Raw genomic sequence first — 48,290 nt, forward strand, 5'->3', positions numbered from 1 at the left:
CGGCCAACTTCTACACCAACGGCCACTCGGAGGCCATCCTCGGTGACTACTTCGCCAATCGCCCCGGGCGCAGGCAACGGGTGGTGCTCGCGTCGAAGTTCTTCACCAACCTGTTTCCCGGCGACCCCAACGGTGGTGGTGCGGGACGGTCGTCGATCATCGCCCAGGTGGAGGAGTCGCTCCGGCGGATGCGCACCGACTATCTCGACCTCTGCTGGCTGCACAACTGGGATCGGCACACCCCGGTCGAAGAAACCATGCGCGCTCTCGACGATCTGGTCCGGGCCGGCAAGATCCGCTACATCGGCTTTTCCAACAACCCCGCCTGGGTGACGGCGCAGGCGCACATCATGGCTCTGCTGAACGGGTGGACACCGTTGATCGCCCTCCAGGTCGAGTACTCGCTGCTGGCCCGCACCATCGAGGGAGAGGTGGCGCCGTTGGCCCGTGATCAGGGAATGGCGCTGGTGCCCTGGAGCCCGCTGAAGAACGGGTTCCTGTCCGGGAAGTACCGGCGGGGCGGCGATGCCGTCGACTCGGCCCGCACCGCCTATGTGGGCAGTCCCACCGAGGAGCAGTTCCGCGTCATCGACACCGTTGTGGACATCGCGTCCCAGCTCGACGCCTCACCGGCGGCAGTGGCGCTGTCGTGGTTGCGTTCCCGGCCGGGCGCGGTGGTCCCGATCCTCGGCGCGCGTCGCCTGCAGCATCTCGAGGACAACGTCGCCGGCCTGGACCTCGCCCTCGACGCTGAGCATCTTCGGATGCTCGACGCGGTGTCCGCACCCGAGCTCAACGACCCGGCCCCGATGCACGGTGACATGCGGGCCATGCTGCAATTCGCGGGCACCACCGTCGACGGCGAGTCATCGGCGGTGTACCCGCCGCTGCTGCAGAGCGCTACCAGGTACTGACTTCAGGGTGCTGTAGCAGCGGCCGGTGCCCGGTTTCCCTGTGGATCCTCGAGTTCCATGACGGGAACGGTCGGATCCGAGTTCGGCAGTGATGATTCGACACCGAGCGCCGATTCTGGGCGCCGGCCGTCAGGGCTCTCCAACTGGACGCTGGTCTGGGGGCCGGCTGTGATGCCGATGCCGGGATTCGGTGGCTCGGGGTGCGAGTTGCCGACGGAGATACCGTACTGCGCACTGGAATTGGTGAGGCTGCCCTCAGCCTGACCGGTGTTGCCGAGTTGACTGCCCGGCAATCCGCTGAGTTGCTGTCCGGCACCGGCATTGGTGTGGATTTTGACGCCGCGGGCGTCCGTGGTGGCCGGCGGCGCCACCACGATGATGTTGTAGGGGTAGTCGAAACTGCCCGGCTGTGGCGAGACATCGCCGGGGATGTACGGGGGCTGTGGCGGCAGATCCGGTGCCGCGGCCGCGACGGGCACGAGGGTCAGCGATGCCAGCCCGGCGAGCGCGGCCGCCCCGATCATCTGTTGCTTCGACATGTCCACCTCAGATCTTGATGGGTTCGCCGTAGAGGGCGAACTGCGTGTGCGCCGCCGATGTCGAGACACGCAGATAACCATACGACCTGATGGTCACATCGCCGCCGCATGCGTCGGCTTTGACGTGGATGTTGTCGATGTCGATCATGGCCTGGCCGCCGTCGCTGAGCGCCATGTTGGACAGCGGGAGATCCACGATGACACCCGGCTGGACGACGGTCTGGACAAAGCCGGCGGCCCCGCCGGCCACACCGGCGTTGGCGCCTTCGCTGAAGGGCAGACCGATCGAGCCCTGAGGTGCCACGCCGGCGGTGCCGCCGTATTGCAGACCGGTCGACACGTCACGTTGGCACCCGAGTTGGTATCCCACGATGAACAGGCTGTCGGTGATCTCACCGGCTCCGCCGGTGGCAGTGGCGGTACCCGACACGGTCACGAATCCCTCCCGGGAATCGGTGGCGTTTGCCAGGTTGGGCACCGAGTTCACCACTTCACGGTCCAGTTGGATGGTCAGCGTCCAACCATCTCGGGATACTTTCGAATAGACTTTCGGCGCCATGTCCACCGGGTCTGCAGCGGCGGGCGCTATCCCGAAGATCCCGCCGAGCATCACCGTAACCGCAGTAGCTGCCCTCAGAACGGCAACTGATGTCAAGCTGGCCCCCAACGTCTCGTTCACTCTGCGACGGTCATGTCCGACCTCATCCTTGACGCCGGACATCGTCGTCGAGCGCGTGTAAAGGAGGTAACACCTCCTAGCCACCGCTGTATGAACACACGGTGTCCAGTTCTGACCGGTACGAATGTATAACGAATGCGTCCCGCAGCAACTCGTTTGCTCAGGTCTGGGCGCTCCACGCCCGCCAGAGCCGCGCGTAGCGGCCGTCGAGGGCGATCAGCTCACTGTGAGTGCCGTTCTCGACGATCCGGCCGTCGTCCATCACGGCGATCTGATCGGCGGTCGCCGCCTGGGTGAGCCGGTGCGCGACGATCAGGGTGGTTCGACCCGCGGTGGCAGCGGCCGCTGCCGACTCGAGCTCGTTGGCGTGTGAACTGCCGGCCTCGGCGGTCGCCTCGTCCAGTACCACCACCTCCGGGTCGGCCAGGACCAGACGGGCCATCGCGATGTGCTGTGCTTGGGCGGCTGTCAGGGTGGCTCCGTGTTCACCCACCACGGTGTCGAGGCCCTCGTCAAGGGCTTCGACCCACCTGTCGGCTCCCACTCGCTGCAGGGCCGACCAGATCGTGTCGCGATCGGCCTCGGGTGCGATCAGGCGCAGGTCGTCGATCAGCGGCCCTGAGAACACGTGGACCTCCTGGGTGATGCTGGCGACGGTGCGCCGCAGCACAACCGGGTCGATGTCACCGATCGGCGTCCCGCCGATACCCGCCTGGCCACGTGTCGGAGCGAGTAGGCCGGCGATGACGGCGGCCAGAGTGGACTTGCCCGCACCAGTGGCCCCCACCAGCGCACACCGTGTCCCTGCCGCTATCGAGAGCGAAACCCGATGCAGCACATCAGGTCCGGTGCCATAGGAGAAGGACACGTCCTCGACCGAGATGTTCGCGCCTCTCGGAACTCCGGAGCGGTGACCACGTTCAACCGCGGGAATCCGCATGTCGACGACCCCGACCAGGCGCGCCAGGCCGGCCGCCGCCTCTTGAGCTTCGTCGAAGGTGTACATCAGCATGCCGATCGGATTGAACAGCCGGTGGAACATCAGTGCTGCGGCGGTGGTCTGGCCGACGGTCACCGATCCGGACTTCACCAGCAGGAACCCGACGACCAAGGTGGCTGACAGGCCGATGAACTCGGCACGATTGACCCGACCCACCAACCTGGTGAACAGCGTGAAGACGGTGATCGAGATGTCCCGGGCACGCGCCGAGGCAGCCTCGATGTCGCCGTAGTGGCGGTTGTGGGTCTCGTAGGCCTCGATGGTCCGGGCGCCTTGAATGGACTCGACGGTCACCTGGGCTCTGGCGGCGATGGCGATACGCTCGTCGGCGTACATCGGCCCCGAGCGGGGCAGGTACCACCACAGCCCGGCGATATAGGCCGGAATGCACAGTGCCCCCGCCAGCCCCAGACGCCAGTCGAGACTGGCCATTCCGAGGAGGGTCACGACGCCGAGGAAGAATGCGTTGAGAATTGTCGGCAGCACCTCGGAGGCCGCGTTGGCCACGGACGCCACGTCGGCTCCGACGCGGGACAGCAGATCACCGCGGCCGCTCTCCTCGATTGTGGTGGCGGGAAGGTGCAATGCCCGGTCCAACACCTCTTCGCGCAGATCGGCGACGGTGTGTTCTCCGAGTTTGGTGATCAGGTAGCTGGACAGTCCGGTGCCCAGTCCGCCGAGCACCGCGGCCATACCGATGACGGCGGCCAGCCCGATCAGTGTGCCGGGGCTGTTCTCCTCGCGCACCGTGTCGATGAGCGTGCCGAGCAGATAGATCGGCACGGTTGTTGCGGCCGCCGCTACCAACCCCACCGCCACTGCGGCGGCCAGGCCGATTCGCCGGGTCCGCAGATCTGCCAGCAGCCAAGCACCGGTGCGCCGGGCGGTGGCTACGGGAAGTACCGGGGGAGTGACGGATTCACCCGGGCTCATCGCGCCACCCGCTCGCGGTAGTCGGCGTGGGTGACGATCAGATCGTGGTGGGGCCCTACAGCCTCTATCCGGCCGTCGGCGAGTAGGACCACCCGATCAGCGATGGCCAGCAGTGCCGGACTGCTGGTGAAGATCACCGTTGTCCGGCCGTTGTTCTTACGCAGGCGGCGGATCCCGTCGGCGATCGCCTGTTCGGTGACGGCGTCGACCGCGGTGGTCGGATCGTGAAGCACCAGCACCTCAGGATCGGCGACCAGTGCCCGGGCCAGGGTCCAGCGCTGGCGTTGACCGCCGGAGAGGCCGGCGCCGCGTTCGGCAACGGGATGGGCCAGTCCGTCCGGATGCAGGTTCACCACATCGACTGCGCAGGAGGCCTCCAGCGCCGCTTGCACCGTCGCCTCGTCGGTTGCCGGTCCAGTATCGAGATTGGACTCCAAGGTGCCGCTGAACAAGTCGCTGTTGTGGTGTTCGACCAACAGATGTGCCCGGCGCTCGCCCGGCGCCAGCTCGCCGATGCCACGGCCTCCGACCGTGACAGCGCCGAGTTCGCGTTCCCGGCCCGACAGCAGGTCGACCAGGGCGTGGGCGTCGCGGGGATCGCGGGCCAGGATCGCGACCAGCTCGCCCTGTCGTACCGAGAGGGAGAAGTCGTCAAGAGTGGCGTGGGTGGCATCGCGGACTTCGAGGGTCCCGGGTGCGTTGTCGGTCGAAGCCGCGACAGGGAAGTGGACGCGGTGTCGGGTGTCCGAGGACAGCACGTTTGCCACCCGGTTCGCCGACGCCCGGGCCCCGGCCACCCAGCTGGGCACGACGGCGAGCGTTGCAAACGGCTCGATCAGGAACTGGGCCACCCCGATCACCGTGACGAGCTGACCGACCGACAAGCTGCCCGTGATCGCGAAGTAGGCCGCAGCCACGGCGACGGCCATCGCGGCCAGAGCTCCGGCAGCTGCGGCGGCGCCGGTGTGCACACTCTGGATCCGGGCGGCCCGCAGCGCCGCGGTCAGGGAACGCCGGCTGGCCACCCGGTAACGAGCGGCGGCATTGCCTTGGGCTCCGATCCCTGCCAGTGGTCGATGTCCACTGATGAGGTCGGTGGCCAGGGCTGTCGCGCGCCCGACCTCGGCCTGTTGGGCCTCCACCCGCCGGGTGATCAGCGGGGTCGTCAGCTGCAGGCCGGCCGCCACGATCGGCACCCCGATCAGCACCATCAGGCCGAGCTGCAAATCGATTGTCAGCAGCACCACGCCACAGGCCACGGTTGCGACGACGGCACCGGTGACGCGGGGAACGTAGTCGAGCAGGTATGAGGTTTCGTCGGCGTCCGTAGACGAAATCGACAGCAGTTCACCGACTTTGTAGTCGGTACGAATACCCAGCGGGTCGAGTATCTTGCGGCTCAACTCGATCCGCAACAGGTGCGATTCCCGTGCGATCGCGTACATGAGCAGCCGTGCCCCGAACCGGTAGACCACGGTCAATACGACAAACAGCGCGGCCAGCACACCGATCCAGGTGACGATCGCGCTGACGCTGCCCGTCGAGACCGCGCGATCGACGATGATGCCGATCAGCACCGGCACGGCCACTTCGCAGAGCTGATGCACACCGATGAGCCCGGATCCGGGCACCAGCCAACGTAGGTTGCGGGACACGGTGCGGCGCAGCACCCGGGTGCCGGTCCAATCGACCGGGGACGCACTGCCCCGATCGCTGCTAGACAATGCTGACGACTGCCCGGTGGCCGACCGGCGCATCGAGGGTCACCGTCAGTGTGGCGAAGACGGCGATCGCGACGCATGCGCGGTTTGTCGCCTCAGGCAGCGTCCCGGTGCTCAGCTTGATGGCCACGATGTCGGCAGTCTCCTGCACTTCGGCGTGTGCACCGAAACATTGTGGGGTGCCGGTGGTGAACTGCACCGCGATCGTGTCGGGGTCGGGTAGGCGACTCCAGGACTCGATGTTCTGCGCATGACGGTCGACGATGGCCGGGTCGTCGGTGAACTGCGTCTGGCCGGGTGACGGCGGGACCTCCGGCACCATCGTTATGACCGGGGTGCTGGAGTCCTCAGGAGCCGGCTCGGCTGAGGCGACGGCAGCGGGCAGGACGACCGCGCCGACGGCGAGTAGCGCCGAGGTGGTGCGAAGGGCACATCGTTGGGCACGCATCTGCCACAGCGTAGGGCACCACGGGAGATTATTTGGCTGTCGTTTTGCGGGGGACATCCTCGCCCGCCAGCTCGCGGAGGATCTCTGCGGTCGGTGCTTCCCGCGCTGATCGGTATCCGGTGCCCGCCCACAGGTGGACCAGGTCGGCTTCGCCGACGGCCGCAGCTGCCTTGCGCAGCGGGCTGGTCAGATGGTGGATCGCGGGATAGCCCAACGGAGCCAACGGTTCGAACTGGTCGATGAAGCTGTTGCGGAGCCCACGGGCCGGTCGCCCGGTGAACGCTCGGGTGACGACGGTCTCGGTGCGGTGTGGATCCGCCAGGGCCGCCCGGTGGGTGGCCGAAGCGCCGCTCTCGTCGGCACGCAACAGAACGGTGCCGACCGCTACCGCCTGGGCACCGGCGGCCAGCACCGCCGCCACATCACCGGGTGTCGCCACACCCCCCGCTGCGATGAGGGGCCGGGTGGTGCGGTGGGTGACCTCGGCGACCAGGTCGGCCAGCGGTACCGGGGCCGGGAGCCGGTCAGGTGTGAGGGTGCCCGAGTGGCCGCCGGCCACGCTGGCCTGCACGGCAAACATGTCGACACCGGCGTCGGCGGCGAGTTCGGCTTCCTCGGCGCTGGTGACCGTCTGGACAACTATGGTGCCGGCGTTCCGCAGTGCTCGGATGACGTCGGTCTCGGGCACTCCGAAGGTGAAGCTCACGACAGGGACCGGATGCGCTCGCAGCAGGTCAACCTTGGCTCCGAAAGCGTCGTCGTCGTCAACCGGATCCACGGGAAGGGTGAGGCCGAACCGGTCGGCTACCCGTTGTACGTTCGCCGCGTACTCGTGGTAGGCGGCTGGTGTGATCGAGACCTTGTTCGGAGCAAAGAGATTCACGCCGAACGGAATCGACGCGGCCCGTACGGTCTGGATCTCACGGTCCAGCAGCTCCGGGCTCTTGTAGCCGCCGGCCAGAAAACCCATACCGCCGGCGTGCGCCGCGGCCAGAACCATTGCCGTGGTGGTGCCGCCGCCGGCCATCGGCGCGGCGATCATCGGAATGGTCACACCCAGATCTGTCAGTGGTGATGGCATAGCTGCTCCTTCGGCCAACGTCGGTGGTCAGTGCAAGTGATCAGGACGGTGGGAACGTTTGTGCCGGTACATCCGTTCGTCGGCGATACGCATCGGATCCTGTTCTCCGGTGGCGATTCCGGCGCTGAAACCCACCGGCGCACCCGCACGGTCCCATCGTCGGCGCACCTCGTACAGGACGGCCGCCGCGTCGGCGTCGTTCGCTCCCACCAGCAGGAGCAGGAATTCATCACCACCGAGGCGAAAAGCCATGTCTTGAGCTCGTACCGACGAACGTAGGACGTCGGCAAACGCAACCAACAGCCTGTCGCCGGAGTCATGGCCGTTTTGGTCGTTGTAGTCCTTGAAATTGTCGAGGTCGAGCAGCACCAGGGCGGACTCACTGCCGTGGAGGGCAAGTTGTGTTCCGAGCGTGCTGCGGTCGAGCAGCTGTGTGAGGGCATCGGTTTGGGCGATTCGACGCAGTTGCACACTCTGCTCTTCCAAGCGGGCAATCAACCACGCCGGGACCTCTGCGACGATCACCCACATGATGGCCGTCACCACCACCGTGGGGAGCTCAGCGGGGAGGTGTTTTGCGCCGCCGATGACAAATGCCACGACACCCAACGGCACGAGTGCAGGCGACCGCCATCGCGGGCATGTGAGACCCACGAACGCGAAGGTGATCGTGATCGTGCCCGGCAGAATGCGGGTGGCGTCCGGTTCGATCACGCCGACGGCGATGGTGGCGGCCAGCGAGGCCACCGGCCACACCATCAGGAGTGGGCGGCTGTCCTTCCATCCGCGGAACCACCCGAGCAACGCCACGGAGCTGGCAAACATCGCCGCGCCGCCCAACACCCAGTACAGCCCTTGGTCTGTCTTGTTCTCCGCCGCGTATCGACCCGCCGCGGCGTAGAGCCCCAACATGAGAATGAAGGCGGTAAAACCCAGGCCGTGCCAACGCGGCACCAACGGCGACGGGTCGACTGGCCAGGGCACGCGCTAAGAATAAAGTGTTGTTCCACAGTCGTGCGTGGAGACGGACAAGCCTGCTGGGGCCCCGGCAGGCAGTCACAATCGCGAAGCCCCAGCGTCGGCACGATCAGGTTTGCGGCCCCGCTGCGGACAGCCGTCGCAGGCCCATGGATTCGAAGGCCACCACATAGAGCAACGTCACCAGCACCAACCAGTCGACGAACCCGAGTGCGTTCCCCGCGACACCGGGGGCCACCTCTGGTTCATGGAGGAGATGTTGCGCAGCGAACAGGTAGTAGAACAGGAACGTCGCCGCGGCCAGCGCCAGTGTCACGGCTGATCTCACGACATAGTTGGCCGCTGCGCCGAGCTGCGTCGGCCGGTTGCCGAAAGCATTGGCCCAGAAGATCATCCAGAAGACCCAGCAGACGCCGAACTGCGCTGGGTACTGGGTGATTGCGCTGCCGATCGCGGCGGTGGTGGCTGATCCCAACAACACCTTGACCAGCGCGAGAGTCAGGAAATAGATCACGGTTCCGACAATCACGTTGCCGACGGTCGAAGCGAGGGCCACCCGCCCCGGCCGGCCCGCCAGCCGCCAGGGCCAGTTGTCCAAGAGTTGTCCGGTCAGGATGACCGAGACGATCACGCTGTAGAACCAGCCCATCAGGGTGTCGAGGCTCATGACCGGGTCGGATGGGCCCGCAGTTATCGCCGGCAGACCCAGCGCGAAGTACAGCAGCAGAGTGGGCCCCAAGACGGCCGCGATCTCGGCGAGGCCGACGGCGGGTTGGGTCAGACCGAGTTGCGGCCACGGCCAATGCTGCCAATTCAGCACGACGATGACGAAGGTGCCGAACGCGAACAGGACAAAGAGGGCACCGGCGAAGTATCCGAGACCGCCGTCTCGCTCCGGCGCAAAATCGGGGTTCACGCTGCCGAGTCCCGCCGCGAGTATCCAGGTGACGGCAACCCCGAACACCGCGGTCGCGGCGGTGATCGCAAGGCCACGCCAGGGTTGCTTCAGGCGATTGAATCCGGTGAATTCCGCGTTGAATCCCACAAAGACGACAAACAGAATCGCCCAGAACAACGCCGCATTGAACGGAAGCGGGTAGAAGTTCCACGGGCTCAGCTCGGGGTCGGCCAACAGGTACCAGCCGGCCACCGACACACCCAGCACGACAGCAAGATTCGCGAGGCCGAAGACAACCCAGCGGTAGGGAGGCGATTCTCGGGTGGCCGTACCGGTTGATCGAGAAAGCGACTCGACCGGTTCCTCGTCAGGTGGGGTATGCGTTGTCGACATCTGTTCTCTCCTCGCTGTGTGGAGTCGGGCACGCGTCAGGTGTTCGACTCCGACTGGGGAAGGCTCGGTGCTGGAGCACGATCGGGTGAACGCCCGATGGCGACGACTTCCTCCGGGCGCATGTGAGCCAGCACACAGGGGACACGTGACGTACGCAACAGTTACAACGCGTTACACAGCGGACGGCCCGGGCGGGACTCGGCGATTGAATACGTCGGATTCGCCTGGGAATTCCCCTGCCCAACTCGGGTGTCGGGCGGGATACTCCGGTCAGCGAGCGGGCCGATTCGTCCGAGCCGCGACAACCGTGCCACGGCTCGAACCTCTCATGACCTTGGAGTCATCATGGATATGAAACTTGAAGTCATCGTTCTACCGGTCTCCGACGTCGATGTGGCCAAACGCTTCTATCAGGCACTGGACTGGCGGCTGGATGCGGACTCCGCGGTAGACGACGGATATCGGGTGGTGCAGTTGACGCCCCCGGGCTCGATGGCGTCCGTCATCTTCGGCACCGGTGTCACCACAGCCGCGCCGGGCTCCAGTCAAGGGCTGTACCTCGTTGTGAACGACATCGCGGCCGCACGCGGTGAACTGGTGGCTCGCGGCATCGATGTCAGTGACGTATTCCATGACTCGACAGGGGTTTTCAACCATGCCGGCACCGACGCCCGCGTGCCCGGCCCTGATCCCCAGGGGCGCAGCTATGGGTCCTTCGCATCGTTCGCCGACCCGGACGGCAATGCGTGGGTGCTGCAGGAGATCACTGACTGGTTACCGGGCCGCTGACCGATTACCGGATAGCCGAAAAATCCGCAGATTCGGGATGCACCATGGATCCCGTGGATGTCCCGTTTGCATGCCCATCGAGGCGCTGTCCCAGGAGGTAGATCAACCATGAACACAGAACACGTCGTCGCTCTGGTCACCGGGGCCAACCGCGGCCTCGGCCGGCGGTTTGCCATCGAGCTCCTCGCACGCGGTGCAAAGGTCTACGCGGCCGCCCGCCGGCCGGAATCGGTCGATATCCCCGGCGCCACGCCCCTCCAACTCGATATCACCGACCCCGCATCGATCCGCCGCGCCGCCGAGGCCGCGCCCGATGTCAAGGTCCTGATCAACAACGCCGGAATCTCCACTCGCGCCACCCTGCTCGACGGCTCACTGGACGACGTCCGCGCCGAGATGGAGACGCATTACTTCGGGACGCTCCAGGTCATCAGGGCATTTTCTCCGGTGATCGAGAGCAACGGCGGCGGCGCGATCCTGAATGTATTGTCGGTCCTGTCCTGGCTGCATCCCTCGACCAGTGGTGCATACTCGTCGGCCAAGGCCGCAGCCTGGGCCATGACGGACGCTGTTCGAGAGGAACTGGCGCCCAAGGGAATCCATGTCACCGCACTGCATGTCGGATACATGGACACCGATATGGTCAGCTACCTTCCCGCCGACCAGAAGTCGGATCCCGGGGTGGTGGCGGAGATGGCGCTCGACGGCCTGTTCGGCGGCAAGACCGAGGTATTGGCCGACGACTGGTCGCGCGATGCCAAGGCGCAGTTGTCCTCCGTGTCAGGGTGAGTGAACCAAGATGCCTCGTTCATTTGCGAGCCAGCCTCACTGCTGTTGCATCGCGGCGCTGATCGCAGAAGAGCCGCCCAGACAGAGACCACCATCAACGTTGAGCACCACACCGGTGATGTAGCCGGCGGCATCAGAGCACAACCATTGGACGGCGGCGGTGATGTCGGCGGTGGTGGCGAACCGCCCCAGCGGCACAGCCTGTGTCCAACCTGCGACGGCGCTTGCTGACGGTGCGAGTCGCCGCATGCCTTCGGTGCCTTCGACCGGACCCGGCGCCACGGCATTGACTCGAACCCCGTGCTCGCCCCACTCGAGTGCCAGTGTCCTTGTCACCTGGTCGACGCCGGCCTTGGCGGCGCCGACATGGATCTGCCCTTTGGTGGGCATCCAGGCTGTGGCCGCCGTGATGTTGATGACTGCCGCGCCCGGCTTGCGCAGGTGCGGCCACGCGCATCGCATCACGTTGAAGGTGCCGAGCAGATCGATGTCGACCACAGATTTGAAACCATTGGTGCTCAACGTGTGTGCCGGCGAGACAAAGTTCCCGGCAGCACCCGATATGAGTATGTCGATCTCGCCCCAGGTGCCATGGGTGCTGCCCATTGCGGAGGCGACAGCTTCGGCGTCTCGTACATCGGCGGTGAAGCCGAGAGTGGAGCCGCCGTGCGCTGCCAGCGCTGCGAGTGTCGACTCGACCTTCTCCGCGGACCGGCTCAGTACGGCCACTTTGTGGCCGTCACGAGCGTAGGCTTCGGCGATTGCACGGTTGATACCGCTGGTGCCGCCGGCGACGAAGACCACCTTGGAGTCGCTCATGCTGCCGCCGCCAATGCGTTCCCGATTGCGGCAACCACGGTTTCGAGTCCTTTGAGCGGCCGAATCATCACGGTGAACTCGGTGAGGCGGTCCTCCTGGTCCCAGCGGACGATATCCACGCCGCTGACCTCGTGACCGTCAACCTCTGCGGTGAAGAGCAAGACCGCGGAATCCGTGTCCAGCCACTCGTGTTCGTAGGTCATGGTGGGGGCCAGTACGGTCAGCGCCGCCCACAGGAACGGTTCCACCAGGGTTCTTCCCTCCTTCGGTTTGTACATGGCGGGCGACCTCAACACCACGTTTTCAGCCAGCAGATCGTGCAGCGATTCCGGCTGCGGATTTCTGACCAGGTCGTGCCAGCGGGCAATTGCGGGGATGTTCGAGTCGGTCATGGCACTGTCCAGTTCTTCGTCGAGGTGCACACCCTCGGGTGAGGGGGCACTTGTGGGTATCGGAGCCGCCGTGGCCGGCGGTCAGTTGACTTGTCTTGTCCGACTGCTCCAGTGGGGCTCACGCAGAGCTTTTTTGTCGATCTTTCCCACCGGCGTCAGCGGCAAGCTGGCTGCGAACTCAATTGATTTGGGGGCGCTCACCGAACCTTTGAGCCGCTTCACATGGCCGATGAGCTCTTCGGCAGCTGGGACGTGGCCGTCGCGCAGCACAACAACGGCGTGAACCGACTCACCCCACTTGTCGTCGGGGACACCGATGACTGCGCTCGAGGACACAGCGGGATGGCTCGACAAGGCATCCTCCACCTCGCGGGGATACACGTTGTAGCCGCCCGAGATGATCATGTCCTTCTTGCGATCCACGATGTAGAAGAATCCGCGGTCGTCTCGGAATGCCAGGTCACCGGTGTGCAACCACCCCGCGTGTAACGCCTCTGCGGTCTCTTCCGGGCGGTTGTGGTACCCGAGCATGACAGCGGGGGAGCGCACGCAGAGTTCACCGACCTCACCATCGCCGACGGGGTTTCCGCGCTCGTCCAGGACCGCGACCGAGGTTCCGACGACGGCACGGCCACATGAGGCCAGTTGCTCGGGTAGGTGCTCGTCGCCACGAAGCGCCGTGGCAATCGCAGTGTTCTCGGATTGTCCGTAGATCTGCACGAAGATCTCGCCGAATCGTTTCTTGGCCTCCTCGAGCCGGGATGGGGACATCGGCGAGGCCCCGTAGACGATCGTTCTCAGCGATGAGGTATCGAACTCGCCGGCCCGCGCGTGGTCGAGCAGTGCGTACAGCATCGTGGGGACGGTGAAGGCGTAGTTGACCCGGTGCCGCTCGACCGCGTCGTACCATGCCTGCGGGTTGAAGGAACGCAGCAGAACGACGGTGCCGCCACGCAACAAAGTGGGAACGATCGGCAGCAGGGCGACGTGGGTGATCGGACTTGCCGCCAGGTATCGGGGGGACTCGGGCAATGCCCACCCGGCGGTCAGTGACGCGACCTGATGGGCCATCGCCCGGTGCGACAGCAGCACCCCCTTCGGGCGTCCGGTTGTGCCGCCGGTGTACTGCAACAACGCGACGGTGTCGGGGTCGAGAGGCCCGATACGCAGATCCAATGCCGGCTCTGCGCTCGGAGATGGGGTGTCCTCGAAGAGAACGATCACCTTCTTGATACTCGGCACCCGATCGGCGATCGCGCGGCCGTGCACGGCCAGTTCCTCTGCCACGACCAGCACAGAGGCTCCTGAGTCCGAGCACAGGAAGATGTGATCCTCGAGAGAGCCAAGTAGATGCAGGCCGGTGAAGCGGCCGCCGAGCATGATCGCCGCCGCCTGGGCCATCCAGACTTCGGGAATGTTGGGACTCAGTGCGGCGATGCCCGAGCCCGGACCTATACCAAGGTGGTGGAACTGCTCGGCGAACCCCGCCACTTTGGCCGCAGTCTCCGAATAGCTGATCTGGCGTTCACCTGAAATGAAGGCGACGCGCGATCGATGGCGTTGTAGGGCCTCGGCGATGATGTGCCCATAGAGCTGGGGTGCGTGTGGCGTGGACATGGCTGAAGTCGATCTCTCTGGTTGGTTGAGTGCGGCGAGCATTCGAGTCCGCCGCTCGGGAATCGGCCGATGGGTGCCCAAATATGGTCAGCGGTACAGGGTTCGGACGAGTGTGGTCAACGCTCGCATCGCCCACCTGGGCCTTTCGAAAGAGGTGACGTTGACCGGTGCCGGAGCGATCTTTCGTGCGACCGACTGCGCCCAGCTGAACTCCCGTAGGCCATCAGCACCGTGGATCCGGCCGAAGCCCGATTGTCCGACACCACCGAAGGGCAGTGCCGGCATCGCGCCATAGGCGAGCACGGAGTTGACGCTCACCATCCCGACCCGCAGCTGTCGTGCGATTTCCGAACCACGTGCACGGGAGAAAACGGTGGCGCCGAGCCCGAACTCGCTGTCGTTGACCAAAACTACGGCTTCGTCCATGGATTGAACACGGTTGACGATCAGGACCGGACCGAAGGTTTCTTCCTGGAGTGCCGCACAGTCTTCCGGCACGTCGGCCAGCACCACCGGGGACACATAGGGACGGGAAACCGAATCTGTCCCGCCCACCAACAGTCGTCCGCCGGCGGCGATTCCAGCCTTGATGTGACGTTCGATGACATCAACCTGAGCCGGCATCGTTATCGCCCCGAGGTCGAGGAGGGGGTCGGCACCGACGCTGAGTCGCTCGGCTTTGCCGGTCACTGCTGTCATGAAGCGTTCCGCGACCGACTCTGCGACATAGACCCTTTCGATGCCGATGCACGTCTGACCGGCATTGGTCATCGAACCCCACACCGCCGCTTCGGCGGCGGCCTCGATATCGGCATCCGCGTCCACGATCAGCGCATCCTTGCCACCGCATTCCAGGAGCACCGGAGTCAGCGATTCGGCACAGGCAGCCATGACCTTCTTGCCGGTGGGGGTCGACCCGGTGAAGGCTACTTTGTCCACGCCGGCTCTACACAGCGCGTCTCCGGTGATGCCGTTTCCGGTGACCATATGCAGGGGTATCACCGCATCGCTGTCGTTGCCGACCGCGTTGCGCAGCGAGTCGACCAGCCACTGTCCCACGAGGGTGGTGTATTCGCTGGGCTTGTGGATCACGGCATTGCCCGCCGCCAGCGCGTAGGCGATGGCCCCGAGCGGAGAGAACACCGGATAGTTCCACGGCCCGATAACTGCCACCACCCCGTAGGGGTGGTACTCGACCGTCGCGGCGTGGTTGAACATGAGTATCCCGGGTTCGACCCGCCGCCGTTGCAGAACTCGTGTGGCATTCTTGGTGGCCCAATGTAATTGGTTGATGCCGAGCGCGATCTCGAGCTGCGCGTCAGCGCGCGACTTGCCGTTTTCTCGCACGACCAGGTCGGTCAGCTCGTCGTAGTGATCGAGAAGATACCGCCGCCACCGCCGTAGGTGGCGCTCGCGTCGGGCCGGACTCAGAGCGGCCCACCGAACCGCGCTCGTCTTGGCGCTCCGGACCACGTTGCGAACTTGGTCGGCGTTCATGATCGGGTAGTTCGCGATGAGGCTGTTGTCACGAGGATTCAGCGTCGCGAAGTATTGATCCGCGATGTTCTCGGTAATCTCTCCTGCTTCCGGAGAGTCCAGTGTTGCTGATTTGTCCGATATTTGGGTCATGGGGTTTCCTAGGCAGGAGGGACGGAACAGAGCCGCCGCGCGGTCGAGCTATCGAGCGGAAGCCACGGCGAGCCGCCGCAGTCCGGTGAATTCGCCGTCGCAGTAGACGAGGGGCTCACCGACATCACCCAAGATGATGTCGGTGATCTGACCGATCAGGATCAGATGCGTTCCGGAGGAGATGAGTTCGTTCAACTCGCAACTGATGCTGACCAGGCTGTCGGCGAGTACGGGGACTCCTCCGGGTAGTTCCTGCCAGGTGCCGACAGAGAACTTGTCGTTGCCGCGCACGCCATCCATCCCCGCGAACGTGCGCGCCAGGTCGCTGTGATTGTTGCGAAGGATGCTGATTCCAAAGGTTTTTGTGCGTTGAATAGAACTGCCCAGGCGAAGGGTTTTGTTGACACAGGCAATGACGCTGGGCGGTTCGGCGCTCAATGAGGTGACTGCAGTGGCCGTGATACCTTCGGGTCCTTGTTCCCCCTGAGTGGAGATGATGCTGACACCCGCGGCGAGGCGCCGCATTCCGGCGCGAAAATTCTCGGTGGAGACCATCGTGGCTTCCTTTCTAGGCGGCCGAGTACCACAGCCGCCGGCTGGCAGTGTGGGGATACAACATGGCGGGACGGGGGATTCGCCGGAGCAAGACCGTGGACAGCGGGGTGATGACATTGGTCTCGCCGTACCAGAGGAGGTTGTTGAAGTGGATGCTGCGCACTGACCTACGCACAACGACCTCGGCGTCGGCCCCGTTGAGTACCGCTTCGGCGCCCAGATAGCCGCCCACCGATGCCGTCGTCATCCCGTCTGCGTAGAACGCAGGGACGCCTCCGGAGTAGGCGCGGCTGAGGTTCACGATGCCGGGTGCCGACCGCGGCACCCGCCCCCAGGGATAGGCCGGAACCACAGAGCGCGTGAGTGTTTCGTCGACATCATCGACATCGAGGCCCATTGTCTCGGCGAGGCCGAGAAGTTCTTCGACCATCGCTGACTGATGGTGATCGGTGTCGAAGGGCACAGTCGCGTCGACAACTCGGGCCACGATGCCGTACCAGCGCGATTCCGGCGACAGTGGGTCGCTGAACGGTGTGTAGTAGCCGACGTCGATGATCCCGTCGCGGACAAATCCGGTTGCGAGCGCGGTGTGCGGAGCCATCCCGTTGAGGCCACGAGTGCTGGTCTTGAACGGCGCCTGGACAGCGATCACCAGCCGTTGTGGCGGGAGTGTGTTTCCTCCCAACAGTTCCGGTCGATTTGTCGCGTTGACCAGCAGGGGTCTTGAACCTTCGGCGTAGCTCCGCAGATGTTCTGCGGATTCCACCTTCTCCGGGACCAGATGTACCGACAGTTTCTCGGCCATTTCCGCGAGCCCGACCGTGACCCTGCTGTTTCGGAAACCGTAGGCGCTCGGGGGTGCCGACGAGGGATCGCCGCCCAGCCAGACCGCGGGTCCGCTGGCGAGGTCCCAACGGCCTCCGCGCTTCTCTGCCAGACCAACGGTCTGCCGATGGCACGCCGGATTAAAGACAGGCGAGGCGAACTGTTCCACAAGGCCTGCATGGGTGGTGTCCATTGCGGCGGCCATGAAATCTGCTCCGAAACCACGGAGGTTGACTCCCTGAATCAGCTTGCGCGACTCGGGAATCGTCGGGGCCACGACGGTCACCTTGTTCTCGAAGCGTGGATCCTGTGCCAGCCGACCGGCGAAGGTCAGCGCTCCGATCCCATTACCTGCGACCACCACCGAATCGTGAACCGGCACACCCGGCGCCTGAGCTCTCTTGATCTGGCGGGCGGCAAACCGCTGTACCGCTGCTGCGCGAACCCGCTCGGCATCGCTCTCGGTGGGGTTCGCAAACCCGGTGTTCTCGGGCGTACTCATTTCTGCCTCTTTCAGTGCCTGTAGCTTCGGCGGCCAGTTAGGTGATGCGGCTCACTCGTGGTGGCATTGCCATGCTGCGAAGTCGAGAACGGCCGGCACAAGCAACGGGACCGGAAAGACCCCTCTGGAGGTACAAACTGACCTCTCTCGAGGGAGTCGCAGGTCAGTGGCGCGGCGGGTTTGCCGGGTTCATCGCCCTGGACACCCCCAAAGGGGTGGAGAGCTCACCCTTTCGAGGGGCGCCGGGTACTCCGACCTTGACATCTTCCCGACACAGCGGGAACCCTGTTGTGAGGCCATGTAACACGGATCACGGCGAACGGCTTTGACGCAGTGCGTTGTCGCGGATCGTCGCAAAGGGAGTCGTAGATGCCTGTACACCTGGCACCCGTCGCGACGGTACCGAGGCCACAACATCGCTCTGCCGAACCACTCGGATGGCTGAAGTCGGCTCACGCCGCGGAGATGATCGAACTCCTGCACGAGATGAACGGGCATCTCGACGAAGCTCACGACATTGGATCGGTTCTGAACCAGAATCCGTCTCGGAGTGCTCTTGCTGGACTTCTGGCAGTGGTTTCCGAGGACTTGTGCGCGGTCGTCGAAGGACCAGCCGGCACCTCGATGACGGCTGAGCAGATCAGGCGAACCTACCAACTCATACTGAAGTCCGAACGGCTGCGCAGCCGGCGTCAGACAGCTGAGCTGGAGACCCACATCCAGCGACTCACCGCCGTGCAGAGCCAGGCCGATTCGATTCCCACAGATGTGGAGGCTCACGACCTCCTCAGACGAACCAGCGCGGATGTCGCCAGAATCTGCGGTCTGGAACGCACGATGATCCTCTACCGCACCGCTGACTGCCTACGTCTCGAGAGCACCTACGTGCAGGGGGACGACGAGCTCGCCAACGAGTATCAACAGAAGGCGGGCTCCTTGGCGCTGGATTTGGCACCGCATCGGATCGAGACTCATATCGTCCGTAGTCGACGGTCCGCTCTTGTCACCGACCCGATCGATGACCCGAACGCATTTCAGCCCATCGTGAGCATGTTGAGAACCACTGGCTATGTCGTCGCGCCGGTGGTGGCTCTCGGTGAAGTGGTAGCCACCATTCACGGCGACCACGGCTTCAGCGGCTACCCCCTCATCGAGGCGGATCGGGACCTGCTCTCTCGCTTCGCCGAGATTTTTGGGCTGACGCTGGAGCGATCCATCCTCCGGGGGCAGCTCAACAACATCCGCCGGAGCTTACGGTTTGCGCTCGACGAATCGGACGAGATGCTCGATTCCCTGGGTGGCCGTGCTGATTTCCGGGCGTCCAGCGAGGCGAGGACCGCAAGACGGAGTACACCGGGATTCACGGCGGAGAGCCACGAGCCCGTCGCACCTCCTCAGCGTAAGGCCGATGGGTTTGCGCGTCTCACGCCCCGTGAGAGGAGTGTGCTGAATCTGTTGGCGACCGGAGCGTCCAACGCGGACATCGCCCGACGCCTGGTGATCACTGAAGGCACCGTCAAGACTCACGTGAAGAAGGTGCTCCGTAAAACGGGTGCCACCAACCGCAGTCATGCAGCCGCGATGTACCTCCAACAGATGCGGCAATGACCGAACACCGGGTGTGACTGTCAGCCTTGGGTCGCAGCCTTTTTGGCGTTGGCCGCCGCCAGTTCGTCCAGCAGCTTCAGCGACAGGAAGGTCATCGGACCCTTGTCTGCGAACTTGTCGGCCACATTGCCGGCAATCCCGCCCTGCACCGCGAGTTCACTCTGTAGGTCGAGCTTCAACTGGGGGGTGTTCTCGGAGAAGTCGAGGTCAGCCAGGTCGACCCAGACGATGTTGGGGCGAGTGGTGGACTCGTAGACCAGTCGCTTGTTGGTCAGGTCCAGGACCACCTGCCAGATCGTCTGTGACGCATCAGGTTTGCCGGGGTCGGGGATCCGGAAGGGCTGGGCGGCATTGCGGATGACCGAGAACATGGCGGCGATGGCCGCCACCTGACCGGCTGGCTTCGGCAGCCGGTCGGCGTAGTAGGAGGCGCGCGCGAACCGGTCGGCAGCGTTCGTGGAACCAGGCAGAGGCGCGCTGCCACCGAGGCCGTCGAAGTTCTTGACCAGCTCCAGCTGCTGATCGAAGGTCGGGGAGTTTGTCATCACCCGGTAGTCCGTGGAGTGGTACACCTTCGGCTTGCCGTCGACGTACTCGATGATCGCGGAGTCGCCGGTCGCGTCGTCGAGGGCGAGGTGAATGGCCGGTGGCACGCCACCAGTGGGATCGGTCATCTGCACCACTTGCACGTCGGTCTCGGCGATCCATTTCACCGCGTCCGCCACCGTGGCGAAGTTGTCCAGGAAGTACTGCAGCCAGACCGCCTGGCTGAGCTGGGTGCGTGAGTCGTCCGGTGTGCCGTAGGTGGATTCCGCCAACCACAGGATGTGACCAGCCAGACCGGCCTCGTTCAATCCGTCCACGGAGATGATGTCGAAGGAAGTCGCGATCACGCTGCCGTACTTCGAAGTCCAGCTGAGCTTGCCGGAAACTCCGTCATCGCGGGTCACGCCGCGGGGCTGCTTCCACAGGTTGGTCATCAGGTCTTTCTGGAAATCCATGTTTCGACCGACCAGGACCGCATCGCCCGCGTCGGGCCAGAGGACTCGCGTGCACATGACAATGACCCTACCGCGCCATTCGCCGGTCGCTCCGGCAACCGGCGAATGGAGGCAGTTGTGAATCGTGAAGTGGCTGAAGAGCAGCCATACATCTGCCGCCTGTGCGGCAAGACGGCGTCGAGGTCAGATCAGTCCGGCGTTGTGCATGAGCGGACCGATCTCGGTCTCGTCGAGCTTGCCCACGATCCAGCTCTTCAGCATCTTGGGTCCGTGCAGCTCCACCTTCTCGCCGTCACGCAGGTGAGTGGTTGCTTGGAGGAGCTGCCGGATGTCGTACGTCGAGTTGTACACCTCGGGGACGCCGCGCTCGATGTCGAGCAGGGTGTAGACGGCCTCCATCGGGGTGCGTACCGAGTACTCCGTGGTGAAGATGCAGTCCCGCTGTGCGGACTCCGCGAACTGGCCGATGAAGGCGAAGTTCACCGAACCCTCGGGGACCACATCCGGACGGTCACCGTGCTTGCGGGGCATGAAGAACGCCGTGACGTACGGCATCATGCAGGGCACAGCCTTGGCTGCATTGGCTGCCAGGTCGTCGATCTCCCCGACAGGGACACCCAGGTGATAGAGCCACTCTTTGGTGATCTCCTCTCCGGTGCACTCCTGGATGGGCTTCTTGATGTAGTCGCCCGGGACGTTGGAGAACAGCGCGTAGACCCAGACCACGATCTGGTCAGAGGGCTGCTGCTTGAAATGAGGCTGGCGGTTCACCGTCCAGGACATCAGCCAGGACGAATCGTGGGCGGTGACGATACCGCCGGTAACCACCTTGCCGCTGAACGGGTCACGCTTGCAGATCCGTTGGATGTACTCGGGGATCCGCTTGTCCAGTGTGGTCACCGTGCACGATTCCCACTTGGTGGCCTCGATGTCGCCGGCGAAGACGTCAGGGGAGCCGAAAGCCGGATCCTTCGTCGCGATTCGCCGCCACAGATCCCACGCCGGTGCCGGTCCGCTGTTCAGCTTCGCCGGCGTGTGGTGGTCACCCTCATCGGAGTTCTCGGTGAGTGATCCGATGGTGATGAACAGCAGGTCGTCCGCGGTGAGGGGCGTGCCGCCCTCGGCTCCCTCGGAGATCCACTGGACGTAGGTGGCCTGCTTGTGGCCGTCCCTGAGGTCGAAATCCACGTCGGTGACCACGGTGTCGAACTTGAACACCACGCCCTGCTCGGTCAGCCATTTGTACAGCGGCAGCACCAGCGATTCGTATTGGTTGTACTTGGTGAACTTCAGGGTCGACAGGTCCGGCAGACCCTTGATGTGGTGAATGAAACGGTGCAGGTAGAGCTTGAACTCGAGGGCCGAATGCCAGTTCTCGAACGCGAACATGGTGCGCCAGTAGGTCCAGAACTGGGACTCCAGGAAATCCTTGCTGACGACCTCCTCGATCTTCTTGTCCTCCATCTCCTCTCGGGTGGCGGCGAAGATCTTCTTGATGTCGTTCTGGGCCTTGTCCGAGAGCCTGAAGATGTTGTCGAAATGGGCGTCCTGGCCCTGCTTCTCGGTGACCCGCTGCAAGCTGTAGTTCGGATCGTCGAGGTTGAGCCAGTAGAACTCGTCCAGGACGCTGGCATCCTCGATCTCGAGGGAGGGGATCGAGCGGAACAGATCCCAGAGGCACTCGAAGTGGTTTTCCATCTCACGTCCACCGCGGATGACAAAACCCTTCTTCGGCTCTTTGATGCCGTCAAGGGCGCCGCCGGGTAGCTTGAGCTCCTCGAAGATGGTGATGTCCGAGCCGGCCATCCGGCCGTCTCGGATCAGGAAGGCTGCGCCGGCCATCGAGGCCAGTCCGGCCCCGACGAACCAAGCTCGCTTCCCGTCTACCTTGGCTGGTTTCCGGGGCCGAGCGAAGGCCTCGTAGTTTCCTGCCGTGTAGCGCATTTCGTCCCTTTCCTACTTCTGGTTGTAGTCGTAGAACCCGGCGCCTGCGGCAGTGCCGGTGCGGCCTTTGTCGATGTAGTTCTCTTTGAGCCACGCGGCAAGCTGTTGATCGTGTTCGTCGCCGTGGGACAACATGTTGTACGGGGTGTTCAGGCCGATGATGTCGTAGATCTGGAACGGTCCCATCGGGGCCCCGGTATCGATGCGCCACACCTCATCGACCGCCTTCGGTTCGGCGTAACCTCCTGCCGCCAGCGACAACGCTGCGTTCAGGAACGGGATGAGCAGGGAGTTGAGCAGGTAGCCCGGCACCTCCTTCTTGATCGGGATGGGAACCATCCCGATCTCGCCGGCAAACGCCTCCACCCGTTCGAACACCTCCGGCGAGGTTTGTGGGGTGCCCATGATCTCCGCGGTGTTGAACTGCCACACCATGTTTGCGAAGTGCATGGCCAGGAATCGGTCCGGCCTCCCGGTGGCATCGGCGATGGCACTGGGCAACAGCGACGAAGAGTTGGTGGCAAAGATGGTATGCAGCGGGGCCGCCTCGTTGAGCTTGGCAAACGTCTCGCGTTTGAGCTGCAGGATCTCTGGGATCGCCTCGATCACGAGGTCGGCATCAGTGACCGCCTCCGCCAGATCGCAGGAGTAACCGATACGCGACAGGGCTTCGTCCGCGACGCCGTCACCGGCGTCGGGAAACGCGGCTTTGTAGGTGTCCACGAGTCCGGCGAACTTGGCTTTTGCCGCACTCAGAGCGCCTTCGTTGATGTCGTAGGCGGTGACCGAGAAACCCTTGTAAGCCGTCTGGAACGCGATCTGCGCGCCGAGAACGCCGGTACCGAGAACAAGAACCTTGCTGATGTTGCCCACGCTGATGGGGCCCCTTTCTTTGTTGCCCGACCGGCTCTGGCCTCAAGGGAGAATCTTGCGTCACCTCGTTCGTCTTGTCCTTGGAAAGCTGCAATCAGCTGACCACTGAGCCGCGCCGGAGTATCAAGACGGATTGTAGCCCTCGCAAACACGATGACGGTCGCTAGGCCAAGGTTCTGGAAATGCTTGCGGGGCAACGCCACCGGAGTTGCTCGTAACATTGAACGTCATCGTGAACAATCACCGGTGAGTCTCGATTTGGTGTATCCCATTACATGAGAACGCATCTCATCAAATGAGAAGCGATGCCGAGTTTGCAGGACCTACCACGGGCAGCGTCACGTGACGGAATCGACTTCGGATGCCAACCGGCCAAGGCGACGGACGATCTCGGATCACCCGGGCCGTGAGGACGCCCGTGTCGCCGGTCTGCTCTGGTACGGCGACGTGGCGCTGTTGTCGTGAAGTGGTCGGCAACAGAATCAACAACAGTCAATGTGCTTATGGACCGCCAGGCTGTTCAGGACACACGATCGAAAGTGCACGCCGACAACCAGGAACTCAGTGCACACAGCGATCGATGAGGAACACCGACAACATGACACAATCATCATCTTCTCAGGCTGCGACCCAGTATCTGGACGGACCGAGTGTGCGGTTCGCCTACCGGCGCTTTGGTTCGGGTACCGGAGTACCGTTGCTGCTCGCGCTGCGTTTTCGCGGCACCATGGACCACTGGGATCCGGCATTCCTGGATGCATTGGCATCCGAACGTGACGTGATCATCTTCGACAACATCGGCCACGGCAAGACCAGCGGCGTCGCGCCGACCACCATGGAGGCGTTGGCCGGCGGCCTCGCGCAGTTCGTCGACACCCTGGGCCTGAACGAGGTCGACCTGCTGGGGTGGTCGTTGGGCGGAATCGTGGTTCAGGCGGCCACGCTGCAACGCCCGGATCTGGTGCGACGGCTGATCGTCGCCGGCAGCTCACCCGGCGGCGGGGTACCCGGGATGCCGCAGCCGGACCCCAAGATCTGGCAGGTGGCGACCAAACCGGTCAACGATGACGATGACTTCCTCTACCTTTTCTTCCCGGACGATGGCCCGGGCCATGAATTGGGGGTGGAGTCGTTGGGCCGGCTGGAGGCTCGCGTGCTGTCGCCGGAGCATGTTGCGGTGTCACTGGAGACGATGAAGGCGCAGTTGGCTGTCATTGCATCCACCGGGTCCAGCGTCTGGGATCGCTTGAGCGATGTCACTATTCCGGTTCTGGTGGCCAACGGGGCCCACGACCGGATGATCGACTCCTACGGCACCTTTGCCATGGCGGGCAGACTGCCCAACGCGAAGGCGATTCTCTACAGCGATGCCGGCCACGGATTCCTCTTTCAACACGTCGAGGATTTCACCCATGAAGTCCTCGCGTTCCTGGCATGACGGCCCCGGTCATCGATGCCGACCTGCTGGTCATCGGCTTCGGCAAGGGCGGCAAGACCTTGGCCGCCGCCATGGGACGACGAGGGCAGCAAGTTGTCCTCGTGGAGGAGTCGACACAGATGTACGGCGGCACCTGCATCAACACCGGGTGCGTGCCCACGAAGTCGATGGTGTACCGCGGTGAGCATGCGCCGAAGAGGGAGGAGGGCGCGCTGGCGTACGCCGAGGCGGTAGCCGCCACCGAGCGCCTCACCGCGGGTCTGCGCGCCGCGAATCTCGCCTCGCTGGCGCCGATCCCGACAGTGCGGGTACTGACCGGCCCCGCGAGATTCATCGACACGACATCCGTCGTCGTCGAAACCGATGACGGCATGGTCACCGTGACCGCCCGTAGCATCGTCATCGGTACGGGCTCGGCTCCGGTGCTTCCAGACGTGCCCGGTTTGAGTGATACGCCGGTCGTGGTGACCAGCGCCGAACTGTTACGGCAGGCGTCCCGGCCCGACCGCTTGGTGATACTCGGCGGTGGCTACATCGGTTTGGAGTTCGCGTCGATGTACTCCGCCTACGGAACAGCGGTCACCGTCCTGGAGCAACGCCCGACTGTGCTGGCACATGAGGATGCCGATGTCGCCGACACGGCGCGCTCGGTCTTGTGTACCAAGGGCGTCACCATCGCCACCTCGGTGGAAATCACTGGAGTGCAGACTATTCTGCGTTCCGGCCATCCGCCGGTGGGACGGGTGCACTACCTCGACGCTGGAAGCTCCGCCACTGTCGATGCCGACATGGTGCTCGTCGCGCTGGGGCGCACGCCGAACACCGCCCAGCTGCGGCTGGACCGGGCCGGGGTGGAGGTCACCGACACCGGCGCGGTTGTCGTCGACGACTACCGCCGAACCAGCCAACCGCACATCTTTGCCGTCGGCGATGTCAACGGGGGACCGCAATTCACCTACATCTCCCTCGACGACTACCGCATTGTGCTCGATCAGCTCACCGACGCTGCCGTGCCCCGCGCAGCGTCACAGCGGAAGGCAGTGCCCAACTGTCTGTTCCTGACTCCACCTTTGGCACGTGTGGGTCTGACAGAGGCTCAGGCGCGCACCGCCGGATATGACGTTCGGGTGGCTGCCAGTCCGGTGGTCGACCTGGCGACGGTGGCCCGGGCCCGCATCGTCGATGACACGGCCGGAATGATGAAAGTGGTGGTGGATGCCGTCACCGACAAGATTCTGGGTGCGGCCTTGCTGTGTCACGACGCCCAAGAAGTGATCAACATCGTTTCCCTGGCGATGCGCCACGGCATCACCGCCACGATGTTGCGCGACGAGATCTACACCCATCCATCCATGTCGGAGTGCTTCAATCAGCTGTTAGGACTTTTGAAGTGAAATTCGGCCCCAGCAATACCGCAGTTGTGGTCATCGATCCGCAGATCGACGTGTTGAGTCCCGCCGGCCGGAACTGGGCGGCCGTCGGGGCCAGCGTGACCGAGAACGACACGGTGTCCCATCTTGCTCAACTCATGGAGACCGCGGTGGCACACAGCTATCCGCTGGTGATTTCACCTCACTACTTCTACCCGTCCGATTCCCGATGGTTGTTCAACGGGCCTCTGGAAGCCGACGAGTTCGCCACCGGGACGTTCGCCCGAGCCGGCGCGCTTGATGTGAGCGGTTTTGCGGGTTCGGGAGCGGACTGGCTACCGGAGTTAGAGCCCTATATCAACCATGTCGACACCATCGTGGCCAGCCCGCACAAGGTGTTCGGCCCCCAGACCAACGACGTCGTCCTGCAGCTACACAAACGTCGATGCGACCGGATCATCCTTGCCGGGATGCTCGCCAACATGTGCGTCGAGTCCCATCTGCGCCACCTCCTCGAGGAGGGATTCGAAGTAGCGGTCGCCGTGGATGCCGTCGCCGGACCACGCCACGCTGTGTGGGGTGACGGATACCAGGCGGCACTCGTGAACTACCGCTTCCTGGCGCATGCGGTCCTGCCCACCGCCGACATCATCGTCGAGATGAAACGTTGTGCCGCCGGCTAGTCGGAACCGCCGGCTTCCATCGCGTCTCGGAGCTGATGGCGGCTGGTGATGCCGAGTTTGGGAAAGATCTTGTACAGGTGTGCCGCCACCGTTCGGTGAGAGAGGTAGATACGGTCGGCGATCTGACGGTTGGTCAGTCCGGAGGCGGCCAACCGGGCGATCTGCAACTCTTGCGGTGACAGCTCGCCGGCCAGCGGAACAGTCGACGTCACTCGTCCTGGCAGTTGGACGCCGGCTGCACGCAATTCGGCGCGGGCGCGCTGGGCCCAGGGCTGGGCGCCTCGATCATCGAAAACTGCGAGCGCGGCCGACAATTGACAGCGAGCGTCGAGGATTCGGCGCTGCCGGCGAAGCCATTCGCCATAGGTCAGTTGGGTGCGCGCATATTCCAACGGCGCATCGCGTGGCACCTCGTCGTTGTCCAGGGCCGCGCGGAAGTGGTGCTCTGCGTCTTGGTGGGTGCCGGCGATCAAGGCCCGGCTGCGGTGCACGAGCATGACGACGTGTGGCGACCCCAATGTGCCGGCCTCGGCGCCGATCTCGTCGACGATCTGGCTGATCATCTGGGTGTGGCCGCTGGACACCGCGGCCTCGGTGAGATCGGCGATCGCCCAGCGGCGTGATCCGCGGTCGCGGGCCATTTGAGAGAGCTCGGTGAAGGCACGCTCGTGGTCGTGCGTGGTCAGTGCCAACAGCCCGCTGGCCCAGGACAACTCATCGCCCCACATCAGGGGAGTGTCATTCGGCAGGTTCTGTCGTGCGTTCGCCAGTGCTTGCTCGGCGGATCTGATCTCGCCCCGCCACACATGGATTCGTGCGAGCAGAGCCGCCGCGGCCCCGCGGCTGATACCCAGATCGGCATCGGTGGCGATCCGAAGCGCCCCCTGAGCGCTGATCGCCGCCTCGGGGAGCTGGCCGGCGATGATCTGTGAGCGGGCGGACCCGCGCAGGGCCTCGCACTCGATCGCAGGCGCGCCCGCTTTGCGTGCCACCCCGATGGAGCTGTCCCAGCACGTCTGTGCGATCGTCAGGTCGGAGGCCGATTCGGCAGCAAGTCCCATGGACATCAGTGCCGTCAGGTCGTCACTGACCGCAGCGTGCAGAGAAGCCGCGCGGCAACGGAACTGGCGCGCATACTTGGTGTCTTCGATGATTGTCAGGGCGATTTCGACGGATGGGTCGTCGAGATTCTCGAGCGCGTGCAGGCGCTCGGCGACCAGATGGCGACCGGACTCAGCCAGACCGTGCATCCGGCATTGGGCCGCCGCGGCGGCCAGCAGGCGGATTTGCGCACGGCGGTGGGGCGGTGCGTCGCCGGCACCCAGACGATCGGACAGCGTGACCAGTTCCGGGATGGTCGGCGAGGTCACTCCCGTGGTGATTCCCATGGTGAAGCGCGCGAATGCCAGGTCGAACAGATCCGCGAGGTCGGTGGCCAGCGGCTCGGCTTCGTCGAGGATGTCGATTGCCTCGGCCGTCAGTCCCGCCTGGTACGCGGGTCCTATGGCACTGACCAGCCGCCGGATACGACAGCCCGTCGACGGCGACAGCGCTGCGGCGCGCCGCCAGGCGGCTGCTGCCTCGGCATTTGCTCCGCGGCGCTGGGCACGCCGGGCGAGAGCCTCCAGATCGCCGGCGATGGCTTCGTCGGGTCCGTAGGTCGCCGCCGAGCGGTGCCACGCCGTTCGCATCGGATCGGTGGTGGCTGCGGCCAGGGCATGATGAAACGCCGAACGCTGCGTCAGGCTTGCCGCTCGGTAGGCGACCGACCGGATCAGCGGATGGCGCACGTGCAGCGCCCCGCCCGTGAGCGTGATCAGCCCGACCCGCTCCAGCGGATCCAGATCGGCGTCCGACAGCCCGACCCGGTGCGCAGCATCGGTCAACTCGACCAGCGCGGTGTCGCCGCCGGCCGCTATCAGTGCCAGCATCTGGCGGCTCGGCTCCGGAACGGCGTCCAGTTGTTCCAAGAATGCGCATTCGATGCGTCGTGTGGTCGGCAACGGTGTCAGCGCCGAGACCGTGCTGAGCTCGCCGCTGGACATCAGTGCTTTGGCCAGTTCCTCGATGGCCAACGGATTGCCTGCGGCTTCGGCCAGCACACGGCGCTGCGCCAACTTGCTGAGCTGCTGCTCACCGGCTTCGGAAACCACCTCCTTGATGACAGCACGTGACATCGCGCCGTCGAGGGGGTCCAGCGTCAACCGCGGTAGGGATATGAGCCGCGCCGGCTCGCCATCCGCCTGCGGTCGCGACGCGCACAGCACCAGCACCGGTGAGGGCGCCACCCTGCGTCCGACGAAAGTCAGAACATGCAGCGAAGATTCGTCGAGCCACTGCGCGTCATCGACGATGAGTACCAACGGCCGATGCGCGGCGACCTCTTCGATCAGACCCAGCATCGCCACCCCGATGAGCAGCGGGTTGGGCAGCTCGTCCTCGGCCAACCCGAACGCAGCGAGCAGTGCTCGCCGCTGATGCACCGGTAGCGCGTCAACGTGATCGAGGATCGGGTGCACCAGTTCGTGCATACCTGCGTAGCCGACGTTGGCCTGCGATTGCACTCCGGCGCACGACAGGACAAGGAAACCGTTGTCGTCCGCCCACCTCGCAACTGCCGTGAGCAGCGTGGTCTTCCCGATTCCGGGTTCGCCTTCGACCACCAACGCGCTTCCTCGCCGCGTCACTGCCGCAGCGGTCGCGGTGATCAACTCGAACTCGATACTGCGCCCGATCATGGTCGTATGCTGCCGCCGGCGGCCAACGGCAAACGATCAGCCAGGAGTGCGTACACACCCGCCCGTACCCGGATCACAGCGCCACCGTACCAGGGCTGGATTGGTCATGCCAACCTAGATGTTCAGCCGGAAGCAATGCCAGGTGGGCCTTGCGATGTCCCTACTGTCGCGGGAACACTGACGCGCGGGCCTGTCGCGTGAACTCGTCGGCAATGACTTCCGCTGCACCCGACTCGATTCCGTCGACAACCTGCCGCGCGACATCGGCGGGATCATTCTTGGGCACGTTCAGGTCGGAGACCATTGACGTGTCGGTGTAACCGAGGTAGACGCCAACGACGTGAATGTGTCGGGGCGCGAGCTCGAGACGCAGCGAATTGGTAGCTGACCACAGCGCCGCTTTGGAGCATCCGTAAGCGCCTGAGGTCGGTAGCCAGGACAACACGGAAGCGATGTTGACAATTGTGGCTGCGCCACCGTTGGCCTCGAGTACGGGAAGGAACTGTCTTGTCACGCGCAAGGTTCCATAGAAGTTCGTATCGAGGACGGATTCGATCTCGGCGAGAGGGCTGCTGGTCAGCGACTGGCCGCCGAACAGGCCCGCGTTGTTGACCAGAAGCGTGGCATCGGCGGCAATGTGCGCCAGGGCGGCTACCGACTGGTCGTCGGTGACATCGAGGCCGACGCTGACGATGCGAGGGTCGGCGGCCGCGGTGGGTTGACGACTGGTGGCGTACACCTTGGCGGCACCGCGCGCGAGGAGTTCGGTGACGATCGCCTTGCCGAGGCCGCGCTGTCCGCCGGTCACCACAGCGGACAGCCCAGTGACTGATGTTGAAGTGGACACGTAAACCTCCTGGGATTGGAGCTGAAGCCGGGGTTCGGCCCACTGGGCGGAAGCCGGCGGGCCTGAGTTGGTGATCCCAACACAGACTAGGATAGGGGCATGCGTACTGATCCGTGGTCTGACGATCCCTGCCCCATAGCGCGCGGAATGGCGATCCTCGGCCAGCGGTGGGCGGTGCTGATCATTCGCGAAGCTCTGCTCGGCCGATCTCGATTCTCGGAGTTTCGCGAGCAACTCGGCGTGGCCTCGGATGTGCTCAGTGCTCGATTGGCCGAGTTGGTCGCAGCGGGAGTGCTGGAAACAGTCGAATACCGCGAACCGGGGGACCGCACTCGCAGCCGCTACGAGCTGACTCCGGCCGGTCGCGACCTGGTGGTGGTCCTGGGGGCAATCGGGCAATGGGGCTACAAGCATGCAGACCAAAGCAAAGGTACGCCTTACCGATTCGTGGACATGGGTACCAGTGAACCGGTGATCGCGGGTTTCCGCCGTCGTGACGGCTCCGAAGTGGCCAATGCTGACGTCCGGTTGGTCCAGAGGTCGCCTCGACCCTGATTTCGCTGCTACGTCATCACTTGCCGGTTCGCGTCCACCGCGGGGTAGAGCGTTTCAGTTTCGGATTGTAGGACCGAATCGCCGGGGGGAGTGCGCGTTCCACTGACAGCCCGTTGAGCACGGTGAGCAGGAACTGTACGTTCTTGTGGCAATCCCTCTGTGATCCGCACCAGCATGTACGCCGCCTTCGTCAACAAGGAAGAGCTGTTCTACAAAGCGCTGCTGCGCTACAACGAGGGCCCGGCCAGTTTCGTCGACAGGGCGCTGGCCACCGGGGCGCCGCCCGACCAGCCCGCGACGCCCTGATCTCGGTCCGTGGACACGCGTGGTCACGTCTGCGGAACCGCTTCCGGCGGGCCATCGATGACGGCGACCTGCCGGTGGACTGCGATGCCGCACTGCTGGCCCGCTTCGTGGTGACCATGAGCAACGGCATCGCCGTTCAAGCGGCGGGCGGGGTCAGCCGCGGCGAACTCATGAGGTTGGCTGTCGGCGCACTGCGTAACTGGCCACCTGTCTGGGTCGGCGATGTACAGCTGGCGGGTCGCATCGACTTCCAACGTGAGTTCGAGCCGAGAATCAATGCCGCGGCGCACCCGTGCGCGCATGTCACTTGATCCGCGGGGAGAGCAACTGGGTGTCGCTAGCAGTGTCGCTCGTCATCCAGCGACCGGTCCCATCGAGAGGTGTGGCGCAAGAGAGTTGGCCGCGTCGCGGTCGGCAGAGGCGGCCCGACTGACATCGCTTGGCGAGAGGCCTTGCCAAGCATCGGGGTGGGTCAGGCCGGTTTCCGCGCAAGGCGATTGGCGATGATTCCGCATATCAGGATCTGCATCTGGTGAAACAGTATGAGCGGCAATACAATCAGGCCAAGCATGGGACCACTGAACAGGACGGCGGCGATTGGTACGCCGGTCGTCAGACTCTTTTTCGAGCCGCAGAACAGTACGGTGCGTCTGTCAGCCTCGCTGAACCCGAACAGTGCTGGCCCGTAGTAGCTGAGACACATCATCAATCCCAAGATCCCGGCGTTGACCACCAAGACTGCCGCGATCGCGGTGGCGGCAATCCCTTGCCAGACACCATCCCGGACACTTGCCCCGAATGCGGCGTACACAACCAGCAGTATCGATCCTCGATCGACGAATTTGGTGGCGGTATCGAAGCGGTCGACCAGTTTGCGAAGCCAGCGACGTAACAACTGGCCAAGAATGAATGGAAGAATCACCTGGGCGCCGAGCGTCAGGAAAGAACCGAGGGACACCCCGTTTCCCTGTGTGCCGAGAAGCCAAGCCGCCAGCAATGGTGATATCAGGATTCCGACCATGCTCGACAACGACGCTGAGCAGATGGCCGCGCCGACGTTGCCGCCCGCGATGGAGGTGAAAGCGATCGAAGACTGCACAGTCGAGGGAAGCAGGGTCAAGAACAAGATGCCAGAGTAAAGGACCGGTGCCAGTAGCCACCCTTCGAAAAGTTTCGCAGCGACACCGACGATCGGGAACGCGACGAACGTGATGCTCAAGACCACGATATGCAAGCGCCAGTGTTTCAGGCCGGCGACCGCCTCGCGGGTGGGTATGCGTAATCCGTTGAGGAAGAACAGTAGTGCGATTGCAACGACTGTCGCGTACCCGAGCGCGACGGCTCCGTCTCCACGTGCAGGAAAGACCCACGCGAATCCGACAATTGCGAACATTGCGATCAAGAAAGGGTCAAGCGATTCCTTGAGTCTGGCTGATGCCGACAACCGCGATCGTGACGGTCTACTCACCGACGAACCACTGCAGCAACGGGATTGGCTCCTGGCGGTCCCATGTGTGAATTGCGCTCACCGCCCGATATGAAGACCGGAGGCTTACCCGTGACCGATACGACAAGGGCGCCGCCCACGCACTTCGCTACATGGTGGGATTCGTGGTCGTCCAACATCGTTATGTGATGGCCCCGCAACTCAGGGGTCGGTGGGAGAACGAATTTGGCAAACACTTGCACGATGTCGTCTTTCTGGCGTTCGGTTGGAAGCACTTCGAAGTCCAAACCGGCCGTCTGCAGTGCTCGAACGATGCCACCGGTATCGGCGAAGTCGGCTGTTAGACCGTGTCCGATGCGAATCGACGAAGCCGAATCGGGCCGGTTGCCGAGAACGAGTACTTCTCCGCGTTCCTTCTCGCCTCCGGAGCTCGCCAGGGCGACTGAGCTGTACAAATCCCAGTTCGAGCGCACCACCGAATTATCGACGTCCGTGGCGTCAACCTCACCGAGCGCCACCGCGATACCCAGCGCTGCAGCATCATTGGACCAGCACATGGAGCCCATGGGGCCAATGCCTGTATCTTCGGTGACCACCGTAGCGCCGCGGCGTCGCGCTTCCCCGATTGTGCGTTGGGTGAGGGCTGGACCCTTGGCGATGACAAGATGCACATCGCTGGCGTTTTCGATGCCGGCGGCGCGGCGCGCTTCGTCGACGGCTGCGGCTACCTTGTCGATCTGACCGATCCGCCCGATCTCCTCGGGCAGAATGGGGCTGGTATGGGCACGGCCGACAGCCAGGCCTGGACCCGAAAGGCCCTCGGCTTCTGCAGGATCCACCCATTCTTGGGTGACGAGAGTGGCATGGGGGCTGATGACGCCCGGGGTGCCCCCAGAGACGATGAAACTGACGTCATCAGCGATGTCGTCAAGCGAGCATCTCCTGGCCTGCGCCAGCGCAGCACGCAACGATTGCTCGGCGAATGCCCTTGCATAGTCGTTGTGTAGGCCCGAACCCTCGCTCTTGGCGATGATGGCGATCACCGCTGCGGGATTCACCGGGCCATCGAGTGCCCGCGCGACGTCGGAGACGTCGCCGGGAGTTTTCATGGCACACACGGTCATCGACACTTTGGGAACAAGCTTCCCATTCATCAGCAATACTCCTTCGAATTCAACGTAAATGCTCCACTGCGGCCGCCATCGGTCGCAGTGCTCGAACCCAGGCTCCTAGTGGCGGACGCCGACGACCCGCTTGCCGTCTAGTTGAGCTGCCGCTCGCAGCGCCACGTCATCGCGACCTGGCGCGGCGACGACCTGAACGGCGATGGGCAAGCCATCGGAACCCTCTCCGACAGGGACTGACACAGCGGGGCAACCGGTCAAGGTGACGGCTCGGCAATGGGCCATCAATTGCCACCCGCCGACAGTCGTGCCGTCCACATCGACGTACCCCTGCATATCGCAGGCGGGGCCCCCGGCAACCGGCAATATGAGAATGTCCGCGTGATCGAACAGGTCGATGGCGCGTGCCCGGATATCGAGCGCCTGAGCCCATGCAGCGGAAAGCTTCTCGACGGGAGGTGTTCGTTGTGCGCGCAGGAGAGCGCGTGTTGGTTGCGCCAATTGGCCTTCCCGGCCGGCAACGGCCGCGAGGTGGTCGTCCAACGGATCAAGTGCGCGCAGTTCGTTGTAGGCATCGAGGGTATCTGCCAGTGCGCCGGGAACGTGTCGCGCCCCGGGATCCAGAAACTGCGCTGCGGCCGCCACCGCGTTCGCGAATTCCGCACGGACAGGACCGATGTGGGTGCCTTCGGTCCAGGCGACCCGAAGACCATCCGGTGCTCGCAGCCCGGGCGGGGCCGACCTCAACACTGACCACGACAACGTCAGGTCCTCGACTGATCGTGCTATGAGGCCGACAGTTTGCATTGCTCCCTGCAGCTTCAGCGGCGAGGGCCATGCGTCGCCGTCGACCCGCCCGGCGATCCCGGGTACTTGTCCTCGCCCGTCGACACCGTGTGCGGTCGGCCGCAACGCGACCATGCCGACGCAGGCCGCCGGCCACCGAAGGCTGCCGCCGTAGTCGGTTCCGAGTCCCAGGATGCTCAATCCGGACGCCACAGCTGCCGCATCACCGCCGCTGGATCCGCCGACCGACCGCAGCGGGTGAACGGGGTTGAGCGTGGTGCCGCCGAGCGGGCTCTCGCAGGTGGTTCCGAAGGCGAATTCAGGGCAGTTGGTCTTGCCGACCACAATTGCGCCGGCCGCTTCGAGACGCTCCACCGCGGCCGCGGATCGACGGGCGATGTTGTTCGCGAACGCGATAGAGCCCATGGTGAGCGGCATGCCGGCGACCGCGATGACGTCCTTGACGCTGATGGGAACCCCCGCGAGCGGGCCGGTGGGCTTTCCCACGGAGATGTCACGGTCAAGACGACGCGCGCGGCTGATGGCCCGTTCGCCGTCCTCATGGAGAAAGGCGTTGCAGTCGTCGCCTCGGATGCGCTCGACATGTGCGCGCATGATGAGCTCGGCGCTCAGGTCGGCAGCGCGGACGCGCGCACCAATTGAGCTGGCCGAGTTCAGCCCGTCGTCCATGGGTCCTCGATCTCCATGAACTTCCGCTCTCCATGGCGAATGAACGCCTGGTTGATGCGGTCGCGGTCCCCACTCTTGAGTGCGTCCAACAGGCTGTCGTGCCGGCGGCACCCATCGATGAGGCTTCCGCTGGATGCGGCCTCAGACGAGAGATTGAACGACATGTAGAGATGCATCTGCTCCATCAGCGTGCGGTACATCTGAGAGAGGCGCCGGTGCTGCGCCAAATCGACCAGGGCGATGTGGAATTCACGGTTCGCGCGAAAGACCCCTACATGGTCGTCAGCGTGCGCGGCGGACCACATCTCGACCATGGTCTTGTCGATGTCGCCGAAGTCGGCCTGCGCCAACGAGGCCTCCATCTCGTCGAGGGCAAACCTCTCCAGCGCGTTGCGCAGCGAGTAGATCTCGTCGGCGTCCTCGCGGCTGAGTGGAGCCACGCGGTAGCCCCGTCGCGGGGTGAGGGTCAGGATGTGCCGAGCGGCCAGCGTCGAGAGCGCTTCGCGTAGGGGCGGACGGCTGATGCCCAAACGCTCGGCGAGTTGCACCTCGAGCAGGCGGTCTCCGGCCTTGAGCTCTCCGGTGGCGATCATTCGCTTGATTTCGTCGCAAGCCGCTTCGACGAGGGTGTCCGGAAGTCGCATGTTGGAAAGTCTACTGTCTACAAAACTCATTTGTGAAGTCAGGATTGGGTTCAGCGTCTCAACGCGCCCGGCATCAAAGACTGTTTGAATCGTAGCTGCCCAAGCCTCATCTAAACGTTCTGACAACTTGATGCCGCAGCAACGGCTGCGTAACACGCAGGAAATATTTCTAGATAAAAGTGCCGTTTGTAGACATTCAGTCCGGCTGCAGGCCCGACCCTTGGGTCGGCATCATGTTGCTCTCATGCGACAGACCCCGAGCGAATCCAACACCGTGGTGACCACGTCGGCTGGTCGGGCCGCGTGGCCACAACTGACACCAAGCCGCAGAACCAAGGGAGAGAACCCGTTGGCCAGGAAGATCATTCTCGATGTCGATACTGGAAGCGATGACGCCGTCGCGATCATGATGGCTGCGCTCGCCCCCGCGATTGACCTGGTCGCCTGCACAACCGTCTGGGGCAATCTCGGGCTCGACAGCACGACCGACAACACCCTCCGGGTGCTTGAATACGTCGGCTGCGGCGAGGTTCCCGTCCACCGCGGACTCTCCCGACCGTTCGCGCCGACCGCATTTCCCCCGAACCCGGGGGAGGACCGAAACCGCACCAAACTGCACGCGGAGCGAGTGCCGCTGCCCGCAGCCCGGCGATCCGCGCTCGCCACACCCGCCGTCGAGTGGCTCGTCGAGTATCTGAGAACGGCGGCGCAACCGGTGACCCTCGTTTCGGTTGCGCCGCTGACAAATATCGCCGCGGCGATCACCGTTGACCCGCGCATCGTGGGCGCGGTCGAGGAGGTGGTGCTCATGGGCGGCGGTCACGCGATCGGCAACTCAACCGCCAGCGCCGAAGCCAACATCTGGCATGATCCCGTGTCCGCCGATGTGGTCTTCCAGGCCGGCTTCGAGAGGTTGACAGTCGTCCCCCTCGACGCGACGCATGAGGCGTACCTCACGCTCGACGACGTTGCCACACTCCGTGCTGCGGGACCGCCGGCCTCGGCGGCCGCCGGCTTCATCGAACACATGATCAGCGGCTACGCCGAGATGCAGCCCATGGAGCCGCGCGACTCCAGTCCGTTACACGACGCACTCTGCATCGCCTACCTGCTCGATGCGGCGGTGCTCGAACTTCAGAGCTGTTATGCGGCGATCGAGACCACCGGCAGGCACACCTACGGCCGGACGGTCTTCGACCTACGTCACCGCAGTCTGCGTGAGCACAACGTCCATGTCGCCATGCACGCCGATCGGGAGCGATTCGTCCGCATCCTTCACGACGCCCTGATCGACGGGGCAGGCAGCAACTCCCTCCAATGTCTGTAGGCGTGCGCAGCCGCTGTCGGTGGGCTGGGGCGATTGATTCGCGCCTGATCAAGCGCTATCTAAACGTTCTGACAATTTGATGACGCGGCAATGGGCGTGTAACCCAACCGAGACGACATCCGGCCACAGTGCCGTTCATAGACAACCCACCGACTAGGGGTGACCCGTGACCATGACCACAGATCGCACAGCTACCGAGACGCGGCTACTCGACTTCCGCAACGTGTCGATGGCCTTCGGCAACGGCACCGTTGCCCTTTCCGAGGTCGAACTGAAGGTCGACAGGGGCGAATTCGTGAGTATCGTCGGGCCTTCGGGCTGCGGCAAGAGCACGTTGTTGCGCCTGGCCTCCGGACTGGAACTCGCTTCGGGGGGACGGGCCGAGATCTCCGCCTCGCGCATCGGTTATGTCTTTCAAGATGCGACCTTGCTGCCATGGCGAAGCGTCGCGGCCAACGTGGAGCTGCTCGCTGAACTGCACGGCGAGAGGAAGCCGGAAAGAGCCGCCAAAGCGCGCGAGGCAATCGAGCTGGTGGGTCTGGCAGGATTCGAATCCAACCTCCCCAAACACCTTTCGGGTGGTATGCGAATGCGGGCCTCGTTGGCGCGATCACTGACGTTGGACCCCGAGCTGTTCTTGTTCGACGAGCCATTCGGAGCGCTGGACGAGATCACCCGTCAGCGCCTCAATGACGAGCTACTCAAGCTGTTCAACATACGTGGTTTCGCGGGACTCTTCGTGACGCATTCAGTGGCAGAGGCCATCTACCTCTCGACGAAAGTGGTTGTCATGAGCGGACGACCGGGCCGCATCGTCGAACAGTTCCTTGTCCCATTCGGACCCGATCGCACTCCCGATGTCCGATACACCCCCGAGTTCGCCGAACTCAGCGGAGCTGTCTCGCACGCCCTCGCCGCTGGACACGCAGCATGAGCGCCATCGAGACAAACGCAGAGACAAAAGGGGCAAGCGCAGAAACCTCGAACTTGCCGCCGGCAGCCGGTGCCACCGCTGCTCGGCAAGGGCCAGTTCGACGTCTGTTCGGGCGGGTGTGGCCGCCGCTGGGGATCTTCTGTTTGGCGATGGCCGCGTGGTACTACATCGCGCTCGTGGTGCTCAGCGAACGCACGCGATTTCTCCTACCGCCGCCTCACACAGTTGTCTTCACTGCTTTCCAGCCGGCGGTGTTCTCCGAACTCAGAAGCGCTCTACTGCAGTCGATCATCGTCTCACTGACCGGATTGGCCATCTCGGTGGTTCTCGGCGTGGCCTGGGCTACGGCCATGGCCCAGGCCCGCTGGGTGGAGCAGTCTCTGTTCCCATATGCGGTCGTCTTGCAATGCATTCCGGTGCTTGCGCTGGTACCGCTGATCGGCTTCTGGTTCGGCTTCGGCCTTCCGGCGCGGGTCATCGTCTGCACGATGATCTCGCTGTTCCCCATCGTGTCGAACACGCTCTTCGGTCTGCAGAGTGTCGACAAGGCGCAGCGCGAGCTGTTTCAGCTTCAGCGCGCCACCAGATGGACTGTTCTGCGGAAGCTCGAATTCCCCACGGCACTTCCAGCCATCTTCGCGGGCATACGAATCTCGGCCGGACTGAGTGTGGTGGGAGCCATCGTCGGCGACTTCTTCTTTCGCAGAGGCACGCCGGGGCTGGGCTCACTCATTTCGACGTACCAATCACGGGTGCAGGGGCCCGAGCTCTTCGCCTCGATCGCCGTCGCAGCTCTTCTCGGCGTTACGGTCTTCGTCGCTTTCGGATGGCTTGGCCGGTGCGTTGTCGGTCGGTGGTACGACTTTGGCAGTCGCTGACACCTGTTCACACCTCATTTTCCTAACGTCTTCTACGGCAAGGAGTTTCATGCGTCGTCCATCATGCTCATTCGCTGCCGCAGCACTCGGATCTGTTCTTGTGCTCGCGAGTTGCGGCAGCACCGACACTACGGCCGAGATGGCCGATGGTCTCACAGTCGGTGCCGTTGATCTATCTGGATCGTGCCCGTCCTCGGTGGTCATCCAAACCCACTGGCACCCGCAGATAGAACGCGGCCCCTTGTATGAGCTGCTCGGTGACCGCTACGAAGTCGATGCAGACCAGAAGGCGATCCGTGGCCCGCTGATGGCTGGAGGGGACTACACCGGCGTGGATGTCGAGATACGAGCGGGCGGACCTGCGATCGGATTCCAAGATGTTGTGGCGACGATGTATCAGGACGACACCATCACCATGGGCTACACCACCACCGATCAGGCCATCCAACAGTCCGCCGCGATGCCTACGATCAGTGTGATGGCGCAGTTCGAGAAGAATCCTCAGATGATCATGTGGGATCCGCAGACCTACCCCGAGGTCGAGAGCATCGGGGCGCTCAGCTCAGCGCTCGCGGGCACCGGCGGCGTCATTCGCTACGCCGGCGGCACGGCCTACATGGAGTATCTCCGTTCGATGGGTTTGGTCAGCGATGGCGTACTCGACGACAGCTACGACGGCACGCCCGCCAACTTCGTCGCTGCAGCGGGCAGAGACGCACAACAGGGCTATTCGACCTCCGAAGCCTATGTGTACGAGCACGAAGTCCCTTCGTGGGACAAGCCCGTTTCATACCAGTTGATCCACGATGCCGGGTGGGACGCCTACGCCCAACAACTCTCGGTTCGCGAAGCAGATTTGGACGAGCTCGCTCCCTGCCTGGAAGAGCTCATCCCGGTGATGCAACGGGCCGAGGTCGACTTCTTCGACAACCCAACGCACGCCATTGATCTCACCATGGAACAAGTAGCCGAATTCCGAGGCGGTCAGGCCTACTCACGAGAAACGGCTGACTGGGCAGTGACCGCCATGCGGGAACAGGGCATCGTAAGCAATGGGCCGAATGCCACGGTCGGCGATTTCGACGCCAACCGGGTAGCCGACTTCTTCGACAAGGCACTCCCGGTCTTCTCCGCCCTAGGACAGGACATTGCACCCGGGCTGCGTCCAGATGATCTCTACACCAACCAGTTCATCGACCCCGAAATCGGATTCCGCTCGTGAACCGGCGGGAGTCCACTTCGACAATTTATGGTTGTCTCGATGAAACGAGGTAGACCGACTCTGCACGATGTCGCCGAACGGGCCGGCACCTCCACCGCCGTGGTGAGCTACGTGATCAACAACGGGCCGAGGCCAGTTGCGTCCGAGACTCGTTCCCGGGTCGAAGCGGCAATCAGTGAGCTCGGCTACCGGCGCAGCGGTGCCGCTCGCAGCCTTCGACGCGGGCACACCACCATGATCGGGATGCTGGTACCCGACGCGACGAACTCCTATTTCGCGTCTCTTGCCGCGGCGGTGGAACGCGCCGCCTTCGAGCAGGGGTACGCCACCCTGGTGGCGCACATGGCTTACTCACAAGACCTTCAGCGGCGCTACCTCGAAGAGTTCTTGAGTTTGAATGTCGCGGCGGTGGTGTTTGTCGGTTTCGGGGAGGAAGCTTCGTTGCACGACCTGGTCCGGGAAGTCGACGGCCCGGTCCTCCTGGTGCACCGACGCTCCAACGACCTGAGACTCCCGTCGTTCGTCTTCGACGATCGCGAAGCGGGAAGACTTGCCGCCGAGCACCTGATCTCACACGGCAGACAACGGCTGCTGTGCGTCGGGGTGGACGAGCCGCCGGGCCCGATCATGGATCGATGCGAAAGCTTCGCCGCGACCGCAGAGTTACTCGGCACGGCGTGCGACACAGTGAATTGGGACTATGACCGCGCACAGGTATGCGCGAGCTTCTCGGAAATGGTGGCCGCGGGCCTACGGTTCGACGGGGTGTTCGCATCGACCGACGAACAAGCCACCGGGATATTGGCCGCCGCGAGCCAGGCCGGTTTGATCGTAGGCCGCGATATCTCGGTCATCGGCACGAACGGCACCAGGGAAAGCGCCACCACCGTGCCGGCGCTGACCACCGTGCACTGTGACGTCGACACCCTCGCGGCGCAAGCAGTCGCCCATGCCCTGGCGGGTGGCCCGCCCCAACAGGAGCCTCTGCCGGTGACACTTCTGCGCCGCGCCAGCTGCGGATGCAGTCTGTCCGAGAGCGACCACGAAGGCGCGTGACCTGCAGAAATCCATATGACAGCTACCAGACATTGTTATCTATACGTGTAGAGCCCTCCGGCTCACAGGAGAGCGCTCATCGCGCGAAAGGTGCACATTCACATGAGCAAAGCAACCGTGATCGTGGTGGGCGGCGGTATCGGTGGGCTGGCCGCAGCTCTTGCGCTCCGTCAGGTCGGTTACGCGGCGACGGTTCTTGAACAGGCTTCCGTTCTCACCGAGGTCGGAGCGGGCGTCCAACTCGCACCCAACGCCAGCCGGATCCTGATCGACCTGGGGCTTCGCAGTTCGCTGAGCCGCTACGCGGTAGAGCCCCTTGAACAAATTCGTCGCCGCTGGCAGGACGGGCGTGTGATCGGTTCGATGCCGCTCTCGGCGTCGATGGTGCGGCAGAGCGACGCGCCGTACTGGCAGCTTCACCGCGCCGATCTGCACCGGGCGTTGCTCGAGGCGTGCGAATCGGAGGGCGGTATCGGTCAGCCGGTATCGGTGATCAGCGATTGCGAGGTGGCGGACGTCGAGAACACCGCGGCCGGCCCTGTTGCAGTTACCAAGGACGGTCGCAGATTCGGCGCAGATGCACTCATCGGCGCCGACGGCATTCGTTCAGCGGTGCGCAGGAGTTGCGGCTTCGCGGACACCCTTCAACGATCCGACCAGTTGACCTATCGAGCCCTTGTGCCGTCGAAGGATCTTGCCGATGATCCGATCACGAGATGGCTGCTCGATCGCCCGCAAAACACGATTTGGCTGGGGCCGGGGGCGCATGTGGTGCATTTTCTGGTGCGCCGGTCGAGCGCCCTGAGCATTGTTGTTCAGAAGCGGGGCAGCGATCGGCGAATCGCCGAGGGGCAGACCACCGTCGTCGAACTGGACGAACTTGTCGACAGCGTGCCGGGCTGGGACGAGCGTCTGCGCCACGTGCTGTGTAAGGCCGAGGGCACGATCTTGCTTCAACCACTCTTTCATCGCCGACCGGATCCCGAGTGGGTGCAGGGCCGCATCGCTCTTCTCGGTGACGCGGCCCATGCGATGTTGCCGTATCAAGGCCAGGGTGCGTCACAAGCCATCGAGGATGCCGCGGTCCTCGCCGAGGAACTGAGCTTAGCGGGACCAAAGATGCTGGAGGAGGCGCTTGTTCGGTATCAGGGGCGCCGGTCTCGTCGCGTCAGCCAGGTCCAGATCGCCTCTGCCGAGAACGAGCGGCTCTATCACCTGGCCGACGGCGAGGCTCAAGAGCGTCGAGACGCAGTATTCGGTGATTTTGCCGGCGAGGCACACAGGTCGTTCTCATGGTTGTGGCGGGGGCCAAAGCTGCACCTGGCCGAACCCGAATCCTATGACTATCCGTTCGGGACCAAGCTGGACACCGCCGACGACGAGTACGCACACGACCCGTCCATCGATACTCTTCCGGTCTGACTGACAGAAAGGCACTTTCATGCAGGAACATGATATTGAGATGCTGGAACTCTCGATTGAACTGGCGAGGAACGCCAAGGCCGCCGGAAATCATCCCTTCGGCGCTGTCCTGACCGATCTCTCTGGCACCGTACTGCACCGCGCGGAGAACACGGTCATGACCGCCAAAGACGCTACGGGCCATGCGGAGACGAATCTCATCCGGATGGCCAGCGCAGAACTCAGCGCCACCGAACTTCGCGAGACCGTGTTGTTCTCCAGCACCGAACCGTGTGCGATGTGCAGCGGGGCGATCTACATCGCTGGAATTCGTCGCTTGGTTTTCGCCGTCGGCAAGTCGGAGCTCCTCGAATTTGTCGAAGCCCGGCGCTCGACCACCGACTTTCTGCGAATCGCGAGCCGGGAAATCCTACAAACGGGACCCGAAATCGTCGATGTCGCCGGACCATTGGATCCGAACACGCCCCTGTACGCGGCCGCTCTGGCCGTGCACGAGTGAGCCCGGAGTCTTCGAGCTGTCGTGGGTGGACTCAGTGCCATGCAAGGTCGGTTTTACGGATCAGCGCGTGACTACCTTTCACCTGGTCGACGACTTGTGAGATGCGCATGTCGACGGCGGCACTGAGGTAGGCATATCCCAGTTCCCGGGGGATCCCGTACCTGCCCTGCAGGAGTTCCAGGGCGGCGCGGACGTTGTCACGCACGGCTTCATCAAGGTCAGCGTCGAGGCCGATGGTGATCAGGTGCTCGGAGGTCTCTGCGTACGGCCTGCCGCCGACGATGCGGCCCGCGTCGCGCACGACGTCGAGGCGCACCGTGGCACGCAGCGGCGCCTCGAATGCCGTCAGCGCCACCTCGCCATCACCTTGCGAGTAGTGCGGGTCGCCGGCGTAGAACAATGCACCGGGAACCTGGACCGGCAGGTAGACGGTTGCGCCGACGCCCAATGCGCGGATGTCCAGGTTACCGCCGTGGCGCCCCGGAGGGACTGAATGAGCCCGCCTGTCCCCAGCGACGGCGACGCCCATGATGCCCAGGAACGGGTCGAGCGGGAACCGGATGGCAGGCTGGTCACGGCGTGGAAATGCGCCCTCGTCCTGGCGCAGCGGGATGGCCCCCAACCCGTCGAACGCGGTGCAGAACACGCTCGTCGACCTACCTGGATCCGCCGGGAAATCCTCGGGCAGCGCACCTTTGCCGTGTCGAGCGGAGACGATGCCGTAGTCGGCACGTCGGGTCAGATCGACCACGGTGACGGCGAGCATGTCACCGGGCCGCGCGCCTGCGACGGCAATCGGTCCGGTGACCACGTGGGGACCATGCGCGGGGCCGTGCGCGATGCTCGACCCGGCGATGTCGATCGCGTCGGGAAGCACGTCGCGCGCATCGACGCCGAACCCTCCGAAAAACGTCAGGGGGTCGCGGCCCTGCTCTGCCAGGATGCCTTCATGGCTGACGGTGTCGATCACCACGGTGCTGCCCGCGGCGACGTGCATCACCGGCGCATCGGCCTCACAGGGGAGCTCACCCCACAGAACGGTGTCCGGTGTGGAAGCCAGATACTGGCTCCCAGGCGCTGTCTCAGCCATGCTGGGCATCCATCTCGTCGAGGCGCGTTTGTGCTTCGGCAGAGAACTCGAGCAGCCTCAGGTCACTGTGTCGCCACCCGAGCATGGACAGTCCCACCGGTAGGCCGGCGGACCGGAGCCATGGCGCACTGACCGCAGGTCTGCCGGACAGGCTGGCCAAGCATGTCATCCGCAGCGTCGCCGCGCGTACGTCGTCGAGTTCTTCGGGCAACGGCGCCGGTCCGGGGGTGGTGGGTAGGAGCAGTACCGCGTTCTTGTTCAGGCGGTCATCGAGATCGGCGGTGGCACAGTCCAATATGTCCTGTGCCGCCTCGGCCTCCGATGCGGTGATACGTGACGCCCCGGCGAACCTCTCTGCCACCTCGCGTGCCACTGCATCGGGATTCCCGTTCAGGAAACCACCGTGAGTGCGCCAGGCTTCGAAGCCCTGAACGGTGCGGAAAGCCGTGAACCAGTCGTCGATGCGACCCTCAGCTACGTCGATGTAGTGGACTGGCTTCCACTGTTCAAGCCGACGGACCAGGGTCCAGAATGATTGCGCGGTAGCCGAGTCCGAGTAGGCCACCAGCGCGGGGTCGACGAACACCTGGCTGTGGAACTCGTCCTGGCGCTGGTCGGGGAAGGAGACGGAGGCCACTGCCCGGAGTGTGGCGAGATCGCGCGTGAGCCATCCCACTGTGTCGAACGACGGCGCCAGGGGCAGCATCCCGTCGGTGGACACGGCGCCGTGTGTGGTGCGCAAACCCCACAGGCCTTGATAGGAGGCGGGCACCCGAACCGAGCCGGCGGTGTCGGTGCCGATCCCGATATCGGATTCGCCGCGGCTGACCGCGCAGGCGGGACCGCTGCTGGATCCACCCGGAATGCGCCCCGGCGCTGCGGGATTGGCTGGAGTGCCGTAATGCGGGTTGACACCCGCAATGCTGTAGGCGAGTTCGTCGGTATGGGCCAGACCGACGACGTCGGCACCGGTGTCGAGCAGTGACTGCACCGCCGGTGCTGTGGTGTCACACATCGGCGCGGCCTCCAGGTACGCCGGCGTGCCACCGCCGATCTGTTGGCCGGCCAGTGCAAAGAGATCTTTGACCGCCACTGTCAGCCCCGTCAGCGGACCGGCGCCGGTGGCGGCCAACAGTGGCGCCCCGACCGTGCGCCACAGGTGCGGATCGCCGGGTGGTGCAGCACTGACGTGGGCGGCGCTCACCCGCCAGCCTTCCGGGGTGTGTTGCCAGATTTGAGTTTGTAATCCACGCCCCCCGTTGGCCCGCAACGTCTCTGCCAGTATCAGGCGTGTCGCCTCGCCGAGTGTGCGCACATGCAGCGCGGTGATGGTGCGGGCGGGGGCTCCTCCGGGCCGGGCGGCGCGAAACGCGGCTATCTGGTCATGTCCTACCAGGACACCGGTGGCGTCGGCCCGCAACGTCGAGGGATCGGCGAGGAAGAGTTGATCCAGCATCGACACATCGTTGGCCAGCAGCGCCCGTTCGTAGGTCCAGAAAGCATCGAGCAATCCGGTGTCGACGTCATCGGGGGAGTCGATGTGGTGGGTGGCCAGTGTTGTCATTCTGCTCTTTCGTTCGTGCGTCCGACAAGGCTCGCCAGACGGTTTCGGGTGTCATGGGAATCTGGGCCATCCGTACCCCGGTGGCGTCCGCGACGGCGTTGACGATGGCTGCCGGCAGTGGAACGACCGACGCTTCACCGAGTCCCTTGGCGCCGAGCTCGCCTGCCACCCCGCCCGATTCGACGAAGACGACCTCCACTGGCGGCATCCCGGTGGAGCGGACCAGCGAGTGGTGCAGCAGCGGGCCGCCGGGGTACCGATCGCTCAGTGCGATGCCCAGACCTTGGGCCACTCCACCGAGCACCTGTCCTTCGGCCATCCGTGCATCCATCACCGCGCCGATGTCATGGACCGACACCACGCGGTCCACCACCACCCGGCCGGTCCAGGTGTCGACGGAGACCTCCACCAGCTGTGCGCAACCTGCCAACGTGGAATCGGCTGTGCTGCTGGCTCCGTGCACTTCCAGTACGCCGGGGGCACCGCTGTCGATCAGCGTCCGCAATGCGCTGGCAGCGCGTGACACCGAATCCGCGGTCATTCGCACGCCGCGGCTGGCATAGGTTCCGCCGTCGGCCACCGGCCGACAGGTCGGCGCCACCCGAACAGTCACCTCAGCGGCCTCGACGCCGAGCCGTTCGGCTGCCACCGTCGCGAGTACCGCGTGGGTTCCCTGCCCCATTTCGGAGTGGCCGGTTTCCACTACCAGCGTGCCGTCCTCCTCACGGCGGCAGCGCGCTTGCGCAGTGTCACGGTGGGCGGGTCCGCCGCTAGAGCTCACGATCACGGCAGTGGCGATCCCGGTTCCCCGCCGCCAGCGATCCCCGCCAGCGGGCAGCAGCCGCAGTCGCTCGAGCACTTCATCTAGGCACTTGTCGAGGTGCAGGTGCTGCACGGCCGACATGACGCCGACCTCAGCGGTAGCGGGCCGCATCATGTTCCGGCGCCGCAGGACGTCGGTGTTGATTCCCAGCTGCCCAGCGGCGGTCTCGATGTGCACGTCGAGTGGCACCAGCGCTTCGGCGGCGCCGTAGCCGCGAAACGCGGTGGTGGGCGCGGTGGGGGAGTACTCGGCGATGCCGTCGAACCGACGTATCGGCGCCGGATACATCTGCAGGGCAAGTGAACCCATTGCACTGAGCACCGCAGCGCTGTGGCCGAGGTAAGCCCCGGCATCCAGGCACGCGGACACCTGCAACACGGAGATGTCGCCGGCCTCGCTCCAGCCGCTGGTGATCTGCACACGCGCGGCGTGTCTGCGGCGAAGTCCGGTGGTCTCGGCGCGGCTGGTCTCCACCAGGACCGGGCGGCCGCATCGCCGTGCCGCGACGGCCGCTGCCGGCTCGAGTAGAACCTCCTCGCGCAGACCGAAACTGCCCCCGAGGGCGGTGGGTTCGACCAGGACCTCGTGCGGCTCGATGTCGAGCACGGGCGCAAGCATCGCCGGGACCAACATGGGTAGTTGACACGAGCCCCGCACGTGGCAGCGCCCTCGATCGTCCCACCAGGCCAGCGCCGCAAGCGGCTCCATTGCGTCGTGCGTGCCCGATCCGTAATCGAACTCGGTGACAACGGTGTGCGCGGCGTTCCGCAGTGCATCGGCCACCGTTGGAGCCGGATCGCCCAGTACGTACTGCAGCGGGTCGGGCAGTGGGGGAGTTGTTTCAGCGACCTGCACTGTCACCGCTTCGGCCATCAGCCGCGCTGCATCGGCATTGTCGGCGACCACCAGTCCTACGATGTCGCCCGCGAAACGTGGGGTGTCGGTGAACACGCAGTTCTCGCGGGGGGCATCAGGCAGGCCGTGCGGGTTCGGGTCGTATCGGTGCGGCGGGGAATCCGCCGGCGTCAGCACTGCTACTGCACCGGATACTCGCATCGCGGCGGCGGCGTCGATCCCGAGGACAGATCCGGGCCGCGGCGCCGCGAGGATCCGGGCGTAGAACGTCCCTGCGGGTATTCCGTCAGCGGTGTAACACGCTGTTCCCGAGGCCTTCTCGAGTCCATCCGGCCGGGCCGGCGCCGCATCGGGTGCGCCGTGGAGTGCCCGGATCAATCCCACGTACCCGGTGCACCGGCACAGGTGACTTTCCAGGGCGGCGTCGTTGTCACGGCTCAGCCAGCCGGCGACCACGCCCGGGATGCAGAACCCACACTGCAGGGCACCGCGCTGAGCCAGACACTGCGCTACCCAGGCGCCATGATCCGTGGTCACCAAGGAACGCGCGGTGTTCACCTGTTTACCCGACACTCGTGCTGCCGGCAGCACGCAGCTGAGTACCGGGAGGTTGTCGACCTGCACCGTGCACCCGCCGCAGGTGCCCTCCCGGCAGGGTGTTTTCACACTGTGTACGCCGTTGGCACGCAGCACTTCGGCCAACGGCCTCGCCAGGGCGTGTTCGGGGATGGGTAACGGCACTCCGTCGACCACCGCGAATGGTCCGTCAATCACGGCAACTATCCAATTCGGCAGCCACGTCCGAATACATCGCCGCAACCAGTGCGGCGCGGTAGTCCGCCCGGGCGAAGGCGTCGTCACGCAGCGGCGCACCGGCTCGCCCCTTGTCGTCGAGCGCTTCCGGGCGGGCGTCGGTGCCCACGGCACCGGCGTATGCGCAGGTCTCGCCGCCGGCCAGCGTGATCGCGGCGACGGTGGCCAGCGGCACCCCGGGACCGGCCGTCGGTGCGAACCGCCGATATGCCGATCGGCCGAATCGCCGTAGGCGCACCTGCACCACGATCC

General features: G+C 64.4%; 45 protein-coding genes (1 of these 45 only partly in view). 18 read left to right on the plus strand and 27 right to left on the minus strand.

What is annotated here, in order from left to right; all coding sequences use genetic code 11:
• Nucleotides 1-914: the 3' portion of an aldo/keto reductase gene (locus WBB07_RS22915; RefSeq protein ID WP_526310862.1), read on the plus strand. The gene continues 169 nt to the left of window position 1, outside the view; 914 of the gene's 1,083 nt are visible here — the last part of the coding sequence; its start codon lies beyond the left edge, outside the window; its stop codon occupies nt 912-914.
• Between the two features lie 2 nt (nt 915-916).
• On the opposite strand, the gene WBB07_RS22920 is transcribed toward WBB07_RS22915, so the two are convergent.
• From WBB07_RS22920 to WBB07_RS22955, 8 genes are all read right to left on the minus strand, one after another.
• Nucleotides 917-1,453, minus strand: a complete 537-nt coding sequence (locus WBB07_RS22920; protein WP_526310864.1) for a hypothetical protein — start codon at nt 1,451-1,453, stop codon at nt 917-919.
• Nucleotides 1,454-1,460: 7 nt separating this feature from the next.
• Nucleotides 1,461-2,063, minus strand: coding sequence for an MspA family porin (locus tag WBB07_RS22925; protein WP_526310959.1), 603 nt, complete (start codon nt 2,061-2,063; stop codon nt 1,461-1,463).
• A 229-nt stretch (nt 2,064-2,292) separates the two neighbouring features.
• A complete protein-coding gene (locus tag WBB07_RS22930) occupies nt 2,293-4,065 on the minus strand; it encodes an ABC transporter ATP-binding protein (RefSeq protein ID WP_526310866.1) in 1,773 nt (590 codons plus the stop codon).
• Nucleotides 4,062-5,822, minus strand: coding sequence for an ABC transporter ATP-binding protein (locus WBB07_RS22935; protein ID WP_526310868.1), 1,761 nt, complete (start codon nt 5,820-5,822; stop codon nt 4,062-4,064). The genes WBB07_RS22930 and WBB07_RS22935 overlap by 4 nt, the downstream gene beginning before the upstream one ends.
• Entirely contained in the window at nt 5,782-6,234 is a 453-nt protein-coding gene (locus tag WBB07_RS22940; RefSeq protein ID WP_526310870.1) for a hypothetical protein, read from the minus strand. The genes WBB07_RS22935 and WBB07_RS22940 overlap by 41 nt, the downstream gene beginning before the upstream one ends.
• Before the next feature lie 28 nt (nt 6,235-6,262).
• Nucleotides 6,263-7,315, minus strand: a complete 1,053-nt coding sequence (locus tag WBB07_RS22945; RefSeq protein ID WP_526310872.1) for an NAD(P)H-dependent flavin oxidoreductase — start codon at nt 7,313-7,315, stop codon at nt 6,263-6,265.
• 27 nt (nt 7,316-7,342) lie between these two features.
• Nucleotides 7,343-8,299: a GGDEF domain-containing protein gene (locus WBB07_RS22950; protein WP_526310874.1), complete on the minus strand. Its 957-nt coding sequence runs from the start codon at nt 8,297-8,299 to the stop codon at nt 7,343-7,345.
• Nucleotides 8,300-8,402: 103 nt separating this feature from the next.
• Nucleotides 8,403-9,584, minus strand: coding sequence for a hypothetical protein (locus WBB07_RS22955; protein ID WP_526310876.1), 1,182 nt, complete (start codon nt 9,582-9,584; stop codon nt 8,403-8,405).
• 345 nt (nt 9,585-9,929) lie between these two features.
• Here WBB07_RS22955 and WBB07_RS22960 point away from each other — a divergent pair, with 345 nt between their 5' ends.
• Together WBB07_RS22960 and WBB07_RS22965 are read left to right on the plus strand one after the other, a co-directional pair.
• A complete protein-coding gene (locus tag WBB07_RS22960; RefSeq protein WP_526310878.1) occupies nt 9,930-10,373 on the plus strand; it encodes a VOC family protein in 444 nt (147 codons plus the stop codon).
• 108 nt (nt 10,374-10,481) lie between these two features.
• On the plus strand, nt 10,482-11,162 hold the full coding sequence (locus tag WBB07_RS22965) for an SDR family oxidoreductase (protein WP_526310880.1): 681 nt from the start codon (nt 10,482-10,484) through the stop codon (nt 11,160-11,162).
• Nucleotides 11,163-11,198: 36 nt separating this feature from the next.
• Here the strand turns inward: WBB07_RS22965 and WBB07_RS22970 are convergent, their stop codons facing one another.
• From WBB07_RS22970 to WBB07_RS22995, 6 genes are all read right to left on the minus strand, one after another.
• Nucleotides 11,199-11,981 carry an SDR family oxidoreductase gene (locus WBB07_RS22970; protein WP_526310882.1) on the minus strand — a complete coding sequence of 261 codons (783 nt, stop codon included), beginning with the start codon at nt 11,979-11,981 and terminating at the stop codon, nt 11,199-11,201.
• Nucleotides 11,978-12,373 (minus strand): nuclear transport factor 2 family protein, encoded by a 396-nt coding sequence (locus tag WBB07_RS22975; RefSeq protein WP_526310884.1) that lies wholly within the window; start codon nt 12,371-12,373, stop codon nt 11,978-11,980. Before WBB07_RS22975 ends, WBB07_RS22970 begins: the two co-directional genes overlap by 4 nt.
• An 81-nt stretch (nt 12,374-12,454) precedes the next feature.
• Nucleotides 12,455-13,990, minus strand: coding sequence for a class I adenylate-forming enzyme family protein (locus WBB07_RS22980; RefSeq protein WP_526310886.1), 1,536 nt, complete (start codon nt 13,988-13,990; stop codon nt 12,455-12,457).
• 87 nt (nt 13,991-14,077) lie between these two features.
• Entirely contained in the window at nt 14,078-15,619 is a 1,542-nt protein-coding gene (locus tag WBB07_RS22985; RefSeq protein WP_526310888.1) for an aldehyde dehydrogenase family protein, read from the minus strand.
• A gap of 48 nt (nt 15,620-15,667) precedes the next feature.
• Nucleotides 15,668-16,291, minus strand: coding sequence for a flavin reductase family protein (locus tag WBB07_RS22990; RefSeq protein WP_526310890.1), 624 nt, complete (start codon nt 16,289-16,291; stop codon nt 15,668-15,670).
• Entirely contained in the window at nt 16,188-17,501 is a 1,314-nt protein-coding gene (locus tag WBB07_RS22995) for a hypothetical protein (protein WP_526310892.1), read from the minus strand. The genes WBB07_RS22990 and WBB07_RS22995 overlap by 104 nt, the downstream gene beginning before the upstream one ends.
• Nucleotides 17,502-17,870: 369 nt before the next feature.
• Here WBB07_RS22995 and WBB07_RS23000 point away from each other — a divergent pair, with 369 nt between their 5' ends.
• Complete coding sequence (locus tag WBB07_RS23000; RefSeq protein WP_526310894.1) at nt 17,871-19,109, plus strand: LuxR C-terminal-related transcriptional regulator; 1,239 nt, start codon at nt 17,871-17,873, stop codon at nt 19,107-19,109.
• A gap of 20 nt (nt 19,110-19,129) precedes the next feature.
• Here WBB07_RS23000 and bsh read toward each other — a convergent pair whose 3' ends face one another.
• From bsh to WBB07_RS23015, 3 genes are all read right to left on the minus strand, one after another.
• On the minus strand, nt 19,130-20,167 hold the full coding sequence (bsh, locus tag WBB07_RS23005; protein ID WP_526310896.1) for a bile salt hydrolase: 1,038 nt from the start codon (nt 20,165-20,167) through the stop codon (nt 19,130-19,132).
• 126 nt (nt 20,168-20,293) lie between these two features.
• The gene (locus tag WBB07_RS23010) at nt 20,294-22,054 is read right to left on the minus strand and encodes an oleate hydratase (protein WP_526310898.1); all 1,761 of its coding nucleotides are present in this window, start codon (nt 22,052-22,054) and stop codon (nt 20,294-20,296) included.
• 12 nt (nt 22,055-22,066) lie between these two features.
• Nucleotides 22,067-22,927, minus strand: a complete 861-nt coding sequence (locus tag WBB07_RS23015) for a 3-hydroxyacyl-CoA dehydrogenase (RefSeq protein WP_526310900.1) — start codon at nt 22,925-22,927, stop codon at nt 22,067-22,069.
• A gap of 342 nt (nt 22,928-23,269) precedes the next feature.
• On the opposite strand from WBB07_RS23015, the gene WBB07_RS23020 reads away from it, so the two are divergent.
• The 4 genes from WBB07_RS23020 (at nt 23,270) to WBB07_RS23035 (ending at nt 26,418) form a co-directional block, all read left to right on the plus strand.
• Nucleotides 23,270-23,392, plus strand: coding sequence for a hypothetical protein (locus WBB07_RS23020; RefSeq protein ID WP_526310902.1), 123 nt, complete (start codon nt 23,270-23,272; stop codon nt 23,390-23,392).
• A gap of 133 nt (nt 23,393-23,525) precedes the next feature.
• Nucleotides 23,526-24,365: an alpha/beta fold hydrolase gene (locus tag WBB07_RS23025; RefSeq protein ID WP_526310904.1), complete on the plus strand. Its 840-nt coding sequence runs from the start codon at nt 23,526-23,528 to the stop codon at nt 24,363-24,365.
• Complete coding sequence (locus tag WBB07_RS23030; RefSeq protein ID WP_526310906.1) at nt 24,362-25,759, plus strand: FAD-dependent oxidoreductase; 1,398 nt, start codon at nt 24,362-24,364, stop codon at nt 25,757-25,759. Before WBB07_RS23025 ends, WBB07_RS23030 begins: the two co-directional genes overlap by 4 nt.
• Nucleotides 25,756-26,418, plus strand: a complete 663-nt coding sequence (locus WBB07_RS23035) for a cysteine hydrolase family protein (RefSeq protein ID WP_526310908.1) — start codon at nt 25,756-25,758, stop codon at nt 26,416-26,418. The genes WBB07_RS23030 and WBB07_RS23035 overlap by 4 nt, the downstream gene beginning before the upstream one ends.
• Here the strand turns inward: WBB07_RS23035 and WBB07_RS23040 are convergent.
• Nucleotides 26,415-29,156: an ATP-binding protein gene (locus WBB07_RS23040; protein ID WP_526310910.1), complete on the minus strand. Its 2,742-nt coding sequence runs from the start codon at nt 29,154-29,156 to the stop codon at nt 26,415-26,417. The genes WBB07_RS23035 and WBB07_RS23040 overlap by 4 nt on opposite strands.
• A 160-nt stretch (nt 29,157-29,316) precedes the next feature.
• Complete coding sequence (locus WBB07_RS23045; protein WP_526310912.1) at nt 29,317-30,003, minus strand: SDR family oxidoreductase; 687 nt, start codon at nt 30,001-30,003, stop codon at nt 29,317-29,319.
• A gap of 99 nt (nt 30,004-30,102) precedes the next feature.
• Here WBB07_RS23045 and WBB07_RS23050 point away from each other — a divergent pair, with 99 nt between their 5' ends.
• The 3 genes from WBB07_RS23050 to WBB07_RS23060 all read left to right on the plus strand — a co-directional run bounded on the left by WBB07_RS23050 (nt 30,103) and on the right by WBB07_RS23060 (nt 31,175).
• On the plus strand, nt 30,103-30,558 hold the full coding sequence (locus WBB07_RS23050; RefSeq protein ID WP_526310914.1) for a winged helix-turn-helix transcriptional regulator: 456 nt from the start codon (nt 30,103-30,105) through the stop codon (nt 30,556-30,558).
• A 159-nt stretch (nt 30,559-30,717) separates the two neighbouring features.
• Nucleotides 30,718-30,864: a hypothetical protein gene (locus WBB07_RS23055; RefSeq protein WP_526310916.1), complete on the plus strand. Its 147-nt coding sequence runs from the start codon at nt 30,718-30,720 to the stop codon at nt 30,862-30,864.
• 74 nt (nt 30,865-30,938) lie between these two features.
• Nucleotides 30,939-31,175, plus strand: coding sequence for a hypothetical protein (locus WBB07_RS23060; protein WP_526310918.1), 237 nt, complete (start codon nt 30,939-30,941; stop codon nt 31,173-31,175).
• Nucleotides 31,176-31,336: 161 nt separating this feature from the next.
• On the opposite strand, the gene WBB07_RS23065 is transcribed toward WBB07_RS23060, so the two are convergent.
• The 4 genes from WBB07_RS23065 to WBB07_RS23080 all read right to left on the minus strand — a co-directional run bounded on the left by WBB07_RS23065 (nt 31,337) and on the right by WBB07_RS23080 (nt 35,555).
• Complete coding sequence (locus tag WBB07_RS23065) at nt 31,337-32,332, minus strand: bile acid:sodium symporter family protein (RefSeq protein ID WP_526310920.1); 996 nt, start codon at nt 32,330-32,332, stop codon at nt 31,337-31,339.
• Nucleotides 32,329-33,465 carry a ring-opening amidohydrolase gene (locus WBB07_RS23070; protein ID WP_526310922.1) on the minus strand — a complete coding sequence of 379 codons (1,137 nt, stop codon included), beginning with the start codon at nt 33,463-33,465 and terminating at the stop codon, nt 32,329-32,331. The genes WBB07_RS23065 and WBB07_RS23070 overlap by 4 nt, the downstream gene beginning before the upstream one ends.
• Before the next feature lie 75 nt (nt 33,466-33,540).
• The gene (locus WBB07_RS23075; protein ID WP_526310924.1) at nt 33,541-34,911 is read right to left on the minus strand and encodes an amidase; all 1,371 of its coding nucleotides are present in this window, start codon (nt 34,909-34,911) and stop codon (nt 33,541-33,543) included.
• Complete coding sequence (locus WBB07_RS23080) at nt 34,896-35,555, minus strand: GntR family transcriptional regulator (protein ID WP_526310926.1); 660 nt, start codon at nt 35,553-35,555, stop codon at nt 34,896-34,898. Before WBB07_RS23080 ends, WBB07_RS23075 begins: the two co-directional genes overlap by 16 nt.
• Before the next feature lie 244 nt (nt 35,556-35,799).
• Between WBB07_RS23080 and WBB07_RS23085 the strand changes: the two genes are divergently transcribed.
• The 7 genes from WBB07_RS23085 (at nt 35,800) to WBB07_RS23115 (ending at nt 42,893) form a co-directional block, all read left to right on the plus strand.
• A complete protein-coding gene (locus WBB07_RS23085; protein ID WP_526310928.1) occupies nt 35,800-36,882 on the plus strand; it encodes a nucleoside hydrolase in 1,083 nt (360 codons plus the stop codon).
• A gap of 172 nt (nt 36,883-37,054) precedes the next feature.
• On the plus strand, nt 37,055-37,816 hold the full coding sequence (locus tag WBB07_RS23090) for an ABC transporter ATP-binding protein (RefSeq protein WP_526310930.1): 762 nt from the start codon (nt 37,055-37,057) through the stop codon (nt 37,814-37,816).
• A 149-nt stretch (nt 37,817-37,965) separates the two neighbouring features.
• A complete protein-coding gene (locus WBB07_RS23095; protein ID WP_526310932.1) occupies nt 37,966-38,694 on the plus strand; it encodes an ABC transporter permease in 729 nt (242 codons plus the stop codon).
• A complete protein-coding gene (locus WBB07_RS23100) occupies nt 38,681-39,916 on the plus strand; it encodes an ABC transporter substrate-binding protein (RefSeq protein WP_526310934.1) in 1,236 nt (411 codons plus the stop codon). Before WBB07_RS23095 ends, WBB07_RS23100 begins: the two co-directional genes overlap by 14 nt.
• Before the next feature lie 39 nt (nt 39,917-39,955).
• Nucleotides 39,956-40,972 (plus strand): LacI family DNA-binding transcriptional regulator, encoded by a 1,017-nt coding sequence (locus WBB07_RS23105; RefSeq protein ID WP_526310936.1) that lies wholly within the window; start codon nt 39,956-39,958, stop codon nt 40,970-40,972.
• 102 nt (nt 40,973-41,074) lie between these two features.
• Complete coding sequence (locus tag WBB07_RS23110) at nt 41,075-42,394, plus strand: FAD-dependent oxidoreductase (protein ID WP_526310938.1); 1,320 nt, start codon at nt 41,075-41,077, stop codon at nt 42,392-42,394.
• A gap of 19 nt (nt 42,395-42,413) precedes the next feature.
• Entirely contained in the window at nt 42,414-42,893 is a 480-nt protein-coding gene (locus tag WBB07_RS23115) for a nucleoside deaminase (RefSeq protein ID WP_526310940.1), read from the plus strand.
• A gap of 31 nt (nt 42,894-42,924) precedes the next feature.
• Here WBB07_RS23115 and WBB07_RS23120 read toward each other — a convergent pair whose 3' ends face one another.
• The 4 genes from WBB07_RS23120 to WBB07_RS23135 all read right to left on the minus strand — a co-directional run.
• Nucleotides 42,925-43,983 (minus strand): acetamidase/formamidase family protein, encoded by a 1,059-nt coding sequence (locus WBB07_RS23120; RefSeq protein ID WP_526310942.1) that lies wholly within the window; start codon nt 43,981-43,983, stop codon nt 42,925-42,927.
• On the minus strand, nt 43,976-45,547 hold the full coding sequence (locus WBB07_RS23125) for an amidase (protein ID WP_526310944.1): 1,572 nt from the start codon (nt 45,545-45,547) through the stop codon (nt 43,976-43,978). Before WBB07_RS23125 ends, WBB07_RS23120 begins: the two co-directional genes overlap by 8 nt.
• On the minus strand, nt 45,507-47,999 hold the full coding sequence (locus WBB07_RS23130; RefSeq protein WP_526310946.1) for a molybdopterin-dependent oxidoreductase: 2,493 nt from the start codon (nt 47,997-47,999) through the stop codon (nt 45,507-45,509). Before WBB07_RS23130 ends, WBB07_RS23125 begins: the two co-directional genes overlap by 41 nt.
• Nucleotides 47,992-48,290, minus strand: a 299-nt coding sequence (locus WBB07_RS23135) for a hypothetical protein (RefSeq protein WP_526310948.1), incomplete at its 5' end; no start/stop codon positions are given. The genes WBB07_RS23130 and WBB07_RS23135, both read right to left, overlap by 8 nt.

It is taken from the genome of Mycobacterium sp. (assembly GCF_049647605.1).
Lineage (GTDB): Bacteria > Actinomycetota > Actinomycetes > Mycobacteriales > Mycobacteriaceae > Mycobacterium.

Coding starts and splice junctions, on each gene's coding strand:
- WBB07_RS23090 (WP_526310930.1), top strand. CDS start 37,055: ATGACCACAGATCGCACAGCTACCGAGACGCGGCTACTCGACTTCCGC.
- WBB07_RS22945 (WP_526310872.1), bottom strand. CDS start 7,315: ATGCCATCACCACTGACAGATCTGGGTGTGACCATTCCGATGATCGCC.
- WBB07_RS22920 (WP_526310864.1), bottom strand. CDS start 1,453: ATGTCGAAGCAACAGATGATCGGGGCGGCCGCGCTCGCCGGGCTGGCA.
- WBB07_RS22975 (WP_526310884.1), bottom strand. CDS start 12,373: ATGACCGACTCGAACATCCCCGCAATTGCCCGCTGGCACGACCTGGTC.
- WBB07_RS22960 (WP_526310878.1), top strand. CDS start 9,930: ATGGATATGAAACTTGAAGTCATCGTTCTACCGGTCTCCGACGTCGAT.
- WBB07_RS23095 (WP_526310932.1), top strand. CDS start 37,966: ATGGCCGCGTGGTACTACATCGCGCTCGTGGTGCTCAGCGAACGCACG.
- WBB07_RS23070 (WP_526310922.1), bottom strand. CDS start 33,465: ATGAATGGGAAGCTTGTTCCCAAAGTGTCGATGACCGTGTGTGCCATG.
- WBB07_RS23125 (WP_526310944.1), bottom strand. CDS start 45,547: ATGACAACACTGGCCACCCACCACATCGACTCCCCCGATGACGTCGAC.
- WBB07_RS23040 (WP_526310910.1), bottom strand. CDS start 29,156: ATGATCGGGCGCAGTATCGAGTTCGAGTTGATCACCGCGACCGCTGCG.
- WBB07_RS22940 (WP_526310870.1), bottom strand. CDS start 6,234: ATGCGTGCCCAACGATGTGCCCTTCGCACCACCTCGGCGCTACTCGCC.
- WBB07_RS22985 (WP_526310888.1), bottom strand. CDS start 15,619: ATGACCCAAATATCGGACAAATCAGCAACACTGGACTCTCCGGAAGCA.
- WBB07_RS22995 (WP_526310892.1), bottom strand. CDS start 17,501: ATGAGTACGCCCGAGAACACCGGGTTTGCGAACCCCACCGAGAGCGAT.
- WBB07_RS23010 (WP_526310898.1), bottom strand. CDS start 22,054: ATGCGCTACACGGCAGGAAACTACGAGGCCTTCGCTCGGCCCCGGAAA.
- WBB07_RS23000 (WP_526310894.1), top strand. CDS start 17,871: ATGCCTGTACACCTGGCACCCGTCGCGACGGTACCGAGGCCACAACAT.
- WBB07_RS22925 (WP_526310959.1), bottom strand. CDS start 2,063: ATGCTCGGCGGGATCTTCGGGATAGCGCCCGCCGCTGCAGACCCGGTG.
- bsh (WP_526310896.1), bottom strand. CDS start 20,167: ATGTGCACGCGAGTCCTCTGGCCCGACGCGGGCGATGCGGTCCTGGTC.
- WBB07_RS23075 (WP_526310924.1), bottom strand. CDS start 34,911: ATGGACGACGGGCTGAACTCGGCCAGCTCAATTGGTGCGCGCGTCCGC.
- WBB07_RS23110 (WP_526310938.1), top strand. CDS start 41,075: ATGAGCAAAGCAACCGTGATCGTGGTGGGCGGCGGTATCGGTGGGCTG.
- WBB07_RS23030 (WP_526310906.1), top strand. CDS start 24,362: ATGACGGCCCCGGTCATCGATGCCGACCTGCTGGTCATCGGCTTCGGC.
- WBB07_RS22935 (WP_526310868.1), bottom strand. CDS start 5,822: ATGCGCCGGTCGGCCACCGGGCAGTCGTCAGCATTGTCTAGCAGCGAT.
- WBB07_RS23115 (WP_526310940.1), top strand. CDS start 42,414: ATGCAGGAACATGATATTGAGATGCTGGAACTCTCGATTGAACTGGCG.
- WBB07_RS22930 (WP_526310866.1), bottom strand. CDS start 4,065: ATGAGCCCGGGTGAATCCGTCACTCCCCCGGTACTTCCCGTAGCCACC.
- WBB07_RS23085 (WP_526310928.1), top strand. CDS start 35,800: ATGCGACAGACCCCGAGCGAATCCAACACCGTGGTGACCACGTCGGCT.
- WBB07_RS23025 (WP_526310904.1), top strand. CDS start 23,526: ATGACACAATCATCATCTTCTCAGGCTGCGACCCAGTATCTGGACGGA.
- WBB07_RS23105 (WP_526310936.1), top strand. CDS start 39,956: ATGAAACGAGGTAGACCGACTCTGCACGATGTCGCCGAACGGGCCGGC.
- WBB07_RS22970 (WP_526310882.1), bottom strand. CDS start 11,981: ATGAGCGACTCCAAGGTGGTCTTCGTCGCCGGCGGCACCAGCGGTATC.
- WBB07_RS22990 (WP_526310890.1), bottom strand. CDS start 16,291: ATGTCATCACCCCGCTGTCCACGGTCTTGCTCCGGCGAATCCCCCGTC.
- WBB07_RS23050 (WP_526310914.1), top strand. CDS start 30,103: ATGCGTACTGATCCGTGGTCTGACGATCCCTGCCCCATAGCGCGCGGA.
- WBB07_RS23080 (WP_526310926.1), bottom strand. CDS start 35,555: ATGCGACTTCCGGACACCCTCGTCGAAGCGGCTTGCGACGAAATCAAG.
- WBB07_RS22955 (WP_526310876.1), bottom strand. CDS start 9,584: ATGTCGACAACGCATACCCCACCTGACGAGGAACCGGTCGAGTCGCTT.
- WBB07_RS22965 (WP_526310880.1), top strand. CDS start 10,482: ATGAACACAGAACACGTCGTCGCTCTGGTCACCGGGGCCAACCGCGGC.
- WBB07_RS22980 (WP_526310886.1), bottom strand. CDS start 13,990: ATGTCCACGCCACACGCACCCCAGCTCTATGGGCACATCATCGCCGAG.
- WBB07_RS23120 (WP_526310942.1), bottom strand. CDS start 43,983: ATGGCTGAGACAGCGCCTGGGAGCCAGTATCTGGCTTCCACACCGGAC.